This is a genomic window from Streptomyces sp. NPDC005423, assembly GCF_040606415.1.
Lineage (GTDB): Bacteria > Actinomycetota > Actinomycetes > Streptomycetales > Streptomycetaceae > Streptomyces.
In genome coordinates this window covers 56,360-112,834 of the sequence record NZ_JBEXET010000009.1, presented here as the reverse complement: position 1 = coordinate 112,834, position 56,475 = coordinate 56,360, and the positions used below count along the sequence as shown (strand labels likewise).

At 72.6% G+C, this 56,475-nt stretch carries 47 protein-coding genes and 2 pseudogenes (2 of these 49 only partly in view); 27 read left to right on the top strand and 22 right to left on the bottom strand.

Going from position 1 to position 56,475, the window contains the following annotated elements:
* Positions 1 to 33 carry the 3' portion of an acyl-CoA dehydrogenase family protein gene (locus tag ABZT12_RS13460; RefSeq protein WP_356382164.1) on the top strand. 840 nt of this gene lie to the left of the window's left edge, so only the last 33 of its 873 coding nucleotides appear in the window; its start codon lies off the left edge, out of view; the stop codon is at positions 31 to 33.
* 494 nt (positions 34 to 527) lie between these two features.
* Positions 528 to 1,004, top strand: a complete 477-nt coding sequence (locus tag ABZT12_RS13455) for an ATP-binding protein (RefSeq protein ID WP_356382161.1) — start codon at positions 528 to 530, stop codon at positions 1,002 to 1,004.
* Positions 1,005 to 1,395: 391 nt separating this feature from the next.
* Here the strand turns inward: ABZT12_RS13455 and ABZT12_RS13450 are convergent, their stop codons facing one another.
* Positions 1,396 to 2,331: a cyclase family protein gene (locus ABZT12_RS13450; protein WP_356382158.1), complete on the bottom strand. Its 936-nt coding sequence runs from the start codon at positions 2,329 to 2,331 to the stop codon at positions 1,396 to 1,398.
* 95 nt (positions 2,332 to 2,426) lie between these two features.
* On the opposite strand from ABZT12_RS13450, the gene ABZT12_RS13445 reads away from it, so the two are divergent.
* The 3 genes from ABZT12_RS13445 to ABZT12_RS13435 are packed head-to-tail and all read left to right on the top strand — an operon-like array spanning position 2,427 to position 5,630.
* Positions 2,427 to 3,338, top strand: a complete 912-nt coding sequence (locus ABZT12_RS13445) for an SDR family NAD(P)-dependent oxidoreductase (protein WP_356382155.1) — start codon at positions 2,427 to 2,429, stop codon at positions 3,336 to 3,338.
* A 55-nt stretch (positions 3,339 to 3,393) separates the two neighbouring features.
* Positions 3,394 to 4,566, top strand: a complete 1,173-nt coding sequence (locus ABZT12_RS13440) for an acyl-CoA dehydrogenase family protein (RefSeq protein ID WP_356382152.1) — start codon at positions 3,394 to 3,396, stop codon at positions 4,564 to 4,566.
* Between the two features lie 11 nt (positions 4,567 to 4,577).
* Positions 4,578 to 5,630, top strand: a complete 1,053-nt coding sequence (locus ABZT12_RS13435; protein ID WP_356382149.1) for a Zn-dependent alcohol dehydrogenase — start codon at positions 4,578 to 4,580, stop codon at positions 5,628 to 5,630.
* Here ABZT12_RS13435 and ABZT12_RS13430 read toward each other — a convergent pair.
* The gene (locus tag ABZT12_RS13430; RefSeq protein ID WP_356382146.1) at positions 5,552 to 6,670 is read right to left on the bottom strand and encodes a helix-turn-helix domain-containing protein; all 1,119 of its coding nucleotides are present in this window, start codon (positions 6,668 to 6,670) and stop codon (positions 5,552 to 5,554) included. The two genes, ABZT12_RS13435 and ABZT12_RS13430, sit on opposite strands and share 79 nt — an antisense overlap.
* 60 nt (positions 6,671 to 6,730) lie before the next feature.
* On the opposite strand from ABZT12_RS13430, the gene ABZT12_RS13425 reads away from it, so the two are divergent.
* On the top strand, positions 6,731 to 8,092 hold the full coding sequence (locus ABZT12_RS13425) for an MFS transporter (protein WP_356382143.1): 1,362 nt from the start codon (positions 6,731 to 6,733) through the stop codon (positions 8,090 to 8,092).
* Here ABZT12_RS13425 and ABZT12_RS13420 read toward each other — a convergent pair.
* The 5 genes from ABZT12_RS13420 to ABZT12_RS13400 form a co-directional block, all read right to left on the bottom strand.
* A complete protein-coding gene (locus ABZT12_RS13420; protein ID WP_356382366.1) occupies positions 8,089 to 8,679 on the bottom strand; it encodes a flavin reductase family protein in 591 nt (196 codons plus the stop codon). The genes ABZT12_RS13425 and ABZT12_RS13420 overlap by 4 nt on opposite strands.
* A 58-nt stretch (positions 8,680 to 8,737) precedes the next feature.
* Positions 8,738 to 9,532, bottom strand: a complete 795-nt coding sequence (locus ABZT12_RS13415; RefSeq protein ID WP_356382139.1) for an enoyl-CoA hydratase-related protein — start codon at positions 9,530 to 9,532, stop codon at positions 8,738 to 8,740.
* A gap of 1 nt (position 9,533) precedes the next feature.
* Positions 9,534 to 11,759: an acetate--CoA ligase family protein gene (locus ABZT12_RS13410; RefSeq protein ID WP_356382136.1), complete on the bottom strand. Its 2,226-nt coding sequence runs from the start codon at positions 11,757 to 11,759 to the stop codon at positions 9,534 to 9,536.
* Positions 11,760 to 11,901: 142 nt separating this feature from the next.
* Positions 11,902 to 13,104, bottom strand: coding sequence for an NAD(P)/FAD-dependent oxidoreductase (locus ABZT12_RS13405; RefSeq protein WP_356382133.1), 1,203 nt, complete (start codon positions 13,102 to 13,104; stop codon positions 11,902 to 11,904).
* A 110-nt stretch (positions 13,105 to 13,214) separates the two neighbouring features.
* Positions 13,215 to 14,810, bottom strand: a complete 1,596-nt coding sequence (locus tag ABZT12_RS13400) for a subtype B tannase (protein ID WP_356382363.1) — start codon at positions 14,808 to 14,810, stop codon at positions 13,215 to 13,217.
* A 217-nt stretch (positions 14,811 to 15,027) separates the two neighbouring features.
* On the opposite strand from ABZT12_RS13400, the gene ABZT12_RS13395 reads away from it, so the two are divergent.
* From ABZT12_RS13395 to ABZT12_RS13375, 5 genes and pseudogenes are all read left to right on the top strand, one after another.
* Positions 15,028 to 15,477, top strand: a complete 450-nt coding sequence (locus tag ABZT12_RS13395; RefSeq protein ID WP_356382130.1) for a DoxX family membrane protein — start codon at positions 15,028 to 15,030, stop codon at positions 15,475 to 15,477.
* A 13-nt stretch (positions 15,478 to 15,490) separates the two neighbouring features.
* Positions 15,491 to 15,964: an OB-fold domain-containing protein gene (locus ABZT12_RS13390; protein WP_356382127.1), complete on the top strand. Its 474-nt coding sequence runs from the start codon at positions 15,491 to 15,493 to the stop codon at positions 15,962 to 15,964.
* Between the two features lie 94 nt (positions 15,965 to 16,058).
* Complete coding sequence (locus tag ABZT12_RS13385) at positions 16,059 to 16,661, top strand: GNAT family N-acetyltransferase (protein ID WP_356382124.1); 603 nt, start codon at positions 16,059 to 16,061, stop codon at positions 16,659 to 16,661.
* A pseudogene (locus tag ABZT12_RS13380) lies at positions 16,658 to 16,858 on the top strand (GNAT family N-acetyltransferase); the annotation flags it as partial. The gene ABZT12_RS13385 and the pseudogene ABZT12_RS13380, both read left to right, overlap by 4 nt.
* A gap of 62 nt (positions 16,859 to 16,920) precedes the next feature.
* On the top strand, positions 16,921 to 17,586 hold the full coding sequence (locus tag ABZT12_RS13375) for a pyridoxal 5'-phosphate synthase (protein WP_356382121.1): 666 nt from the start codon (positions 16,921 to 16,923) through the stop codon (positions 17,584 to 17,586).
* 1,273 nt (positions 17,587 to 18,859) lie between these two features.
* Here the strand turns inward: ABZT12_RS13375 and argG are convergent.
* A complete protein-coding gene (gene argG / locus ABZT12_RS13370; RefSeq protein WP_356382118.1) occupies positions 18,860 to 20,305 on the bottom strand; it encodes an argininosuccinate synthase in 1,446 nt (481 codons plus the stop codon).
* Between the two features lie 73 nt (positions 20,306 to 20,378).
* The gene (locus ABZT12_RS13365; RefSeq protein ID WP_356382115.1) at positions 20,379 to 21,551 is read right to left on the bottom strand and encodes an acetyl-CoA acetyltransferase; all 1,173 of its coding nucleotides are present in this window, start codon (positions 21,549 to 21,551) and stop codon (positions 20,379 to 20,381) included.
* Between the two features lie 120 nt (positions 21,552 to 21,671).
* On the opposite strand from ABZT12_RS13365, the gene ABZT12_RS13360 reads away from it, so the two are divergent.
* Together ABZT12_RS13360 and ABZT12_RS13355 are read left to right on the top strand one after the other, a co-directional pair.
* Complete coding sequence (locus ABZT12_RS13360) at positions 21,672 to 22,862, top strand: acyl-CoA dehydrogenase family protein (protein WP_356382111.1); 1,191 nt, start codon at positions 21,672 to 21,674, stop codon at positions 22,860 to 22,862.
* A pseudogene (locus tag ABZT12_RS13355) lies at positions 22,862 to 23,335 on the top strand (nitroreductase family deazaflavin-dependent oxidoreductase); the annotation flags it as partial. The gene ABZT12_RS13360 and the pseudogene ABZT12_RS13355, both read left to right, overlap by 1 nt.
* A gap of 256 nt (positions 23,336 to 23,591) precedes the next feature.
* Here the strand turns inward: ABZT12_RS13355 and ABZT12_RS13350 are convergent.
* Positions 23,592 to 24,227, bottom strand: coding sequence for a TetR family transcriptional regulator (locus ABZT12_RS13350; protein ID WP_356382360.1), 636 nt, complete (start codon positions 24,225 to 24,227; stop codon positions 23,592 to 23,594).
* Between the two features lie 134 nt (positions 24,228 to 24,361).
* Between ABZT12_RS13350 and ABZT12_RS13345 the strand changes: the two genes are divergently transcribed.
* The 3 genes from ABZT12_RS13345 (at position 24,362) to ABZT12_RS13335 (ending at position 28,168) form a co-directional block, all read left to right on the top strand.
* The gene (locus ABZT12_RS13345; protein ID WP_356382108.1) at positions 24,362 to 25,093 is read left to right on the top strand and encodes a VOC family protein; all 732 of its coding nucleotides are present in this window, start codon (positions 24,362 to 24,364) and stop codon (positions 25,091 to 25,093) included.
* A gap of 169 nt (positions 25,094 to 25,262) precedes the next feature.
* Complete coding sequence (locus tag ABZT12_RS13340; RefSeq protein ID WP_356382105.1) at positions 25,263 to 27,605, top strand: serine/threonine-protein kinase; 2,343 nt, start codon at positions 25,263 to 25,265, stop codon at positions 27,603 to 27,605.
* A gap of 32 nt (positions 27,606 to 27,637) precedes the next feature.
* Entirely contained in the window at positions 27,638 to 28,168 is a 531-nt protein-coding gene (locus ABZT12_RS13335) for a hypothetical protein (RefSeq protein WP_356382103.1), read from the top strand.
* A 3-nt stretch (positions 28,169 to 28,171) separates the two neighbouring features.
* Here the strand turns inward: ABZT12_RS13335 and ABZT12_RS13330 are convergent, their stop codons facing one another.
* Genes ABZT12_RS13330 through ABZT12_RS13320 form a run of 3 tightly spaced genes read right to left on the bottom strand, consistent with a single transcriptional unit; the run spans position 28,172 to position 30,522 of the window.
* The gene (locus ABZT12_RS13330; protein WP_356382100.1) at positions 28,172 to 28,945 is read right to left on the bottom strand and encodes an enoyl-CoA hydratase/isomerase family protein; all 774 of its coding nucleotides are present in this window, start codon (positions 28,943 to 28,945) and stop codon (positions 28,172 to 28,174) included.
* The gene (locus ABZT12_RS13325; RefSeq protein WP_356382097.1) at positions 28,942 to 29,361 is read right to left on the bottom strand and encodes an OB-fold domain-containing protein; all 420 of its coding nucleotides are present in this window, start codon (positions 29,359 to 29,361) and stop codon (positions 28,942 to 28,944) included. The genes ABZT12_RS13330 and ABZT12_RS13325 overlap by 4 nt, the downstream gene beginning before the upstream one ends.
* A gap of 12 nt (positions 29,362 to 29,373) precedes the next feature.
* Entirely contained in the window at positions 29,374 to 30,522 is a 1,149-nt protein-coding gene (locus tag ABZT12_RS13320; protein WP_356382094.1) for a lipid-transfer protein, read from the bottom strand.
* Positions 30,523 to 30,663: 141 nt separating this feature from the next.
* On the opposite strand from ABZT12_RS13320, the gene ABZT12_RS13315 reads away from it, so the two are divergent.
* Positions 30,664 to 32,250 (top strand): FadD3 family acyl-CoA ligase, encoded by a 1,587-nt coding sequence (locus ABZT12_RS13315; protein ID WP_356382091.1) that lies wholly within the window; start codon positions 30,664 to 30,666, stop codon positions 32,248 to 32,250.
* Between the two features lie 78 nt (positions 32,251 to 32,328).
* Here ABZT12_RS13315 and ABZT12_RS13310 read toward each other — a convergent pair whose 3' ends face one another.
* Both ABZT12_RS13310 and ABZT12_RS13305 read right to left on the bottom strand, forming a co-directional pair.
* Positions 32,329 to 32,508 (bottom strand): hypothetical protein, encoded by a 180-nt coding sequence (locus ABZT12_RS13310; RefSeq protein WP_356382088.1) that lies wholly within the window; start codon positions 32,506 to 32,508, stop codon positions 32,329 to 32,331.
* Between the two features lie 218 nt (positions 32,509 to 32,726).
* Positions 32,727 to 35,675, bottom strand: coding sequence for a BTAD domain-containing putative transcriptional regulator (locus ABZT12_RS13305; RefSeq protein WP_356382085.1), 2,949 nt, complete (start codon positions 35,673 to 35,675; stop codon positions 32,727 to 32,729).
* 210 nt (positions 35,676 to 35,885) lie between these two features.
* Here ABZT12_RS13305 and ABZT12_RS13300 point away from each other — a divergent pair, with 210 nt between their 5' ends.
* From ABZT12_RS13300 to ABZT12_RS13275, 6 genes are all read left to right on the top strand, one after another.
* Positions 35,886 to 37,148, top strand: coding sequence for an amidohydrolase family protein (locus ABZT12_RS13300; protein ID WP_356382082.1), 1,263 nt, complete (start codon positions 35,886 to 35,888; stop codon positions 37,146 to 37,148).
* A complete protein-coding gene (locus ABZT12_RS13295) occupies positions 37,145 to 38,074 on the top strand; it encodes an LLM class F420-dependent oxidoreductase (RefSeq protein WP_356382079.1) in 930 nt (309 codons plus the stop codon). Before ABZT12_RS13300 ends, ABZT12_RS13295 begins: the two co-directional genes overlap by 4 nt.
* Before the next feature lie 9 nt (positions 38,075 to 38,083).
* Positions 38,084 to 38,860, top strand: a complete 777-nt coding sequence (locus tag ABZT12_RS13290) for a glucose 1-dehydrogenase (RefSeq protein ID WP_356382076.1) — start codon at positions 38,084 to 38,086, stop codon at positions 38,858 to 38,860.
* A gap of 125 nt (positions 38,861 to 38,985) precedes the next feature.
* Complete coding sequence (locus ABZT12_RS13285) at positions 38,986 to 40,104, top strand: LLM class flavin-dependent oxidoreductase (RefSeq protein WP_356382073.1); 1,119 nt, start codon at positions 38,986 to 38,988, stop codon at positions 40,102 to 40,104.
* 31 nt (positions 40,105 to 40,135) lie between these two features.
* The gene (locus tag ABZT12_RS13280) at positions 40,136 to 41,866 is read left to right on the top strand and encodes a D-aminoacylase (protein ID WP_356382070.1); all 1,731 of its coding nucleotides are present in this window, start codon (positions 40,136 to 40,138) and stop codon (positions 41,864 to 41,866) included.
* On the top strand, positions 41,863 to 43,314 hold the full coding sequence (locus ABZT12_RS13275) for an aldehyde dehydrogenase family protein (protein ID WP_356382067.1): 1,452 nt from the start codon (positions 41,863 to 41,865) through the stop codon (positions 43,312 to 43,314). Before ABZT12_RS13280 ends, ABZT12_RS13275 begins: the two co-directional genes overlap by 4 nt.
* 18 nt (positions 43,315 to 43,332) lie before the next feature.
* On the opposite strand, the gene ABZT12_RS13270 is transcribed toward ABZT12_RS13275, so the two are convergent.
* Positions 43,333 to 44,874 carry a CehA/McbA family metallohydrolase gene (locus ABZT12_RS13270; RefSeq protein WP_356382064.1) on the bottom strand — a complete coding sequence of 514 codons (1,542 nt, stop codon included), beginning with the start codon at positions 44,872 to 44,874 and terminating at the stop codon, positions 43,333 to 43,335.
* A 206-nt stretch (positions 44,875 to 45,080) separates the two neighbouring features.
* On the opposite strand from ABZT12_RS13270, the gene ABZT12_RS13265 reads away from it, so the two are divergent.
* The 3 genes from ABZT12_RS13265 to ABZT12_RS13255 all read left to right on the top strand — a co-directional run bounded on the left by ABZT12_RS13265 (position 45,081) and on the right by ABZT12_RS13255 (position 49,211).
* Complete coding sequence (locus tag ABZT12_RS13265) at positions 45,081 to 45,947, top strand: LLM class F420-dependent oxidoreductase (RefSeq protein WP_356382061.1); 867 nt, start codon at positions 45,081 to 45,083, stop codon at positions 45,945 to 45,947.
* Positions 45,948 to 46,014: 67 nt separating this feature from the next.
* Positions 46,015 to 48,600 carry a bifunctional FO biosynthesis protein CofGH gene (locus tag ABZT12_RS13260; protein WP_356382058.1) on the top strand — a complete coding sequence of 862 codons (2,586 nt, stop codon included), beginning with the start codon at positions 46,015 to 46,017 and terminating at the stop codon, positions 48,598 to 48,600.
* Positions 48,601 to 48,656: 56 nt separating this feature from the next.
* A complete protein-coding gene (locus ABZT12_RS13255) occupies positions 48,657 to 49,211 on the top strand; it encodes a hypothetical protein (protein WP_356382055.1) in 555 nt (184 codons plus the stop codon).
* Here ABZT12_RS13255 and ABZT12_RS13250 read toward each other — a convergent pair.
* Both ABZT12_RS13250 and ABZT12_RS13245 read right to left on the bottom strand, forming a co-directional pair.
* Positions 49,195 to 49,704, bottom strand: coding sequence for a DUF2165 domain-containing protein (locus tag ABZT12_RS13250; protein ID WP_356382053.1), 510 nt, complete (start codon positions 49,702 to 49,704; stop codon positions 49,195 to 49,197). The two genes, ABZT12_RS13255 and ABZT12_RS13250, sit on opposite strands and share 17 nt — an antisense overlap.
* A gap of 195 nt (positions 49,705 to 49,899) precedes the next feature.
* Positions 49,900 to 51,378, bottom strand: a complete 1,479-nt coding sequence (locus ABZT12_RS13245) for a serine hydrolase domain-containing protein (RefSeq protein ID WP_356382050.1) — start codon at positions 51,376 to 51,378, stop codon at positions 49,900 to 49,902.
* Positions 51,379 to 52,015: 637 nt separating this feature from the next.
* Between ABZT12_RS13245 and ABZT12_RS13240 the strand changes: the two genes are divergently transcribed.
* On the top strand, positions 52,016 to 53,134 hold the full coding sequence (locus ABZT12_RS13240; RefSeq protein WP_356382047.1) for an ADP-ribosylglycohydrolase family protein: 1,119 nt from the start codon (positions 52,016 to 52,018) through the stop codon (positions 53,132 to 53,134).
* A 64-nt stretch (positions 53,135 to 53,198) separates the two neighbouring features.
* On the opposite strand, the gene ABZT12_RS13235 is transcribed toward ABZT12_RS13240, so the two are convergent.
* The 4 genes from ABZT12_RS13235 to ABZT12_RS13220 form a co-directional block, all read right to left on the bottom strand.
* Complete coding sequence (locus ABZT12_RS13235; protein ID WP_356382044.1) at positions 53,199 to 54,773, bottom strand: sodium:solute symporter family protein; 1,575 nt, start codon at positions 54,771 to 54,773, stop codon at positions 53,199 to 53,201.
* A 135-nt stretch (positions 54,774 to 54,908) separates the two neighbouring features.
* Complete coding sequence (locus ABZT12_RS13230) at positions 54,909 to 55,697, bottom strand: SDR family oxidoreductase (protein WP_356382041.1); 789 nt, start codon at positions 55,695 to 55,697, stop codon at positions 54,909 to 54,911.
* Between the two features lie 164 nt (positions 55,698 to 55,861).
* Positions 55,862 to 56,047, bottom strand: coding sequence for a DUF397 domain-containing protein (locus tag ABZT12_RS13225; protein WP_356382038.1), 186 nt, complete (start codon positions 56,045 to 56,047; stop codon positions 55,862 to 55,864).
* Positions 56,044 to 56,475: the final stretch of a helix-turn-helix transcriptional regulator gene (locus ABZT12_RS13220; protein ID WP_356382035.1), read on the bottom strand. 453 nt of this gene lie beyond the right edge of the window; the window shows 432 of its 885 coding nt (coding positions 454-885); its start codon lies off the right edge, out of view; its stop codon occupies positions 56,044 to 56,046. Before ABZT12_RS13220 ends, ABZT12_RS13225 begins: the two co-directional genes overlap by 4 nt.

Here is a 56,475-nt window from a genome sequence, read left to right as displayed (position 1 = left end):
CTCGCGGCGGAGCTGGCGGCTGCCGCGGGGTGAGCCCGGTGCCGGGCCGTGGGGCCGGTGGGACAGCCGGGGCGGATGTCGTTGATCGTGGCGGCACGGCGTCACGGAGCGTGGGTATCGAGTTGTGTCGCAGACGTGACTTGTCACAGCCCGGAGTCGGTGTCGGCTCCGGTACCTTGGGTGCGATGCGAGGGGTTCAGCGTACGAGCCATGCCGGAGCGGCCTCCACAGCGGCTCCGGATCAGGCGGTGCGCTCCGCCGCTCGCCGGGCGGAACGCCTTTGTGGCGCCGCTCGTTCGACTCCCCCCGATGAGCGTCGCACAGTATGCCGCACGCGTACTCCTTCGCGCTGGAATATGCCCGAAGCGCTTGTTGAGGTGACGGTACGTCAACCATGCTGTGGCGTAAGGGAATCACGTTCCGTGACTCTTGCTCTGGCTGTTGTTCTGGCCATGCAGAAAATGGCTACGATCGTGGCCCTCGTGAGGCGCGAGGCTATGTGTCCGCCGGTTCGGATGGTGTGAGCGGTGCAGGTGCTTCAAGTGCAGCTGGAGATCCGACCCGACCCCGCGGAGGCGGGGCGGGCCCGGCGGTGGGCCCGTTCCCGGCTCGCCGGCTTCGGGATAGGGCCCGACGAACCGCTCGCGGAGACGTTGCTCCTCCTCGTCTCCGAACTCGTCACCAACGCCGTGGTGCACACCGGTTGTCCGGCCCTGCTGCGGCTCTCCCTGCCCGGCGCGGCGGACGAGGCGGTGACCGTCCGCCTGGAGGTGACCGACGGCAGCTGCCGCGCTCCGGTGCCCCGTTGGGTCGACGGTGAGCAGACGGGGGGCCGCGGGCTGGCGCTGGTCGACGGCCTCGCCGACCGCTGGGGCTGGACCCGTGAGGGCACCGGGAAGCGCGTCTGGTGCGAGCTGGACCGCTGCTCGGAGCCGCGGGAGGTCCCGGCGCCCTTCGGTGACGGCGTCTCGACGTACGAGGGCTTCGCCTACGAAGTCGTCTGACCCCTCCTGCCTGCCCTGACCGCCCCACCTGCCCTGCCTGTCCTGCCCGTCCGCTCCGTCGGACGACCGGGGCGGTGCGCCGGGGTCTGCTTCCGTGCGCGCCCCCGGGAGAATCAGGACGAACGCGGCAAACCCCCCGTCCGGGCGTTGACGGCAGGTCACCGTCTGGTCACGCTGGTGGTCAGCGATTCGCCGCGAGGGGACGACGCGGGCTCCGGTGACGGGAGCCCTCGGCGAGTGCGGGTCGTGATTCGGCGTCGGTTCCCTCACGGGCGGGGGAAGGCGGGGCGGCTGCGCCGGAGCCGGACGGCGGCGCGCGGTGCCGTGCTCGGGGCGGGCGTCGCGCGCCGCCGTCCGGCCTTTGCCCGGCCCTCGTCAAACCGGACTCGCCCTACAGGACGGCGATCGGGGCCACCGGGGTTCCCGTCCCGCCGGTGAAAGGTTCGGGCATCGCCGAGAGCAGGAACGCGTAGCGGCCTTCTTGTCCACAGGCTGTGGACAACTCTTCGAGATTCCAGTTCTGGCCCTGGAGCATGCCCATCTCGACCAGGTGGAGCGCGTGCACCGGCAGCCACAGGTCGTCGATCTCCGGCGGGAAGATCTCGAAGGTGAGGGTGTCGTTGGCGACCGCCGCCACGTCGCGCGCGTGGAACCACTCCGGTGTGCGCAGGGAGAGCCCCGGCGACGGATAGCCGTAGCCGTGCTTGTCACCGGCGAGGAGAAGCTGGATCTGCCCGGTCCGTACGAGCACGATGTCGCCGGCGCGCACCGTGGTGCCGGCCAGTTCCTCGGCCGCCTCCAGGTCCTCCGGCGTCACCGCGTGCCCGCCCGCCAGCCGGTCCACCCCGCGTGCGCGTGCCACGTCGAGGAGCACCCCGCGCGAGACGACGTGCCGGGCCTTGTCGATGCCGCTGAACTCGGCGCCGCCGTGCGGGGTGACGGAGTCGGCGGGGCGGCCGTTGTAGAGCCTCCCGGAGTGCGAGACGTGGGGCAGCGCGTCCCAGTGGGTCGCGGCCTGGAGTCCCATCGTCACGGCGTCGTCGCTGCACGCCACCGTCCCGGGGCCGAAGATCTCCTGGTTGATCTGGACCATGGTGTGCAGGGGGTTGATCCGCCCCGGGATCAACCCGGTCTGCACGCCGTCCTGCTGGAGGGGGAGGGCGAGCGGCACCCGGCGCCCGCTGCGGACGGTCGCCGCGGCCTGCCGTACCACCTCGTCGGTGATCAGGTTGAGGGTGCCGATCTCGTCGTCCGGCCCCCAACGGCCCCAGTTGTTCACGCGCTTGGCGATGTCGTGGAACTCCGGGCGAAGTGTCGGCTCTGACATCGGTCCTCCGCGGGGCTTGTCTCCGGGCAGCTGACGGGTCGTAGAATCCGAGAAGGAATCTAACGGACCGTCAGATACTGCGGGAGGGGCCGGGCGTGGGGAACTTCTTGGCGGGCAAGGTCGTCGCCGTGACGGGCGCGGGCCGGGGGATAGGCCGGGCGGTCGCCCTGCTGGCGGCGGCCGAGGGCGCCCGGGTCGTCGTCAACGACTACGGGGTCGCGACGGACGGCGCCTCGCCGACGAGCGAGGTCGCCGAGGCCGTCGTCAAGGAGATCGGGGCGGCCGGCGGGGAAGCGGTGGCGGTGGCCGACGACATCTCCACCATGGCGGGCGGGCAGCGCGTCGTCGACGTGGCGCTGGAGTCGTACGGGCGGCTCGACGGTGTGGTCTGCGTGGCCGGCATCCTGCGCGAGCGGATGCTGTTCAACATGGGCGAGGAGGAGTGGGATCCGGTCCTCGCGACGCACCTCAAGGGCACCTTCACGGTGTTCCGGGCGGCCTCGGCGGTGATGCGGAGGCAGCGGACGGGCACGCTGATCGGCTTCACCAGCGGCAACCACCAGGGCTCGGTCTCCCAGGCCAACTACAGCGCGGCCAAGGGCGGCATCATCTCGCTGGTCCGCAGCGCGGCGCTGGGCCTGCACAAGTACGGCGTGACGGCGAACGCGGTGGCGCCCGTCGCCCGGACCCGGATGTCGGCGAACGTCCCGATGGAGCTGACGGAGATCGGCGAACCGGAGGACGTGGCCGCGTTCGTGGTCTACCTGCTCTCCGACCGGGCCCGGGAGCAGGAGGTGACCGGGCAGGTCTACACGGTGGCCGGCCCGAAGATCGCGGTGTGGGCCCAGCCGAGGGAGCTGCGGGCCGGATACGCCGACGGCGGCTGGACGCCGGAACGGATCGCGGAGTTCCTGCCCGCGACGGTCGGCGTGGACCCGATGCCGATGCTGGGGCGGCTGCGCGAGATGGAGCGGGCCGCACGGGACGGCGAACGGCCCAACGCCTGACCGTACGACCGTGGTTGAGGGACCCAGAGGGTGTTCGCGAGGGAAGGGGGAGCCGATGGACTTTGGATTCGGTGCCGAGGACGAAGGCTTTCGGGCCGAGGCCCGGGCGTGGCTCTCCGCACACGCCGAGGCCGGGCTGGAACGGCGCGACTGGGAACGGACGCTCGGCAAGGACGGCTGGATCGGCCTCGGCTGGCCCGCCTCCGGCTACGGCAACCGCAGCGTCACCCTCACCCAGCAGGTCGTCTGGGCCGAGGAGTACGCGCGCTCCCCGGCGCCGGCCCGGTCCGGCCACATCGGGGAGAACCTGCTGGCCCCGACCCTGATCGCACACGGGACGGACGAGCAGAAGACACGCTTCCTGCCGCCGGTCGCGGCCGGGGACGAACTGTGGTGCCAGGGGTACAGCGAGCCGGGCGCGGGCTCCGATCTCGCCGGGGTGCGGACGGCCGCCGTACGGGACACGGACGGCACCTACCGGATCACCGGGCAGAAGATCTGGACGTCGCTCGCCCACGAGGCGGACTGGTGTTTCGTGCTGGCGCGGACCGAGGCGGGGTCGCGGCACCACCACGGGCTGGGCTTCCTGCTGGTGCCGATGGACCAGCCGGGGCGGGTGGAGGTCCGGCCGATCCGGCAGCTGACCGGCACGAGCGAGTTCAACGAGGTGTTCTTCGACGGGGCCCGCGCCCGGGCGGAGCACCTCGTGGGGGGCGAGGGCGGCGGCTGGAAGGTCGCGATGAGCCTGCTCGGCTTCGAACGCGGGGTGTCGACGCTGGCCCAGCAGATCGGTTTCGCGGCGGAGTTGGGGCGTGTGGTGGAGACGGCGGTGGCGACCGGTGCGGTGCGTGATCCGGTGCTGCGCGACCGACTGGTGCGGCAGTGGGCGGAGTTGCGCACCATGCGCTGGAACGCGCTCCGCACGCTGGGGAGTTCGGGGGTGGCCGGGGCGCCGAGCGTGACGAAGCTGCTGTGGGGCGGCTGGCATCAGCGGCTCGGCGAGTTGGCGACGCAGGTGCGCGGCGCGGCGGCGGCGGTCGGTCCGGCCGACTGGACCGCGCGGGCGCCGTACGAACTCGACGTGTCGCAGCACCTGTTCCTGTTCTCCCGGGCCGACACGATCTACGGCGGCTCGGACCAGGTGCAGCGCACGATCATCGCCGAGCGGGTGCTCGGTCTGCCCAGAGAGCCCAGAGAGCCCAGAGAGCCCAGAGAGCCCAAGAGATAAGGGAGTTGGCCGTGGCGCGTGGCGTGGTCTTCGACGGCGGGCGGATCGAGGTCGTGGACGACCTGGAGGTGCGGGAACCGGGGCCCGGCGAGGTGCGGGTCGATATCTCGGCGGCCGGGCTCTGCCACAGCGATCTCTCCGTGGTGGACGGCACCATCCCCTTCCCGGTTCCGGTGGTGCTGGGCCACGAGGGCGCAGGGGTGGTGGAGTCGGTCGGCGCGGGCGTCACCCATGTCGCGCCCGGCGACCCTGTGGCGCTCTCCACCCTCGCCAACTGCGGTACGTGCGCGGAGTGCGACCGGGGCCGGCCCACGATGTGCCGGCAGGCGATCGGGCGGCCGGGGCAGCCCTTCTCGCGCGAGGGCCGGCCGGTGTACCAGTTCGCGTCCAACTCCGCTTTCGCCGAACGGACCGTGGTCAAGGCGGTGCAGGCCGTCCGCATCCCCGACGACATCCCGATGCCGTCGGCCGCGCTGATCGGGTGCGGGGTCCTGACGGGGGTCGGGGCCGTGCTGAACCGGGCGCGGGTGGACCGCGGGGAGAGCGTGGTCGTGATCGGCACCGGCGGGATCGGCCTCAACGTCCTCCAGGGCGCCCGGCTGGCGGGCGCCCTGCGGATCGTGGCCGTCGACTCGAACCCCGAGAAGGAGGCGGTGGCCCGGCAGTTCGGGGCGACGGACTTCCTCACCTCCACGGACGGCGTACGGGACCTGCTGCCGACCGGCGCGGACCACGCCTTCGAGTGCGTCGGCCGCGTCGAGCTGATCCGCCAGGCGATCGACCTCCTCGACCGGCACGGCCAGGCCGTCCTCCTCGGCGTCCCGCCCGCCACGGCCGAGGCGTCCTTCCTCGTCTCCTCGATGTACCTGGACAAGTCCGTCCTCGGCTGCCGCTACGGCTCCTCCCGCCCCCAGCGCGACATCGCGCTCTACGCTCGGCTCTACCGCGAGGGCCGCCTGCTCCTCGACGAACTGGTCACCCGGACCTACCCGGTCGAGGAGTTCGAGAAGGCGGCGGCGGACGCGGCGGCGGGGCGGGTGGCGCGGGGAGTCCTGACGTTCTGACCCGCGGAGCCCCCGAGCGGGTCGGCGGTCGTGCGGAAGGTGCGGCGGTAGGCGGTGGGGGTGACGCCGAGCACCGACTGAAGGTGCTGGCGCATCGACTGGGCGGTGCCGAAACCCGCCTCCGCGGCCACCTGGTCGACGGAGAGGCCGGTGGACTCCAGGAGGTGCCGGGCGCGCTCCACGCGCTGCTGGGTGAGCCACTGGCCGGGGCTGACGCCGACCTCCTCGCGGAAGCGGCGGGTGAAGGTGCGCACGGACATCGCCTCCCGTTCCGCCATGTCCCGCAGCTGGACCGGCTCGTGCAGGCGGCCGAGCGCCCAGGCGCGGGCGGCGGCCGTGGTCGCCTGCCGGGGGTCGGGGACCGGGCGGTGGACGTACTGCGCCTGGCCGCCGTCGCGGTGCGGCGGTACGACGGTGCGGCGGGCCACGTCGTTGGCGACGGCGGTGCCGTGGTCGCGGCGCACCATGTGCAGGCACAGGTCGATGCCGGCCGCGACGCCCGCGGAGGTGAGGATGGAGCCGTCGTCGATGAAGAGCACGTCCGCGTCGACCCGGACGGCGGGGAAGAGCCGCTGGAAACGCTCGGCCTCGGCCCAGTGCGTGGTGGCCGGGCGGCCGTCGAGATGGCCGGCGGCGGCGAGGACGTAGGCACCGGTGCAGATGGAGGCGAGACGGGTGCCGGGGCGGATGTGGGCGAGGGCGGCGGCGAGTTCGTCGGTCAGGACGCCCTTCTCGAAGACCGGGCCCAGCTCGTAGGAGGCCGGCACGATCACCGTGTCGGCGGTGGCCAGCGCCTCCGGGCCGTGCGGCACGTGGACGGCGAAGTCGGCGTCCGTCTCGACCGGGCCGGGCGCCCGGACCGAGCAGGTGACGACCTCGTACAGCGGGCGTCCCCCGGCGTCCTTGGGGCGGCCGAAGATGCGGTGCGGGATGCCCAGTTCGAAGGGGAGGAGACCGTCGAGGGCGAGGACGACGACGCGGTGCGGCCGGGGCTCGGGATCGTCCTGCGGACGCGCGGGGGACAGCGACTCACGGCTCATGGCCCGATCCTAGCGAACACTGTCCTTCGGGCCAGTGGTCGGGCGGGACCGGGAGACCGGATGCTTTATGGCGTGACCCAGACAACCGAAGCCGCCGCGGACGGGGCACCCGCCCCCGGCGCGCGGACATCCGGCGCCGCCCGCACGGACCGCCCGCGGTGGCGCCGGACGACGCCGCACCGCGCCTGGTTCGTCGCCGCCGTCACCTTCGTGACGATCATCGGCGCGGCGGCCTTCCGCTCCCTGCCCGGCCTGCTCATCGATCCGTTGCACCAGGAGTTCGGCTGGTCCCGCGGCACGGTCGGGGCCGCGGTCTCCGTCAACCTCGCCCTCTACGGACTGACGGCGCCCTTCGCGGCGGCGCTGATGGACCGGTTCGGCATCCGCCGGGTGGTCGCGGTCGCGCTGACCGTCATCGCGCTCGGCTCGGGCCTGACCGTGTGGATGACGGCGGCCTGGCAACTGATGCTGTACTGGGGCCTGTTGGTGGGTCTCGGCTCCGGCTCGATGGCCCTCGCGTTCGCCGCGACCGTCACCAACCGCTGGTTCACCGAGCGCAAGGGCCTGGTCACCGGCATCCTCACCGCGGCCTCGGCGTCGGGCCAGCTGATCTTCCTGCCGGCGCTGTCCTGGCTCGTCGAGGGGCACGGCTGGCGTCCGGCGGCGGTCACGGTCTCCCTCGCCGCCCTCGTGGTCGTCCCCTTCGTCTGGCTGCTGCTGCGCGACCATCCGGCCGACGTGGGCGTGAAGCCGTACGGCGCGACCGTGTTCGTACCGAAGCCGGCACCGGTCACGGGCGCGGCCCGGCGCACCGTGGGCGTCCTGGCCAAGGCGGTCCGCACCGGCCCCTTCTGGCTGCTGGCCGGCACCTTCGCGATCTGCGGCGCCTCGACCAACGGCCTGGTCCAGACCCACTTCGTGCCCGCCGCCCACGACCACGGCATGCCCATCACGGCGGCGGCCTCACTGCTCGCGGTGATCGGGGTGTTCGACGTGGTCGGCACGGTGGCCTCCGGCTGGTTCACCGACCGCTTCGAACCGCGCCGCCTGCTCGCCGTCTACTACGCCCTGCGCGGCGTCTCCCTGCTCTTCCTCCCGATGCTCCTCGCCCCCACCGTCCATCCGCCGATGCTCTTCTTCATCGTCTTCTACGGCCTCGACTGGGTCGCCACGGTGCCGCCCACCCTCGCCCTCTGCCGCGAGCAGTACGGCGAGGACAGCGCCATCGTCTTCGGCTGGGTCCTCGCCTCGCACCAGATCGGCGCGGCCCTGGTCGCCTTCCTCGGCGGGGTGGCCCGCGACGCGTTCGGCTCGTACGACATGGTCTGGTACACGTCGGGGGCGCTCTGCGCGGCGGCGGCCCTGATGGCGCTGGTGATACGCCGGCGGCCGGTCGCCGGGGTGCTCGGCGCGCCGGTCTAGAGGAAGCGGCCGTTGTGGAACAACAGGGGCGGGGTGTCCGGGGCGTTGGTGCCCAGGGCGGTCACCCGGCCGACCACGATCAGGTGGTCGCCGCCGGTGTGGACGGCGTGCACGGCGCAGTCGATCCAGGCGAGGGCCTCGGCCAGCCGGGGGGCGCCGGAGACGGGCGCCCGGTCGTACCCGACGCCCGCGAACTTGTCCGTGCCGCTGCGGGCGAAGCCCCGGCACAACTCGCCCTGGTGCGCGCCGAGGACGTTGACGCAGAAGGCGCCCGCGCGAGCGATGCGCGGCCAGGTCGTGGAGGTCCGGCCGACCATGAAGGCGACGAGCGGCGGGTCGAGGGAGAGGGAGGAGAAGGACTGGCAGGCGAAGCCGGCCGGGCCGGTCCCGCCGTCGGCGGCCGGGGCGGTGATCACGGTCACGCCGGTCGCGAAGGACCCCAGCACGCGCCGGAACTCCGCCGGCTCGACCGGCGCCCGCTCGTCGTCCCCGACACACCGCAACTCCGGTCGGGGGAGCGCCTCCACGGGCCGCGCGACCGGTGGTCCCTGCGCCGACCTGAGGTAGCGGACCGCCGCTGCCGCCATTCCCGCGTGTCCCATCACACTCCTCATTGAAGCTGACGGAACGTCAGATAGGAAGGGCTCACCGTCCCCGGTACTCCGCGCTCCGTCGTTCCGTGAAACTCGCCACGCCCTCCTGGGCGTCCCGGGTGGTCATGTTGATCTCCTGGGCCGCCGCCTCCGCCGCGAAGGCGGCGGCGCGGTCGCTCTCCAGGGATGCGTTGAGGAGTTGTTTGGCCAGGGCGAGGGCGCGGGTCGGGCCGGTGGCCAGGCGCTGTGCCCACGCGCGGGCCGTCTTCTCCAACTCCCCGTCCGGAACGGTCCGGTTGACGAGTCCCAGGCGCTCCGCGTCCGCCGCGCCGAGCGTGTCCCCGAAGAACATCAGCTCCTTCGCGCGGTGGGGGCCGACCAGGCGGGGGAGGAGGTACGCGCCGCCGCCGTCCGGTACCAGCCCGCGCCGTACGAAGGCCTCGACGAACGTGGCCGATTCGGCGGCCAGGACCAGGTCGCAGGCGAACGCCAGGTGCGCGCCGATGCCCGCCGCCGTGCCGTTCACGGCGGCGATCACCGGCTTCTCGCAGTCCAGGACGGCGGCGATCAGGCGTTGGGCGCCCTCGCGGATCATCCGGCTGACATCGCCGGGGACCCGCTCGCCCGTGACGGTCGCGCCGCCCCGCAGGTCCGCGCCCGCGCAGAAGCCCCGGCCCGTACCCGTCAGGACGACCGCCCGTACGGCCGGGTCGGCCGACGCCCGGTGCAACAGGCCGATGACGACGTCCCGTTGGGCGGGGGTGATGGCGTTCAGCGCCTCGGGGCGGTTGAGGGTGATGCGCGAGACGTGTGCCTCGGTCGTGTGCAGAACCAGGGTGTCGGCCATGTCAGCGGCACACCGCCAGCGCGTCCAGGGCCACCGCGCCCTGTCCCCGTTCCAGCACCATCAGCGGGTTGATGTCCAGCTCGGAGAGGACGTCGCCCAGCTCCATCGCCATGCGCTGCACCCGCAGGACCACCTCCACCAGCGCGTCCAGGTCGGCCGGCGGGCGTCCCCGTACCCCGTCCAGCAGGGCCCGGCCGCGCAGCTCCGCGAGCATGGAGCGGGCGGCGTCCTCGCCGAAGGGCGGTACCCGTACGGCCGCGTCCCGCAACACCTCCACCAGCACTCCGCCCAGGCCGACGGTCACCGTCGGCCCGAACAGCTCGTCCTGGGTGACGCCGACGACCATCTCGACGCCCCGTTCGACCATCTGGCAGACCAGCACGCCGTCCAGCGCGACCTCCTCGTAGCGGGCGATGTCTGTCAACTCCCGGTAAGCGTCACGGACTTGACTGGCCGAGGTCAGGTTGACCTTGACCAGGCCGAGTTCGGTCTTGTGGGCGATGCGGGCGCCGGACGCCTTCATCACCACGGGGTAGCCCACCAGGCCCGCCGCCCGTACGGCCGCCGCCGCGCTGGTCACCAGCTGCTCGCGCGGCACCCGGATGCCGTAAGCCCGCAGGAGCTGTTTGGCCGCGTGCTCGCTCAGCTGCTGGCCGGGGCGCATCAGGGCCTGGGCCTTGCGGTAGGAGGGGGAGAGGGTGCGCGGGGCCTCGTCGAAGGGGGAGCGGTAGGCGCGGACGAAGCGGTGGTGGTCGAAGTAGGCGCGCAGCGCGGTGATGCAGTTGCCCACCGTGCGGAAGGTGGCGACCCGGGAGGAGCCCAACAGGACGTCGCGGTAGGCCGGTTCGGTGCCCACCGGTGAGCCCCACACCACGCACACCAGCTTGTCCGTGTGCTCGGCCGCGTCCACCAGGTCCTGGACGAGTCTGTCGCTGAGCGGGGGGAACGGGCCGGTGACGGGGCAGACCAGGACGCCGACCTCGGGGTCGTCGAGGATCGCGTCGATGATCTTCCGGCCGCGCCAGTCGCCCACCGGGTGACCGCCGTTGTCCACGGGGTTGGCCACGCTCAGGTACGGGGGGATCCACTCGTGCAGTGCGGCCTGCCGGGCCGGTGAGAGCGAGGGGAGCCGCAGACCGGCCTCGGTGGCGAGGTCGGCGAAGTGGGCGCCGGTGCCGCCGGAGATCGAGTAGACCACCACGCCCTCGGCGCGTGGAGCGCGGGCCCGCGCCAACAGGGCGGCGGCGTCCTGGAGTTCGTCGAGGGCGTCGACGCGGATCACGCCGTACTGGCGCATCGCCGCGTCCACCACCGTGTCCGCGCCGGTGAGTTTGCCGGTGTGGGTGGCGGCGGTGCGGGCGCCGGTCTCGGTGCGGCCCACCTTGACGGCGACGACGGGCACCCCGCGCCGGGCGGCCCGGTCGGCGGCGAGGAGGAAGGCGCGGCCGTCCTTGAGGCCCTCCACGTAGCAGGCGATGGCACCGACCTCGGGGCGCTCGGCGAAGTAGGAGATGAAGTCGGCGGTCTCCAGGTCCGCCTCGTTGCCGGTCGGGGCCCAGTGCGAGAGGCGGATGCCGAGCTGCTGCGCGGCGAAGACCGGCCTGCCCTGGTGCCCGGACTGGGTGATCAGGGCGATCGCCGGGCCGGTGAGGTCCTGCCGGAACTCCTCGAAGGCGTTCAGGTTGGTGTTGGGTCCGAGCAGGCGCAGCCCGGACCGGCCCACGGCCGCCGCGAGCCGTGCCTGCGCGAGGGCGCCCCGCTCGCCCGTCTCGGCGAACCCGGAGGCGAAGGCGACCGCGAACCTCACCTTGGCGTCCGCGAGTTGGCTGATCACCGGCAACGGGTCGGCGATCAGCAGGACGGCGAGGTCGACCTGCTCGGGCAGCTCGGCGACGGACCGGTGGCAGGGGATGCCGAACACCGTCTCGCGGGTGGGATGCACCGGGTGCAGCCGCGCCCCGACCCGCTCGGCCCAGGCGACGATCTGCCGGGTGATGCCGGTGTTGGGGCGGCCCTCGGTGTCCGAGGCGCCGACGACGGCGACGGACTCGGGCCGGAAGAAGCGGTCCAGGTCGGGCACGCCGGCGTAGAGCGGACGGCCGCCGACGTCGAGATCGCCTACGTCGGCCGGCCGGCCGTGGACGGCGGGTCCGGGTTGCTCACCGCAGGCGATGACCCGGGCCCGGCGGGAGTCGGTGGTGAGGGTGCCGTGGGTTGATCCAAGCATCGGTCCGCCCGTTCCCGTGTGACAGCACAACAGTTCCTGACGCCCTGTCAGATTACTGAACTGACGGAGCGTCAGGAACACTTGTGCACGCAAAGAACGGGCGGACCCGTCGCGCGGGACCTGTTCCCGGGACGCGGTCCCCCTACGCCCCGCTCTTCCCGTCCGCCTTCCTGATCACCCTCGCCACGGTCCTCGCGATCCGCTCCGCGTCGATGCGCAGTTCGCGGAACATGCCGCTGATGGGGTTGGTGAAGCCGGTGAAGTAGAGGCCGGGCGCGTCCTTGGGGGCGCGGGCGCCGTGCACGACCGGCCGGCCGCGCGCGTCCAGCACTCCGAGGTGACCGACGAGCCCCTCCAGGGCGCGGACGTATCCGGTGGCCGCGACGACCACGTCCGGGCCGACGCGGGTGCCGTCGGCCAGCACCACCTTGCCGTCCTCGAAACCCTCCACGGCGGCCACCACCTCCACCCGCCCCTTGCGTACGGCGTCGATCAGGCCGACGTCCTGCACGGGGACCGCGCCCTCTCTGACCCTGCTGTAGAGGCCGGTGTCCGGCCGGGGCAGCCCGTGCGCGGAGAGGTCGGGCACGCTCAGCCTGGCCATCGGCCCGGCGAGCCGGTCGACCAGGCCGACCGGCAGCCGTCGTACGAGAATGCCCGTGTACTGGGCCGCCCAGCCCGCCGTGGACCGGCGGACGATGTGCGGGGCGGTGCGGACCGAGAGGCGGACCCGGGAGGCGCCGCCCTCCACGAGGTCCACGGCGATCTCGGCGCCGGTGTTGCCGACGCCGACGACCAGCACGTCCCGGCCCGCGTAGGGGGCCGCGTCGCGGTACTCGCCCGCGTGCAGGAACTCGCCGGTGTAGCCGGTGCGGCCGGGCCAGTCGGGTATCCGGGGGGTGTGGTTGTAGCCGGTGGCGACGACGACCGCGCGCCCGGTCAGCTCACGGCCGCCGGTGGCGTGCAGCAGCCAGCCGGAGCCGTCGGCGGTCCGCTCGATCCGGGAGACCTCGACGCCGGTGACGATCTCCAGTTCGTGCACCTCGGCGTACTTCTCCAGGTAGCGCACCACGTCGTCCCGCTTCACCCACCGCCCGAACCGGCGCGGCATCGACAGCCCGGGCAGCGCCGAGAGCCGCCGGGTGGTGTGCAGGCGCAACCGGTCGTAGTGGCGCCGCCAGGACGCGCCGACCTGGTCGGACTTCTCCAGGACGACGGCCCGGACACCCCGGGCGCGCAGCGCGGACGCGACGGCGAGGCCGCCGGGGCCGCCCCCGATGACGTACACGGGTCGGTCTGCGGGGTTCTGCGCGGCGGTGTCCGCGGACGCTGTGGAGTCGGCCATGAGCGCGAGCGTAATCACGCACCGGGTTGATGGGTCTCAGTCAAGCCCGGAATCGGTTGCGGATTGATCACGGGTGAGGAGAGGCGGCTCGCACCGGTGACGTAGGCGTGCTACTTCCCGGCGCGGTAGCCGGTGACCTCGGCGATCCACGTTATGAAGTCGCCCGGGTCGGTGTTGGAGCCGTGGCCCTCGTCCCAGTAGTAGAGGTGGTTCACGTCGTCGCCCAGCCCGGCAGCGGCGGCGGCGAGGTTCGCGGAGACCGTCAGCGCGGTGTCGGTGTCCTTGGTGCCGAGCCGGATCCACCAGTGCTTGGAGCGGCCCTGGTTCTTCAGCGCGAGGTGGTGCATCGGGTTCATCAGGTCGAGCTTGGCGGGGAGGTCGCCCGCCACCCGCTTGGTGCTCAGCCCGGTGGAGTCGTTCTTCGCGCCGTACGCCGTGAAGTGGCGGGCCAGGGTCGTGCCCGCGCCGAACTCGTTGTTCTCGCCGGCCGACAGGTCGAAGGCGTCGAAGGCCGGGGCGGTCTTCTTCCGGGCGCCGACGTGGGCGAGGTAGTCGGACCAGGTGAAGGTGGCCCGGCCGGCGGACCAGGTGATGAAGGGGTTGGCGGTCAGGTAGGCCGTACGGTCGGCGGCCGAGAGTGCGGCCAGGTACCGGGTGGCCGACGGCCGGATATAGGTCTCCAGCAGGTAGTCGTCCAGGTTGCGGGCGGTGAGCGTGCCGAAGCGGTTCAGGCCGCGCAACTTCAACGACGCCTGGTATTCGGCGAATTGAGCTCGCAGCGCCTTGGAGACCGACTGGTCCACGACCTTGCCGGTGGACTGGGTGACGGTGCCGCCCCAGTTCCACTCGTAGGCGCCGTCGGCGTGCTCCAGGTCGGTGATCGGGCACCAGGCGCCGGTCGCGAAGACCGCGTCGGAGGCGTCGGCGGCGCCCAGTTCCCTGAGGTAGGAGTCGTAGGCCGGGCTGTCGCCGGACGCGCCGAGCAGCGAGGAGAGGGCGCCGCCCGCGCTGGTGCCCGCCGAGACGATCCTGTCGGTGTCACCGGGGATGCGGCCCTTGTTGGCCCGCACGTACCGCACCGCCGCCTTCAGGTCGACGATCGCGGCCGGGGCGGTGCCGTAGTAGTCGCCGGCGGAGTTCTTCAGGGTCCGGCCGCGGGCGCCGGGCTCGACGACGACGTACCCGGCGGCCAGGGCGAGCAGCTGGTTGGTGTCGAGGGCGCCCCCGGTGCCGTTGGTGGCGCCCGTGGCGCCGGAGGCCGAGGCGCTGGGCGCGGGGCTGCCGGACGGGGCGCCGCTGGAGGCCGCGCCGCCGCCCATGGCGCCGCTGCCGCCGCCGATGCCGGTGGCGTCCGCGACGGAGGAGGGCATGTAGCCGCCGACGGAGTTGGCGAAGAGGATCGGCGCGTCCGTGGCGTCCACGGCCCTGCCGTCGATCTCGACCGGCACGCTGACATTGAGCGACTGGTAGGCGGCGTCGACCGGCTTGGCGACGTAGGTGATCGCCTTCCAGAAGTGGTACGTCACGGAGTGGTCGGCGCCGTCCGTGTCCGTGACCGTCGTCGTCAGCTTCGTGTAACTGTCCGGGTCGAAGACCAGGCCGTCCGCGGGGGACGCGGCCTTCGTGGAGGTCCCGTCGCTCGCCGCACGCGCGCTGAGAGCGAGGCCGCCGGCCGCCGCGACCCCGGCACCCGCGCCGATCCCCATGACGACCGTCCTGCGCTTCACTGCCCTGTGCTTCACCGTGCTGCCTCTTCCGCTGTTCCGGCTCCCTGACCTTGCGACGGCGAACGTATTCGGCGGCTGACAAAATCGTCAACAATCTGCCGCGCATTCATGGCGGACCCACAGAGACCCGGGCGGCGCACAGGAAATTCCTGGGCCCCTCTCGGCTTTCCCTCACTTCTGACGTACCGTCAGATTCGTGGACGCGATCTGGCTCAGTGGAGCGGAATGGCTGGCCGTGCTGCGCATAGGGCTCGGTCTGTGGTGGCTGGAGAGCTGGCGCCACAAGGACAAGAAGGCCTGGTTCGAACGCGGTTCGGGCATCAAGTGGGCGGCGGACATCGCCGCCGAGCACCGCTGGAGCGCCGTACGCTCCGGCTTCGACACCGTCGTCGCGCCCCGCCCGCGCACGATGGCGTACGTCGTCGCCTACGCCGAACTCGCCCTGGGACTCGGCCTGATCGCCGGCTTCCTCACCCCGGTCGCCCTGGTCGCCGGAGCGCTCCTCAACCTCGTCTACTTCACGCTCATGATCCACGACTGGGCCGAGCAGGGGCAGAACTCGATGATGGCGCTGATCTCGCTGGTCGCCCTCTTCGCCATGGCCTGGCAGACCTGGTCCCTGGACAGCGCCCTGGGCCTGTTCTGATGGGCGGACGGCGGTGACCGGCGGCGCGCGGTCCGACCTGCCCGAGGCGGACGCCTTCACCCGGACGTACTGGGCGGCGGCGGCCGAGGGCCGGCTGCTGGTGCGGCGGTGCGCGGAGTGCGGGCGCGCCCACCACTACCCCCGCGAGTTCTGCCCGCACTGCTGGAGCACCTCCGTCACCTGGGAGACCGCGAGCGGGCGCGCCACGCTGTACACCTGGTCCGTCGTCCACCGCAACGATCTGCCGCCCTTCGACGAGCGGGTCCCCTACGTCGCAGCCGTCGTCGACCTCGCCGAGGGGCCCCGGATGATGACGGAGGTCGTGGGCGGCGCGCACGCCCTGCGGGCCGGGATGGAGCTGGCGGTGGCGTTCCGGGACGGGGTGCCGGTGTTCCGCGTCCCGTCCGCCCCGGGCGCGGGTGCGGGGGCGGGCGCGAGCGCGAGCGCGAGCGCTGAGAGTCGGCCGGACCCGACCGCGGGACGTTGACCGGAGCCGATCGCGAAGGAGCGGTCCGGCCGGGCCCGGGCGTGGAGTATCGGTCGGCCGGACCCGATCGCGGGCGGCTTGCTTCAATGGAGTGATGGCCCACATACGCGAGCGGTCCCTCACCCACCCCGTCCCGGAGCTCCGCGGTCACGGACTGCTGCTGCGCCCCTGGGACGCCGGCTCCGACGCCGAGGTGGCGGAGTGGCTGCGCGGAGTCTCCGACCCCGGCTTCCAGCAGTGGAACACCCCGCTCAACCCGGTCACCGACCTGGCCGGAGCCCGCGGCTCGCTGCGCGCCCGCGCCGAGAACGCGGCCAACGGCCTCAGCGCCTCGTTCCGGGTCACGGACGCGTCGAGCGGCAGGACCCTCGGCCACATCGGCGTCAACGAGATCGACCGCACCTTCCGCGTCGCCCGCGTCGGCTACTGGACCCTCCCCGAGGCCCGCGGCCGGCGCGTCGCCACCCGCGCCCTCGTCCTCGCCGCCCACTGGGCCCTGACCGGGCTGGGTCTGCACCGCCTCGAACTGGGCCATGCCCTCGGCCACGACGCCTCCTGCCACATCGCCGAACAGTGCGGATTCCGCGCCGAGGGGACCCTGCGGGGCGCGATGTTCGAGGCGGGCCGACTGGACGCGTTCCGCGACGTCCACCTGCACGGCCGGCTGGCGACCGACCCGGCGGTGGACCTCAAGTGACCGCTCCCGTCTGGTACTTCACCGAGGACCTGGACGACTTCCTGCTCCGCGCCGGTGACTTCCTGCGCTCCCGGCCCGCGCTGCACACGGTCCCGCTGACGGTGACCAGGGCGCTGCGGGACCGCGGCACGCGTCTCTACGGGGACGCGGCGCCCGTGTTCGGCGTACTGGAACGGGACGGCGCCGTACGCGCGGCCCGCCACCGCGGCTTCTCCCCGTCGGGGAGGTGACGGCGGTCCCGCGAGGCGATACTCGGGGTATGGGAACGGATCTTCACGAGCTGCTGAAGTCGCTTCGGGTGTGGGACCCGGAGACCACCGAGCTGCCACCGCTCGACCCGGACACCGTGCCGGACGAGCCGCTGGCGCTCTTCACCGCGTGGCTGGCGGAGGCGGTCGCGGCCGGCCAGCCCGAGCCGCACACGATGTCCCTGGCGACGGCGGACGCGGACGGCCGGGCCGACGTACGGATCGTGATGCTGCACGGCGCGGACGAGGACGGCTGGTCCTTCGCCTCCCACTCCACCAGCCGCAAGGGCACCCAGCTGAGCGGGCGCCCGTACGCGGCCCTGGCCTTCTACTGGCCGCGCCTGGGCCGGCAGATCCGGGTCAGGGGACCGGTCACCGAGGCCCCGTCCGTCGAGGCCCGCACCGATCTGCACGTCCGCTCCACCGGCGCCCTCGCCGCCGCCCTGACCGGCCGGCAGAGCCAACCCCTCGCGTCCCTCGCGGAGTTGGCGCGGGCGTCGGAGGCGGCCTGGGAGCGGGCGCGGGCCGAACCGGAGACCCCGGCCCCGACCTGGACGCTGTACCGGCTGCGCCCGGACGAGGTGGAGTTCTTCCAGGGGGACGAGCGGCGGCGGCACGTACGCGTCGACTACCTCCGTGCGGCGGAGGGATGGGACCGGGGACTGCTGTGGCCCTAGGCTTGCGTGCAGGTCGTCCGCGGTGAGCCGCGGGTCCTGCCGTGGCCGTCGGCGGCGGCCCTCGGGCTGAGCCCGCGCGACGCGCTCGGCCCCGGCCTGTACGACGTCGTGCGCGAGCGGTCGCAGGCGGGCGAGCGGCTCCACCCCACGCAGACGTCGGAGCCCCGGCGACTGCACTCCGCAGCCGCCGGGGCTCCTCTTGTACGTCCTCGGCGCCCACGGCCATCGGATTCGACCTTGCCGGGCGAGTAGTACCCGGTCTCGTCGTCTCCTCCCCGGGGCGGTTACATGACCTTGATGAAGGTCACACGCGGAAGGGACAGCCGCAGCGCGGACATGCCTCCGACCAGGTCACTTCTACCTCCCCCTGCCGGCACTGTGCTGATGGCCCTGCGGCTGGTAGGGCTGGTGAGGCTGGGAGGGATTCGCCCTCTCGCCGGAGTGCTGCCCTTGTCCCAGTCTGACCGCCTCGGGCAGCCACGGGAGGTCGCGGGAGTGGGGCACTCCCGGCTGGGCCGGCGCGTTCGCGCCCCTCCCAATCACATCGGGACCGACTCCCTGCTGGAGCATCATTTCGCCTGGGGCGACCCGAACGGCAGGTGTGGGCCGATTCGGCCGTTCGCCTGGGAGGGTCGCATGGGCAGGAAGGGGCGCTCGAGGTGCAGGTGTGTCCCAAGCCGCTGTGGGGTTCATCGGTGCGGCGAACTGGGCGGCGTAACTCGGCTGCGCTGGGCTCGCCGCTGTGGGGTTCATCGGTGCGGCGAACTGGGCGGCGTAACTCGGCTGCTCTCGGCTGGCCGCTGTGGGGTTGGCCGGTGCGGCGTACTGGGCGGCGTAACTCGGTTGCCCTGGGCTCGCCGCTGCGAAGTTCCTCGGCACGGCGTACTGGGCGGCGTAACTCGGCTGCTCTGGGCTCGCCGCTGTGGGGTTGGCCGGTACGGCGTATCTCTGTCCGTCCTGCCCCGGTTGGTTGGAAGGCGGCATTGCGTGATGTCCCATCGACTCGATGCTTGAGCTGGTAATCGCGTCTACGGGATTACAGACGTGATGGTTCACCCCGATCGCGTCCTGATGGGCGGGCGTCATACACCGTGAAGTCGCCCGTATTCGTCTCCGCCTTCGCCTGCATGCACGCCGATTCCGCCTCCCGCGCCTACTGCGGCCTGCGGCGAGCCCGCGGACGTCGAACTCGCCGCGTCACAGCGGCAGTTCCCATCACCCCGAGCCCGACCGGGCCGCCTTGGCGAAAGACAGAAGAGGCCCCCCCGGGGGGTCAGTCCGTGCCGGACTCCATCGCCGCGCGGTCCAGCAGTTCGTCGTCGGCGGAGACCTCGCCGCGCGAGGCGATCGCCTCGGCGCCGCCCTCCGGCATGGAGCCGATCAGGCCGGTCGCGGCGGCCTGCGCGGCGCCGATCGCCGTGTTGCCGCTGCCGATCAGGCCGAGCCCGGCGTACTGCTCCAGCTTGGCGCGGGAGTCGGCGATGTCGAGGTTGCGCATGGTGAGCTGGCCGATCCGGTCCACCGGGCCGAACGCCGAGTCCTCGGTGCGCTCCATCGACAGCTTGTCCGGGTGGTAGCTGAACGCGGGACCCGAGGTGTCCAGAAGCGAGTAGTCCTCGCCGCGCCGCAGCCGCAGGGTGACCTCGCCGGTGACCGCCGAGCCGACCCAGCGCTGCAACGACTCGCGGACCATCAGGGCCTGCGGGTCGAGCCAGCGGCCCTCGTACATCAGGCGGCCCAGCCGCCGGCCCTCGTTGTGGTACTGGGCGAGGGTGTCCTCGTTGTGGATCGCGTTCACGAGCCGCTCGTAGGCCGCGTGCAGCAGGGCCATGCCGGGCGCCTCGTAGATGCCGCGGCTCTTCGCCTCGATGATCCGGTTCTCGATCTGGTCGGACATGCCCAGGCCGTGCCGGCCGCCGATGGCGTTGGCCTCCATCACCAGGTCGACGGGGGAGGAGAACTCCTTGCCGTTGAGCGTCACCGGGCGGCCCTGGTCGAAGCCGACCGTCACGTCCTCGGCGGCGATCTCGACCTCGGGGTCCCAGAAGCGGACGCCCATGATCGGCTGCACGGTCTCCACACCCGTGTCGAGGTGCTCCAGCGTCTTGGCCTCGTGGGTGGCGCCCCAGATGTTGGCGTCGGTGGAGTACGCCTTCTCGGTGCTGTCCCGGTAGGGCAGCCCGTGGGCGAGCAGCCACTCGGACATCTCCTTGCGGCCGCCCAGCTCCGTCACGAAGTCCGCGTCCAGCCACGGCTTGTAGATCCGCAGGTGGGGGTTGGCGAGCAGGCCGTAGCGGTAGAACCGCTCGATGTCGTTGCCCTTGAAGGTCGAGCCGTCGCCCCAGATCTGGACGTCGTCCTCCAGCATCGCCCGGACCAGCAGCGTGCCGGTGACGGCACGGCCGAGCGGGGTGGTGTTGAAGTAGGCGCGCCCGCCCGAGCGGATGTGGAACGCCCCGCAGGTCAGCGCGGCCAGCCCCTCCTCGACCAGCGCCGCCCGGCAGTCGACCAGGCGCGCGATCTCGGCGCCGTAGGCCTGCGCGCGGCCGGGCACGGAGGCGATGTCGGGCTCGTCGTACTGGCCGATGTCGGCGGTGTACGTGCACGGGACGGCGCCCTTGTCGCGCATCCACGCGACCGCGACCGAGGTGTCGAGGCCGCCCGAGAAGGCGATGCCGACGCGCTCGCCGACGGGAAGGGAGGTGAGGACCTTAGACATAGGAAGAGTATGCACCCTCACGCATGATCATGCAAAAGGAGCTCCGGTCACCCTCCGTGTGTGGGCGGGGCGGTCACCGCCCCAGCACCACCGTCCCCGCCGAGCAGAACCACCCACCGGTCCCGGACGCCACCGCCAGCCGGGGCAGGCGCCCTTCCCGGCCCTTGCGCACCTGCCGGGCGCCCGCCTCGCCGCGCAGTTGTCTGACCGCCTCCACGAGCAGGAACAGGCCCCGCATTCCCGGGTGTTGGGCCGACAGTCCGCCGCCGTCGGTGTTCACCGGCAGGTCGCCGCCGGTGACCTCAAGACGGCCCTTCCCGACGAACGCGCCGCCCTCGCCCTTGCCGCAGAAACCGAGGTCCTCCAGTGTGACCAGGGTCATATAGGTGAAGGCGTCGTAGATCTCCGCGAAGTCGATCTCCGCGGGCCGTACCCCGGCCCGCTCGAAGGCCAGCCGTCCGCTCACCGCCGCCGGGGAGACGGTGAAGTCGGGCCACTGCGACATCGCGCCGTGCGAGACGTGCTCCCCGGTGCCGAGTACCCAGACCGGCTCGGTACGGCAGTCGCGTACGTACTCCTCGGCCGCCAGCAGGACCGCCGCCCCGCCGTCCGAGCGCAGACAGCAGTGCAGCTTGGTGAAGGGGTCGGCGATCATCGGGCCGGAGAGCACGTCGTCCACGGTGATCGGGGAGCGGAACATCGCCTCCGGGTTGAGCCCGGCGTTGGCCCGCGCCTGCACCGCCACCTCCGCCAACTGCTCGACGGTCGTGCCGTGTTCGACCATGTGACGGCGGGCCGCCATCGCGTACTTGGCGATCAGTGTGTGGCCGTAGGGGACCTCGAACTGGAGCGGGCCGCCGGCGCCGAAGGAGAGGTTCCCGGTGCGGCGGCCGGCCTTGATGTCGGCGCGGGCCGTCGAGCCGTAGGCGAGGAGCACGGCGTTGGCGTGGCCGGCCGCGATCGCGTCGGCCGCGTGCGCCGCCATGACCTCCCAGGTGGAGCCGCCGACCGAGGTGGAGTCGACCCAGGTCGGACGCAGGCCCAGGTACTCGGCGACCTCGACGGGGGCGAGCGTGCCGAGCCCCGCCGACGCGAAGCCGTCCACCCGGTCCCGGCCGAGCCCCGCGTCCGCCAGCGCCCGGCGGGCCGCCTGGGCGTGCAGGGCGTACGCGGTCAGGTCGTCCACCCGCCCGCAGTCGGAGAGGGCCACACCGACGACGGCGACTTTCCTGGTACCGGAGGCCATAAATCTGACGGTACATCAGATACGGGGTCCGGGGCAGCCGTCCTACCCCTGGGCATCCGTCGGCCGCCCACCTACCATGACGGACCGTCAGATCCGGAACGGCACTCCCGGAGGGTCGTCATGGACGCCAGCCTCACCGCCGAGCAGGACGAGATCCGCCGCACCCTCCGCGAGTTGCTCGCCGAACGCTGCGGCCCGGCGCAGTCGCGCGCCGCCCTAGCCACTCCCACGGGCCACGATCCGGCCCTGTGGACCGCCCTCTCCGGCCAACTGGGCCTGCCCGGACTCGCGTTCCCCGAGGCCTACGGCGGGGCCGGCTGCACCACGACCGAACTCGCCCTGGCCTGCGAGGAGACGGGCCGCGTCCTGGCCCCCACCCCGCTGCTGGCCACCGCCGTCCTCGCCGCGCCGCTGCTGCTCGCCCTCGGCACCGACGCCCAGCGCGCCGAGCTGCTGCCCCGCCTCGCCGCGGGCACCCTGACCGCCGCCCTCGCAGTGCCCGGCACCGCCCTCACCACCGCCCTCGCCCTCACCGGGGCCAACGACGGCGACTGGGCGGGCGGCGGACGCGCGGGCGGGGTCCAGGCGCGGGCCGCGGCGGACGGCGGCTGGCGGCTGTACGGACAGGCCGGGCAGGTCCTCGACGGGCACAGCGCCGGACTGCTGCTGGTCGCCGCCCACACCGGCGGGTTCGCGCGCTCGCGCACCCTGCTCTTCCTCGTCCCCGGGGACGCGCGCGGCCTGGTCCGCGTACGGCAGACCGCGCTCGACGCGACCCGGTCCCAGGCGCGCCTCGAACTACGGGACGTACCCGGGGAGTTGCTCGGCGCGGACGACGGCCGGGCGGTGCTCGACGCCCTCGCCGCGACCGGTGACACCGTCGCTGCCGTCCTCGCCTGCGAAGCCGTCGGGGCCGCCGACCGCGCCCTGGAGCGGACGGTCCGCCACGTCACCGCGCGCGAGCAGTTCGGGCGGCCCGTCGGCTCGTTCCAGGCGGTCAAACACCGGCTGGCCGACGTCTACGTACAGGTGCAGGCGGCGCGTTCGGCCGCCTACTACGCGGCCTGGGCGACCGGACACGGGGAGCGGGCCGGCGGACTCGCGCTCGCGCAGGGCCTCGACGCGCTGCGGGGCGCCGCCGCCGAGGCGATCCAGCTGCACGGCGGGATCGGTTTCACCTGGGAGCACGAGGCCCACCTCTACTTCAAGCGGGCCTCCGGCGACGAACTCCTCTTCGGCCCGGTGCACCGGCTGCGCGCCCACGCGGCCGGGGCGGCACGGCTCTTCGACTCCCGGGAGGTGACGGTCTGATGGCGGCCGTCGGAGTGCGGGTGATGGGGAAGATCTCCTCGACCCGGGCGTTCGCGCGGATCGCGCCGCACGTCGTCCCGGCGCTGGACCGGGCCGTGCACCGGATCACCCGGGGGAAGGTGCTGCTCAGCGCGCGCCTGCTGCCGGGGGCGATCCTCACCGCCACCGGGGCGCGGAGCGGGGCGCCGCGGCGTACGCCGCTGGCCTGCCTGCCCGAGCGGGACGGGCCCGGCTGGCTGCTCGTCGGCTCCAACTTCGGCCGCACCGGCCATCCCGCCTGGACCCACAACCTCCTCGTCCACCCGGACGCCGACATCAACTGGCGGGGCGAGGACATCCCGGTCACGGCCCGGCTGCTGGAGGGCGGGGAACGGGCGGCGGCCTGGCGGACGGCGCTGGCCTACTGGCCGCCGTACGCCACGTACCAGGCGCGGGTGGAGCGGGAGATCCGGCTCTTCCGGATCGTCCGGCGCCGGACCCGGCCGGAGGGGGACGGGCCGGAAGGGGAGGACGGGCCGGAGGAGAACGGGCCGGAGGGGGACGGGCCGGAGGGGGACGGGCCGGAGGGGGACGGGCCGGAGGGGAAGAAGGTGCAGGAAGGGGAGGGGCCGGCGTACCGGCGGGACGGAGGCTGACGCGGGCGGCCACGGACGGGCCGTCGTCCGCACAGCGCGGCAGGCGGCAGCCCACACCGGTGGACTGCCGCCTGCGTGACAGGAGGTGCCGTCGCTATTTCGTCGGCTTCTTGCCGGTCACGCCCAGGTGGACCAAGAGCGCCAGATTCGGCTTGAGTTCAGCCTGTTTGACCCCCCACGACTGGAAGCCCCGCTGGTGCGAGGCGACGGCCGCGAGCATCGCGACCAGGGCGCCGGCGACCGCGGCCGGGTTCACGTCCTTGTCGACCCTGCCCTTCTCCTGGAGTTCGGCGACCGCGTCCGCGAGGGAGTTGTTCACCGAGTTCAGGATCTTCATCCGGATCTTGTAGAACCGCTTGTCCCCCTCGGCGGCCCCGAGGTCGACGACCCGGAGGATCGCGTCGTTCTGCCGCCAGAACTCCAGGAACCCGTCCACGAGTTCCTGTGCGGTCTGCCAGCCGGCCTTGCCGACCCAGGTCCGCCCTTCGAGCAGCTCGGTCAACCCGGCGCCCGCGGCGGCCATTTGCTCGGCGATCTCCAGGACGGCGCCTTCGACGTCCGGGAAGTACTGGTAGAAGGTCGCGGGTGAAGTCCCCGCCTTCCGGGCGACATCGATGACCTTGACGTCCCGATAAGGAGAGGAGCTGAGCATCTCGCTGAGGCAGTCGAGCAGCTTCTGCCGGGTCGCCTGCCCACGCCGGCCGGCCACGCGGCCGTCGACGGTACGCACTTGTCCTGTCATGCCGTCAGCTTACCGAGGGGTGATGGGAGCGCGATTCGGCCGACTGCAAATGGGGTGCGAGGGGGTCGGGAGGGTGGTGTGCCTGGTCTGCGGGGTGCGCGAGACGCCGTTACGTTGTCGGCATGGCCGAAAACAGGGCATCCGTGTACGGAGAGGGCGTCCCCTGCTGGGTGGACGCGCAACTCCCCGACGTCGAGGCGGGCGGGCGGTTCTACGGCGCGCTCTTCGGGTGGACCTTCGAGGAGTCGTACGACGGCTCCCTGTGGGCGCATCTGGACGGTGAGCCGGTCGCGGCGCTCGCCTGGAAGACCGACGGGCGGATGCCGACCGTGTGGACCGTGTACTTCGCCACCCCGGACGTGCGGCGGCTGACGAGGCGGATCGAGGAGGCCGGCGGACAGGTGGTCATGGCGCCGGTACCGGTGGGCGAGCTGGGCACCGCCGCCCTCGCGGCCGACCCCGAGGACGCCGTCTTCGGGCTCTGGCAGCCGTCCCGGCACCCCGGTTTCGGCCGCCGGCACGCACCCGGCACCTTCGTCTGGGCCGAGTTGTACGCCCGTGACACCGAGGCCGCCAACGTCTTCTACGGCGATCTGTTCACCGACGCCCTCTTCGGGCCCGGCGCCGCCCCGGACTTCGGCCGAGCGCCCGTCTCGGGCGTCTTCCCGGCGCAGATGCCGCCGCACTTCCTGGTCCACTTCCGGGTCGAGGAGCTGGCGGCGGCGCTGCGGACGGTGAGCCGGCTCGGCGGCCGGGTGCAGGTACCGCCCTTCGACACGTCGTACGGAAAAGTGGCCGTCGTCACGGACAATCAAGGCGCGTCGTTCGCCGTGCTGGAGCGGCCGGACCGGTGAAAGGGGCCGGTTTGGCAGGAGACACCCCGATTCGGGCCCTGGTTCGCAACCTGCGCCCGGGCGGGGAAGAATCGGGGTGCGTGCCGCCAGGGCGGTGCGGTGGTGAGACGCTGCACGGGGTCGCGTCCACACGTGGGTGACGTGGCCCGTACGGGGAGGTGGCAGGCAAGTGGTGGATCAGCTGACGCAGCACGATCCGCGGCGCATCGGGCCGTTCGAGGTGCTGGGACGGCTGGGGGCCGGCGGCATGGGGCTGGTCTATCTCGCGCGCTCGGCGTCCGGCCGGCGCGTGGCGATCAAGACGGTCCGGACGGAGCTCGCCGAGGACCAGCTCTTCCGCGTCCGCTTCACCCGCGAGGTCGAGGCGGCCCGGGCGGTCTCCGGCTTCTACACGGCCGCCGTGGTCGACGCCGACCCTCGGGCCGCCGTGCCGTGGCTGGCCACCGCCTACGTGCCCGCGCCCTCCCTCGAAGAGATAGTGAACGAGTGCGGGCCGATGCCGGCCCAGGCGGTGCGCTGGCTCGCCGCGGGCGTCGCCGAGGCGCTTCAGTCCATCCACGGGGCGGGCCTGGTCCACCGCGATCTCAAACCGTCCAACGTGCTCGTCGTGGAGGACGGCCCCCGGGTCATCGACTTCGGTATCGCCTCCGGCGTCTCGAACACCCGTCTGACGATGACGAACGTGGCGGTGGGCACGCCCGCCTACATGTCACCCGAGCAGGCCAAGGACTCCCGCAGCGTCACCGGCGCGAGCGACGTCTTCTCGCTCGGCTCGATGCTGGTCTTCGCCGCCACCGGGCATCCGCCCTTCCACGGCGCCAACCCCGTCGAGACGGTCTTCATGCTGCTGCGCGAGGGCCCCGACCTCGAAGGGCTGCCCGAGGAGCTGCGCCCGCTCATCGAGTCCTGCATGCAGATGGAGGCCACCGCCCGCCCCAACCCGGCCGACCTCCAGGCCCAGCTCGCCCCCCACCTCTTCGGCTCCGGCTCCGACGACAGCGGTACGGCGTCGGCGTGGCTGCCCGAGCGCGCGGTGGGCCTCATAGAGACCCGCCGCGGCGGACGCCCGCCGGCCAAACCCGCGCCCACGAGCGGCCGCAGTGGCGCCGGCCGGGCCGCGGTACCGCCCCCGCCGTCCTACGACCCGCTGCCCGTCCCGGTCGGCGCCCCCGACACCGGTCCCGTACGGCTGGCCGGCGCCCAGGTGCCCATCGGGCCGGGGCCGCGCGTCGCCGACGCCCGCGCCGCCGCCGTGAAGGCGCCCCCTCCCGAGGCCGGCCTGGTCGCCTCCTGGTCCCGGCCGCGCCCCGGCGTCAACGGCGCCGGCCCCGCCGTGGGCCCCGCCGTGCCCGTGCCCCCACCGCAGCCGCCGGAGAACGCGGCCGGCTGGCGCCCCTGGCGGTTCCGGATGTCGAACGACGTGTGGGGCACCCCGACCGTGGGCGGCGACCTCGTCTACGTCACCTCCTTCGAGGTGCACGCCCTGGACGTGGCGACCGGCCGGCGCAGCTTCAAGACGCGGGACGTCGCCTGGTCGATGGCGGTCTCGGACGGCCGTATCCACGCCTCCGACGGCCCGACCCTCTTCGCCCTGGGCGCCCGCGACGGCGCCGACCTGTGGCGGCTCTCCACCGACGCCTGGGTGTACTCCCTCAAGGCCGAGCGCGGCACCGTCCTCACCGGCACGCGCGGCGGCGGCGTCCAGGTGTGGGAGGCGTCCAACGGGCAGAAACTCTGGGAACTCAGCGGCGCTCAGACCGACTTCGAGTCCCCGGAGGCCGGCCCCGCACTGCACGACGGCACGGTCTACGTCTGGCAGGACGCCCGGCTGCGCGCCCTGGAGGCCCGGACGGGAGAGGAGCGCTGGTCCTACCCGATCGGCGACGCGGCCTCCTGCGGCGGAGTGCCGGTGCGGCTCGCCCACGCGCCCGACGGCCAGGTCTACGTCGCCGCCGGCACCCGGGTCCTCTCCGTCGACGTGGCGACCGGCCACGTCCGCTGGCACTTCGAGGCGCCCGCGGTCTTCCTCTCTCCGCCCGCCTTCGCACCCGGTCCGGCGGTCACCGGGGGCGGCGTCTACCTCGCCGACTACCTCGGCACGGTCTACGCCCTCGACGCCGCCGACGGCCGCGACCGCTGGCGCATCGCCACCGAGTCGCGGGCGTCGATCGACCCGGTGCTGGTGGCGGCCGGCCATGTCCACGTGGGCAGCGGCAAGGGGCTGTACACGCTGGACGCGGTCACCGGCACACCCAAGTGGCGGTTCCAGGCGGGCGGGGACATCGTGGGGGCGCCGGCGGTCGCGGAGGGCCGTATCCACTTCGGCTCCACCGACCACCTCCTCTACACCCTGAAGGCCGACGACGGCCGGCTGCGCTGGAAGCTGGCCACCGGCGGCGAGATCACCGGGGCGCCGGTGGTCAAGGAGGGTGTCGTGTACGCGTGCAGCAAGGACCGCTGTGTGTACGCGCTCGACGCGGAGAAGGGCACGGGGACGGCGAGAACGGCGTGAGCGGCGCCGATCGGGGTCGGTAACATCATCCTATGCAGGCACGGGGGCGCAGACTCAGGTTCACGGCGGTACTGGCACTGGTGGTGCTCACCCTCACCGGCTTCTCCACGGGACGGCACCGCGGCACGAGCCGGCACAGCGGGGGCGGCGGTGGCGGGTGCAGCAGCTCCGGCCAGGACCACGACACGTCGACGTCGTCGGGCGGCACGTCCGGCGGCGGCTCGTCCACCCGGCGGCCCAACTACCGCTCCACGCCCACCTCCACGCCCACCTCCGCGACCTCCTCCGGCAGCGGCCTGCTGGACGGTACGGCGAGGCTGGTGAGCTGTGCGACCGCGACGAAACGGTACGCGACGGTCGAGGTGAGCAACCCGAACAGCCGCAGGGCGGCCTTCTCCGTCGACGTCACGTTCCTGGACGCCCAGGACAACGAGGTCGACTTCAACTACGAGACCGTCAAGGTCCCGGCCAAGGGCAGGGCGACGGTCCGCGTGCCCGTGCTCGGCACCTCCACCCCGGTGGACCACTGTCAGGCCGACTCCCGGGCGACCGCCGGCGGCTGACGCTCACCGCGTCCGGAACGCACCGCTCCGGCGGGCGGCGAACAGCTCCGCCTGCCGTCCGGCCGGCAGGTTCCCGAGCGCGATGAGCGGCGGAGCCAGCGCGTAGGCCTGCGCCCGCGCCGCCTCCCGCACCGCCCACAACGCCCGCACGGTGCCCTGGACACCCTCCGTCGGATGTCCGGCGATGACGGTCGCGCACCGCACCGCCGCCGCCAACGCCTCGCCGGGCGGGGCGAGTTCGGAGACCAGCCCGATCTCGTGGGCCCGCCGCGCGCCGACCCGTTCCGCGCTCCCCATGAGCATCATCCGCGCCACCTCGCCGTACGGCATCCGGTGCGCCATGAGCACCGACTCGTAGGCGCTGACCATGCCGTAGGAGGTGTGCGGATCGAAGAACACGGCCGTGGGGTCGGCGACGACGAACTCGCTCTCGCCCAGCAGGTAGAAGGCCCCGCCGCAGGCCATCCCGCGCACGGCGGAGACGACCGGCTTCCACAGGTCGTTGGCCTTCGGGCCGACGGTCAGCAGCGGATCGTCCTGCATGTACGGGGAGCCGGGCTGCGGCACGACCGCGTCCCGGTCGAGCCCGGTGCAGAAGGCCCGCTCCCCGGCCCCGGTGAGGACGACCGCCCGTACGGTGTCGTCGAACCGCAACCGCCGCCATATGGCGGCGAGTTCGGCGGCCGTGGCGAGGTCGATGGCGTTGAGCTTCTCCGGCCGGTCGAGGGTGACGACGGCGACACCGGTGTCCTGGTCGGTGCTGACGCGGAGGGTCACGGCCGCTCCAGTACCCACTGCGGGAGTCCCCTGGCCGCGTCGAAGACGAACTGCACCCGGGCGCCGATCCGCAGCCGGTCCCGGGAGACGGAGTCGATGGCGGCGCCCGCCTCGCTGACGAGGTTGCCGACCAGCCGGATCCGCGGGGCGTCGGCCAGCTCCACCACGATCACGTTGTACGGGGCGACGGCCGCGTACTCGGGCAGCAGCGGCGGATGGGGGAAGACGTAGGACCAGACCCGGCCGCGCCCGCTCATCGGCCGCCACTCGCTCGCGAAGGACCGGCAGTGGGGGCAGCAGGGGCGGGGCGGGAAGCGGAGTTCACCGCAGTCGGCGCAGGACTGGACGCGGAGTTCGCCCCGGGCGGCGTACCGCCAGAAGGGGGCGCCGTCGTCGTCGACGAGCGGGGTCAGCATGGCATCGGCTCCTCAACTCCTCAGCAGCAGCGCGGATGTGGGGACTCCCTCACCCGCCGTGACCAGACAGGTGGTGGCGCCGGGGACCTGCGCGGTGCTGGTGCCGCGCAGCTGGCGTACGCCCTCGTTGATGAGGTTGAAGCCGTGCACGTACGCCTCCGAGAGGCCACCGCCGGCGGTGTTGAGCGGCAGGGGGCCGCCGATCTCCAGCGCGCCGCCCTCGGTGAACGCCCCGCCCTCGCCGCGCCCGCAGAAGCCGTAACCCTCCAGGGAGAGCGGCACCAGCGCGGTGAACGCGTCGTAGATCTGGGCGACGGAGACGTCCTGCGGGGTGAAGTCGGCGTGTTTCCACAGGTGCCGGGCGGCGGTCCAGGCGGGGCCGGTGAGCGGGTCGTCGTTCCAGTAGTTGACCATGCCGTGGTGCTGGGTGGGGAGGCCCTGGGCGGCGGAGTGGACGTAGACCGGGGTGTGCCGGCAGTCCCGCGCGCGTTCGCGGGAGACGACCACGCAGGCCAGCGCCCCGTCCGTCTCCAGGCAGTTGTCGAAGAGGCAGAGGGGTTCGCTGATCCAGCGCGAGGTCATGTACATCTCGCGGGTCAGGGGCCGCTCGTACATGATCGCGGCCGGGTTCTGGTTGGCGCGGTTGCGGCAGGCGAGGGCGACGTTGAAGAGGTGGTCGCGGGTGGCGCCGTACTCGTGCAGGTAGCGGCGGGTGAGCATGGCTATCTCGTCGGCCGGCCTGAGCAGTCCGAAGGGTCGCGTCCACTGGCCGGGCGTGCGGAGCTGGTGGGTGGTGTCGGTCCACGGGCGGGGGCCGCTGCCGCGTTTGCGGGAACGCCAGGCGACGCCGACGGTGGCCTGTCCGGCGGTGATCGCGGCGGCGAGCTGGGCGACGGTGGCGCAGGAGCCGCCCCCGCCGTAGCCGGTCCTGCTGAAGAAGGTGAGGTCGCCGAGGCCCACCGCCTTGGCCAGCTCGACCTCGTCGGTCTCCTCCATGGTGTAGGAGGCGAGGGCGTCGACCTCGCCGGGGTCTATCCCCGCGTCGTCGAGGGCGGCGAGCACGGCCCGGCAGGCCAGGGTCCGTTCGTCCTCGGGAAGGTGCTTGGCGAAGGGGGTCTGTCCGATACCGACGATCGCGGTGGCGTCCTTGAGTCCGGCCATGGGTGTACCTCCGCACGGTGACCACGGTGACCACGGTGACCACCACGGGGAACGGCTGGGCGGGAGCCCAGGGCGGCTGACAGTGCGTCAGGTTACAGCTAATCTGACGGGTAGTCAGCTAGTGCGCAGGGGAGGCCTGTTGTGCGCGGAGACGTGGAGTGGGGCAGCATCCCGGAGCTGGTCCGGTCGGCGGCCGAGCGGTACGCGGACGCCGAGGCCGTGGTCGAGGGCCGCACCCGGATCTCGTACGCCGGCCTGGGCGCCCGGGTCGAACGGGCGGCGGCGGCCTGCGTCGCGCACGGTATCCGGGTCGGCGACCGGGTGGGCATCTGGGCACCGAACACCCTGGACTGGATCGTCTCGGCGCTGGGCGCGGTGTCGGCCGGCGCGGTCCTGGTCCCGCTCAACACCCGCTTCAAGGGCGGCGAGGCGGCCTACGTGCTGCGCCGCAGCGGGGCGCGGCTGCTCTTCGTCACGGGCACGTTCCTCGGCACCTCGTACGTGGCGTCGCTGCGGCGGGCGGCGGGCGAGGGGCCGGGAGACGGGCCGCTGCCCGGACTCCCGGCGCTGGAACAGGTGGTGGTGCTGGCGGACGACGCACCGGCCGACTTCCGCACCTGGAAGGAGTTCCTCGCCGGCGGGGAGGGCGTGGGGCGGCCCGAGGTGCTGGCCCGGTCGGCGCTGCTGGACGGCTCGTCGACCTCGGACATCATCTTCACCTCGGGCACCACCGGCCGTCCCAAGGGAGCGGTGATCACCCATGCGCAGACGCTGCGGGCGTACGAGGAGTGGAGCGAGCTGGCGGGCCTGCGCCGAGGCGACCGCTACCTGATCGTCAACCCCTTCTTCCACACCTTCGGCTACAAGGCGGGCGTCATCGCCTCCCTGACCCGGGGCGCGACGATGATCCCGCAGCCGGTGTTCGACGTGGACACGGTGCTCGCGAACATCGCGGCGGAGCGGGTCTCGGTGCTGCCCGGACCGCCGACCCTGCACCAGTCGCTCCTGGACCATCCGGCGCGCGGCGCCCACGACCTGTCGGCGCTGCGGCTGGTGGTGACGGGCGCGGCGGTGGTGCCGCTGCGGCTGGTGGAGCGGCTGCGCGGCGAGCTCGGCGTCGGCACGGTCCTCACCGCCTACGGTCTCTCCGAGGCGTCCGGCATCGTCACCATGTGCCGCCGGGGCGACGACCCCGCCGTCATCGCCGCCACCTCGGGCCGCGCGATCCCCGGCACGGAGGTCCGCGTCGACGCCCCCCTCGGCTCACCGGGCGAGGTGCTGGTGCGGGGCTTCAACGTCATGCGCGGCTACTACGAGGACCCGGCGGCCACGGCCGAGGTGCTGGCGGAGTCCGGCTGGCTGCGCACGGGAGACGTGGGCGTGCTGGACGGCGAGGGCAATCTGCGCATCACCGACCGGATCAAGGACATGTTCATCGTCGGCGGCTTCAACGCCTATCCGGCGGAGATAGAGCAACTCCTCGGCCTGCACCCGGAGGTGGCCGACGTCGCCGTCGTCGGCGTACCGGATGCCCGGCTCGGCGAGGTCGGCCGGGCCTACGTCGTGCGCCGCCCGGACGCGACGCTGACCGGGGACGGACTGATCGCCTGGGCGCGCCGTGAGATGGCCAACTACAAGGTGCCCAGGGCGGTCGAGTTCGTGGCGGAGCTGCCGCGGAACGCGAGCGGGAAGGTGCTCAAACGCCAACTACGCTCAGAAACACGGTAGTTGTTGGCGGACATGCCACGGCCGCGACGGCATCCCCTCCGCGCCGCCGCGGCCGTTCCCCCGTGCGTGTGGGCCAGTTCAGGCCTTCGTGTCCGTGGCGTGGTTGTCGAGCGGGGACACCGTGCCGCCCGTCGCGTGGTTGTCGAGGACCGTGATCTCCTCGTCCGTCGCGTGGTTGTCGAGCGTGGTGACGTTCTCGACGTCCGTGGCGTGGTTGTCGAGCGGCTTCACCACGGAGCTCTTCTTGGCATCGCTCATGGACTTGCAACTCCCGTTAAGTGATGGGCGACACCCGCCCAGCGGCTCCCCCGAGGGCCGCCGGGCGGGCATATCAGGGTCGTTCACCCTAGCGGTGTCGATCACCGCTGACCCGCCTGCCCCCCGACGCGACGGATCGATGAGCCAAGAGTGCACCGGCACGATAAACGAACGATGAACGTCCCCCCGGACCCGCCCCGCACCGCTGCCACCAGGCCCTACGCCGCCGCCGTCGGCCTGAGCAGCGAACGCACCTCGGCCGCCTCGGGGGAGCCCAGCTGCTCGAAGGCGGCGAGCGCCTCCTGCCAGCAGGCGTGCGCCCGGCCGTCCTGGGCCAGGCCGCTCAGCGCGCGGCCCAGCACGGTCAGGACGTTGGCGCGCCGCCACTCGCCGCCGATGCCCCGCAGGACGGCGAGGGCCTGCTCGGCGAGGGCCGCCGCGTCCGCCGGGCGGTGCCCCGCGAGCCGGGCCTCGGAGAGCCGGAAGAGGGTCATCCCCTCCCACAGCCGCTGCCTGCTGTCCCGGAAGACCTCCAGCGCCTCGGTGAGCCGGTCCACGGCGGCGTCGAGCTGGTGCTGCCCGGTGAGCGCGAGCCCCAGCGCGTACCGCCCGTTGGCGCCGCGCAGGGTGTGGCCGAGCCGGTCGTAGATGACGATGCCCTGCTGGGCGAGTTCCACCGCGCTGGTCACCTGGCCCAGGGCCAGGTGGATGCGGGAGAGGTTGCACAGGGCGCTGGCCTCGCCGGCGAGGTTGCGGTCCCGCCGGAAGCTGTCGATGGCCCGGCGCAGATAGGCCTCGCCGTCGGCGTTGCGGCCCTGGTAGAGGGCGATGATGCCGCGGTCGTTCGCGGCCCAGCAGCCGGGCGCCAGGTCGTCGGCGCGGTGGGCCAGCTCCATGGCCCGGCGGGCCTGCTCGTCCGCCTGGTCGAAGCGGCCCGCCACGAGGTGCACGGTGGTGAGGGTGGTCAGCGCCCGGCCCCAGGCCCGCGGGTCGTCGGTCCGCTCCGCCGCGTCCCGCAGCACGATCGCCGCGTCCTCGTACTGTCGGGAGTTGGCCCCCGACTCGGCCAGATCCTTCGCCGCCCACAGCAGGTCCACCGCCCGGCGCAGGGTGGCGCCCCCGGCGCACTGCCGGACGAACGCGAGCAGGGAGTGGGCCTCGGCGAACAGCCAGTCCTGGGCCCGGTGCCGGTCGTCGAAGGCCAGGCCCGGATGGCGGGTGGTCTCCAGGTGGTCGACGAGCCGGTCGCCGGGCCGCTCGACGGCGTAGACGCCGGCCGCCGTCGCCAGATAGAAGTCCAGCAGCCGGGACATCGCCGCGTCCCGCTCGCTGGGCGGTCTCTCGTCCCGCTCCGCGCAGGACCGCGCGTAGAGACGCACCAGGTCGTGATAGCGGTACCGGCCGGGCGCCGCCGACTCCAGCAGCGAGGTGTCGACCAGCGACTCCAGCAGGTCCTCGGTCGCCTCGGCCGGAAGGTCCAGTACGGCGGCGGCGGCGGCCAGCGAGATGTCCGGGCCGTCCGCGAGGCCCAGCAGCCGGAACGCGCGGGCCTGCGCGGGCTCCAACTGGCCGTACCCCAGCTCGAAGGTGGCCTTCACCGCGAGGTCGCCGGCCTGGAGCTCGTCGAGCCGGCGCCGCTCGTCGGCGAGCTTCGCCGCCAGCACCGACACCGTCCAGGTGCGTCGGGCGGCCAGCCGCGAGGCCGCGATACGGATCGCCAGCGGCAGGAAACCGCAGGCCGCCACCACGTCGAGCGCGGCCTCCCGTTCGGCCGCCACCCGCTCCGCGCCCACGATCCTGGTGAAGAGCTGCAACGCCTCCTCGGGGGACATCACGTCCAGGTCGACGAGGTGCGCCCCAGCGAGGTCCACCATCCGCACCCGCGAGGTGACCAGCGCCGCGCAGCCCTCGGTGCCGGGCAGCAGCGGGCGCACCTGGGCCGCGTCCCGGGCGTTGTCCAGCAGCACCAGGACGCGGCGGCCGTCCAGCACCGACCGGTACAGCGCCGCGCGCTCCTCCAGTGAGTCGGGGATCGCCGAGTCGGCGGTGCCCAGGGCCCGCAGGAACGAGCCGAGGACCGTCTCCGGTTCCGCGGAGCGGGCGCCGGTGCCCTGGAGGTCCACGTAGAGCTGGCCGTCCGGGAACGTGGTCCGCGCCCGGTGCGCGACGTGGACGGCGAGCGTCGTCTTGCCGACACCGCCGATCCCGGCCAGCGCGGAGACTGCCATCACCCCGCCCTCGGCCGACGCCAGCACCTCGCTCAGCTCGGCGACGAACGCCGAACGGCCGGTGAAGTCCGGCACCGAGGCCGGGAGTTGGGCCGGCCGCACCGGGGCGGGCAGGGTTCCGACGGCGGGCGCGGGCGGTTCGGCGAGCCCCGGGTCGGCGCGCAGGATGCGCTGCTGCAACTCCCGCAGCCCCGGGCGCGGATCGACGCCCAGCTCGTCCGCGAGCAGCCGCCGGGTGTCGGTGTAGACGGCGAGCGCCTCCGCCTGCCGGCCGGAACGGTACAGCGCCAGCATCAGCAGCTCGCGCAGCCGCTCCCGCAGCGGATGCGCGGCCGTCAGCGCGGTCAGCTCCGACACCGCCTCCGCGTGGCAGCCCTGCTCCAGGTCCATGTCGAGCCGGGACTCCAGGAGTTGCAGCCGCCACTCCTCCAGCCGGACCCGCTGCGCCTCCGCGTACGGCCCCGGCACCCCGGCCAGCGGCTCCCCGTCCCAGCGGTCCAGCGCGCGGTCCAGCAGCTCGCGGGCGTGCGGCAGGTCACCGGCCGACCTGGCCTTCTCGGCCTCGGTCGCCAGGTCCTGCGCCACCGAGACGTCCAGCGCGCCCTCGGGCAGCGCGCGGACCGCGTACCCGCCCGACTCGCTGACCAGGACGCCGGCGCCCAGCACCTTGCGCAGCCGGGAGGCGTAGGTGCGGACCGCGGCCAGCGCCTGCGACGGCGGCTCCTCGCCCCACAGGGCGCCGATCAGCTCGGCGGCGGTCGCCGTCCGGCCCTCGCGCAGCAACAGCGCGGCCAGCAGAGCGCGTTGCTGGGGCGAACCGGTGCTGAGCGCGGTCCCGCCCTGCCAGGCGCGCACCGGACCGAGCACGCTGAAGCGCAGCGCCGCCGACTCGGCCGAGCCGGGGTGCCGCTGCTCCGGTACTCGCGGTCCACCGTCCATCGCCGTTCCCCCCAGACAAGCCTGATCCCTACGTCAGTCTGCCTTGTGCGCGGCGGATGCGTCAGCTCTCCGAGACAGCGCTCACAGGTGGGCGCGCGGGATGGCACAAAGCCCTCACATGCCGTCCGCACAGTTACGCACGGATCCGAGCGGACCCAACCCGGATCCGGACAGCTGACGGACCGTCAGATCGGCGCTACGGTGAGCGCCATGGACACCCAGACGACCCCCGGCCCGGCCGGCGCAGCGCTCTCGACCTTCCCCCGGATCATCTCCGTCGACGACCACACCGTGGAGCCCGCCGACGTCTGGCAGGACCGGCTGCCCAAGAGGTACCTGGACACGGGCCCGCGCGTGGTGCGCGCGCCCCTGAAGGAGATGACCTTCCTGGGCGGCCGGTTCAAACCCGTGATGGGCGAGCCCGGCGACGACGGACCGATCGGCGACTGGTGGATCTACGAGGATCTGCACCGCCCGCTCACCCGCCTCGACACCGCCGTCGGGTACGACCGGGACGAGATCAAGCTCGAAGTCATCACCTACGAGCAGATGCGCCCTGGCTCCTACGACGTGGCGCGCCGTCTCGCCGACATGGACGTCAACCACGTGCAGAGCGCGCTCTGTTTCCCCACCTTCCCGCGCTTCTGCGGCCAGACGTTCACCGAGGCCACCGACCGCGACCTCGCCCTGCTCTGCGTGCGCGCCTACAACGACTGGATGGTGGAGGAGTGGTGCGGCCCCGCCGCCCGGGGCCGCCTCATCCCTCTCACCCTGATCCCGCTCTGGGACGCGGAGCTGGCGGCGGCCGAGGTGCGCCGCAACGCGGCCCGGGGCGTGCGCGCCGTCGCCTTCTCCGAGATACCCCCGCACCTGGGCCTGCCCTCCGTGCACACCGACGACTGGGACCCCTTCCTCGCCGCCTGCGCCGAGACCGGCACGGTCGTCGCGATGCACATCGGCTCCAGCAGCCGGATGCCGTCCACCTCCGCCGACGCCCCGCCCGCCGTCGGCTCCACGATCACCTTCGCCAACTGCTGCTTCTCGATGGTGGACTGGCTGATGAGCGGCAAGTTCGAACGCTTCCCGGGCCTGCGGGTGATGTACGCCGAGGGCCAGATCGGCTGGATCCCGTACATCCTGGAGCGCGCGGACGTCGTCTGGGAGGAGAACCGGGCCTGGGGCGGGGTCGCCGACAAGGTCACCCGCCCGCCCTCCGAACTCTTCGCCGAGCACGTCTACGGCTGCTTCTTCGACGACGCCTTCGGCCTGCGCAACCTCGACTCCATCGGCGTCGGGAACGTGCTCTACGAGACCGACTACCCCCACTCCGACTCGACCTGGCCCCGCTCGCGCGAGGTCGGCGAGGACCAGATGGGCCACCTGGCGCCGGACGTCGTCGAGCGGATCGTCCGCGGCAACGCCATCGACCTGCTCGGCCTGACCCCCGACGGCCTCTGGACCGGCGCCAGTTGACCGCGCCGCTCGGCTACGGCATCCAGCTGCCCGTCCAGTCCCAGAGCACCCTCTACGCCGAGCCCTGGGAGGCGGGCGCCGGACCGGAGGACCTCGTCGAGATCGCCCGCGCCGCCGAACGGGCCGGCTTCGCCTACGTGGCGGGCTGCGACCACGTGGCGATCCCGCGCCGGCTCGCGTCCGCGATGAGCACGGTCTGGTACGACCCCGTCGCCACCCTCGCCTTCCTCGCGGGCGTCACCGGGCGGATACGCCTGCTGAGCCATGTCGCGGTCGTCGGCCTGCGCCATCCGCTCCTCACCGCCAAGCAGTACGCCACCCTCGACCACCTGAGCGGCGGACGGCTGACCCTCGGGGTCGGTGCCGGGCACGTACCGGAGGAGTTCGAGGTGCTGGGCGCCGACTTCGGCCGGCGCGGACCGGTCCTCGACGAGTCGATCGACGCCCTGCGCGCCGCGCTCGGCCCGGAGGAGTTCCCCGAGCACCACGGCAAGCTGTACGACTTCGCGGACCTCGGCCAGCGTCCCCGCCCGGCGCAGGAGCACATCCCCCTCTGGGTCGGCGGGTCCTCCCCGGCCGCCGTGCGCCGGGCCGCGCTCAAGGGCGACGGCTGGCTGCCCCAGGGCGACCCGCGTGAACGGCTGCCCGCGCAGCTCGCCCGCATCCGGGAACTGCGTGAACGGGCGGGCGTGGAGCGGCCGTTCACCGCCGGCGCGATCACCGAGCCGCTGTACGTGGGCGAGCCCGCCTGGGACGTCGGCCGGCGCACCCTCACCGGCCCGCCCGAAGCCCTCGCGGAGTCGCTGAGCGCCTACCGCGCGATGGGCGTGCACCAGATCCAGGTCCGCTTCCGCTGTCGCAGCCGGGCCGAACTCACCGACCAGATCGCCGCGTTCGGGGCCGAGGTCGCGCCCCGCCTTCACTAGGGAGACCCCATGGGCAAGCTGGACGGACGTGTCGTGATCATCACCGGGGCGGCGCGCGGACAGGGCGAGCAGGAGGCGCGGCTGTTCACCGCCGAGGGCGCGAAGGTCGTCGTCGCCGACGTGCTGGACGACCAGGGGGAGAAGCTGGCGAGTGAGCTGGGCGCCCGCTACGTCCATCTCGACGTCGCCCGGGAGGACGACTGGACGGCCGCCGTGGATGCGGCGAAGGAGGCGTACGGCCGGATCGACGGGCTGGTCAACAACGCAGGCATTCTGCGCTTCAACTCCCTGCTCGACACCCCTCTCGACGAGTTCATGCAGGTCGTGGCGGTCAACCAGGTCGGCTGCTTCCTGGGGATCAGGACGGTCGGGCCGCACCTCGCCGAGGCGGGCGGCGGCACCATCGTGAACACCGCGTCGTACACCGCGATGACCGGGATGGCGGCCGTGGGCACCTACGCGGCGACCAAGCACGCCGTCCTCGGGCTCACCCGGGTCGCCGCGCTGGAGCTCGCCGCGCAGCACATCCGGGTCAACGCGGTGTGCCCCGGCGCGATCGACACCCCAATGTCCAACCCGGCCCGGCTGGACCCGGAGGCGGACGCGGGGGAGATGTCCCGGGCCCTGGACGAGCTGTACCGCAAGCTCGTGCCGCTGGGGCGGGTCGGCAGGCCCGAGGAGGTGGCGCGGCTCGCCCTCTTCCTTACGTCGGACGACTCCTCGTACATCACCGGCCAGCCCTTCGTGATCGACGGTGGCTGGCTGGCCGGGGTCAGCGTCATCTGAGGCGCGCGCCCCACCTCGTATCTGACTGACCGTCAGCTATTGACGGTCCATGCGGCCGGTGCCACAGTCGGCGGCAAGCACATCTGACGGTACGTCAGAAAACAGACTGGGGACGGTGAACCTCCGTGGAATTCGGGCTCTTTGTACAGGGGTACGTGGGCAAGCGCGCCGAGACCGACCCGCTGGCCGAGCACAAGGCGCTGATGGAGGAGACCGAGTACGTCATCCAGGCCGACAAGTCCGGCTTCAAGTACGCCTGGGCCTCCGAACACCACTTCCTGGAGGAGTACTCGCACCTCTCCGCCAACGACGTCTACCTCGGCTATCTGGCGCACGCCACCGACCGCATCCACCTCGGCTCCGGCATCTTCAACCCGCTGGCCCCGGTCAACCACCCGGTGAAGGTCGCCGAGAAGGTCGCCATGCTCGACCATCTCACCGGCAACCGCTTCGAGTTCGGCAGCGGACGCGGCGCCGGCTCGCACGAGATCCTCGGCTTCCTCCCCGGCATCACCGACATGAACCACACCAAGGAGCTCTGGGAGGAGACCATCGCCGAGTTCCCCAAGATGTGGCTCCAGGACGAGTACGTCGGCTTCCAGGGCAAGCACTGGCAGCTGCCGCCGCGCAAGATCCTGCCCAAGCCGTACGGCAAGGCGCACCCGGCGATGTGGTACGCCGCCGGGTCGCCCCCCTCGTACGCCATGGCGGCGCGCAAGGGGCTCGGGGTGCTGGGCTTCAGCATCCAGAAGGTGTCCGACATGGAGTGGGTGCTGGAGCAGTACAAGACGGCGATCGTGGACGCCGAGCCGGTGGGCGCGTTCGTCAACGACAACGTGATGGTGACCACGACGGCGATCTGCGCGCCGACGCACGACGAGGCGATCCGCATCGCCACCCACGGCGGCCTGCACTACCTGCCCTCGCTGGTCTTCCGCTACCACGACACCTTCCCGCGGCCCGAGGGGTTCCCGGTGTGGCCGGAGACGCTTCCCGAGTACACGCCGGAGTTCGTCGAACTCCTCGTGGAGGAGGAGCTGTTGATCTGCGGCGACCCCGACGAGGTGCTCACCCAGTGCAAGCGGTGGGAGCAGGCGGGCGCCGACCAGCTGAGCTTCGGGCTGCCGGTCGGGATCCCCAAGGAGGAGACGCTCCAGTCGATCCGGCTGATCGGCGAGCACGTCATTCCCAAGATCGACACCGACCCGGTGCACCGGACGACCCGGTTCCGCCAGGCCGTCTGAGCGCCGTCACGAGTGGAGGAGGCGGGCCCCCGTGCTCGATCACGTCATCAGAGGTGCCACCGTCGTCGACGGGACGGGGGCGCCCGGGTTCGTCGCCGACGTCGGCCTCCGGGACGGGCGGATCGCCGCCGTCGGCACGGTCCGGGAGGAGGCCCGCACGTCGGAGGAGGCGGCCGGGCTCGTGCTCGCCCCCGGCTTCGTCGACCCCCACACCCACTACGACGCCCAGCTGTTCTGGGACCCGTACGCCACGCCCTCCCTCAACCACGGCGTGACGACGGTCGCCGCCGGCAACTGCGGGTTCACCCTCGCCCCCCTGAACCCGGACCGCCCCGAGGACGCCGACTACACGCGGCGGATGATGTCCAAGGTCGAGGGCATGTCGCTGGTCGCGCTGGAGGAGGGGGCGCCCTGGAGCTGGCGGTCGTTCGGGGAGTACCTGGACGCGCTGGAGGGGCGGATCGCGGTCAACGCCGGTTTCATGGTGGGACATTGCGCGCTGCGGCGGTACGTGATGGGCCCCGACGCGGTGGGCGGCACCCCGACCGAGGAGCAACTGGACGCGATGCTGCGGCTGTTCCACGAGGCGATGGCGGCGGGCGCCTGGGGACTCTCCACCACGCAGTCCACCACCCACTCCGACGGGGACGGCCGGCCGGTCGCCTCACGCCATGCCCGCCCCGCCGAACTGCTCGCCCTGGCACGGGCGGTGGGGGAGCACGAGGGCACGCAGATCGAGGCGATCGTCGCCGGCTGCCTGGACCAGTTCAGCGACGCCGAGATCGACCTGCTCGTCGAGATGAGCGCGGCGGCCGGACGGCCGCTGAACTGGAACGTGCTGACGATCGACGCGGCCGTCCCCGAACGCGTGCCCCGCCAGCTCCTCGCGAGCGAGCGGGCGAGGAAGGCGGGCGGCCGGGTCGTCGCCCTCACCATGCCGATCCTCACCCCCATGAACATGTCCCTGGGCACCTTCTGCGCACTCAACCTGATCCCCGGCTGGGGCCCGGTCCTCGCCCTGCCCGTGCCCGAGCGGATCGCCCGCCTGCGGGACCCGGAGACACGCGCCGGGATGCTGCGGAACGCCAACAGCAAGGAGGCGGGCGTCTTCCGGCGGCTGGCGAACTTCGGCCGGTACGTCATCGGCGACACCTACAGCCCGCCCAACGAGGGCCTCACCGGACGGGTCGTCGGGGAGATCGCCGCCGAACGCGGCCAGGAACCCTTCGAGTGCCTGGTGGAGATCTGCGCGGCCGACGGCCTCCGTACCGTCCTGTGGCCCATGCCGTCCGACAACGACCCCGCGTCCTGGGCGCTGCGCGCCGACACCTGGCTCCACGAGGACGTGCTGCTCGGCGGGTCCGACGCCGGGGCGCACCTGGACCGGATGTGCGGGGCGCCGTACACCACCCGGTTCCTCGGGGACTGTCTGCGCGGCCGGAAACTGGTGCGGCTCGAACAGGCGGTGAAGATGCTGACCGACGATCCGGCGCGGCTCTTCGGACTGCGCGAGCGCGGCCAGGTACGGAAGGGCTGGCACGCGGACCTCGTCCTCTTCGACCCGGAACGCATCGACGCGGGCAAGGCCACCCTGGTGCACGACCTGCCGGGCGACAGCCCGCGACTGGACTCCAGGGCGATCGGCGTCCGGGCCGTGTGGGTCAACGGCGTCGAGGCGATCCGCGACGACACGGTGAGCGGCGCCGTACCGGGGCGGGTGCTGCGCTCGGGCCGGGACACCCGCACGGTGAGCACCGCATGACCGACGGGCAGCGGCTCTTCGTCGGCGGCGAGTGGGTCGAGCCGGACGGCGGCCACTACGCCGTGACCGACCCGGCGACCGAGGAGACCGTGGGGTGGGCCCCGGAGGCCTCCCCCGAGCAGGTGCGCGCGGCGGCCGGGGCGGCGCGGGAGGCGTTCGGCCCCTGGTCGCGCACGGCGCCGCCGGAGCGGGCCGCGGTGCTCGCTCGGGCGGCGGAGATCATCCGCGACCGGACGGTGCCCTACGCCGAGCTGGCCCGGGCCGAGTCCGGCGCGACGACCGGGACGGCCCGCGCGATGCAGGTCGGGGTCGCCGCGGCCCGCTTCCGGCGGTACGCCACCGTCGAGCCGGCCGAGTGGGCGATCGCGCCGCAGATCAACGAGGCGGGGCCGTTCGGCGCGGCGGCCGTCATGGGCGCACTGGCCGTACGGCAGCCTGTCGGCGTCGTCACCTGCGTCACCTCCTACAACAACCCGTGGGCCAACCCCGCCGGCAAGATCGCCCCCGCCCTGGCCATGGGCAACACGGTGCTGGTCAAGCCCGCCCCGCAGGACCCGCTGTCGGTGTACCGGATGGCGGAGGCGCTGGCGGAGGCCGGCGTACCGCCCGGGGTGGTGAACGTCGTCTCCGGGCAGTCGGTGGAGGTCGGCGAGACGGCGGTCGGCTGCGCCGACGTCGACATGGTCAGCTTCACCGGTTCCACGGCCGTGGGACAGCGCATCGCCGAGGTGTGCGGGCGCGGGATGAAACGGCAGTTGATGGAGCTGGGCGGCAAGGGCGCGGCGGTCGTCTTCGACGACGCCGACCTCGGGGCCGCGGTGGCCGGGATCGGCACGACGTTCTCCTTCTACAGCGGACAGATCTGCACCGCGCCGACCCGGGTACTGGCACAGCGCGGGGTCTACGACCACATCGTCGACCAACTGGGCGCCTACGCGGGCCGGTTGGGAATCGGGGACCCCCGAGACCGGTCCACGGTCGTCGGCCCCGTCATCTCGGCGGCCCACCGGGACCGCGTCGAGTCCTACGTCGAACTCGGCCGCAAGGAAGGCGCGGTGGTCACAGCGGGCGGCGAACGGCCCTCGCGGGGGCCCGGGTTCTACGTCGCGCCCACCGTGCTGGCCGACTGCACCGCCGGGATGCGGGTCGTCCGCGAGGAGATCTTCGGCCCGGTCGTCGTGGTCGTCCCCTTCGACGACGAGGAGGAGGGGATCACCCTCGCCAACGACAGCGACTACGGCCTCGTCGACTACGTCTGGTCGGGCGACGTGGCCCGCGCCTTCCGGGTGGCCCGGAGGCTGCGGGCCGGCGGCGTCGGCGTCAACACCGTCGGCCGCAACATGGAGGCCCCCTTCGGCGGCTTCAAGCGGAGCGGGGTCGGCCGGGACGTCGGCTCGTACGCGCTGCACGCCTACAGCGAGGTGCAGTCGATCGTCTGGCCGGGGTAGCCGCGGCCCCGCATGCCGTCACCCCTCCCGTACGCCCAGGAAGACCGGGTTGGTGAACGCGGCCAGCGCGCCGGGCACCGGTCCGGCCGCCGTCTCGTGCCGCAACTCCGCCCGCACGTACGCCGCGTAGGCCGCCGTCGTACGCCACTCCACGGTGCCCGCGCCGGTCACCGGCAGCGGATCGCCGGTGAACAGCACCCCCTGGTCGGTCACGAGGCGGACCACGCAGCGCGGGGCGCCCGTGACGTCCAGGCGGAGCGTGACCGGGGTGTCGGGGGCCGCTCCCAGCCGCTCGCCGATGCCCGCCCGCCGCCCCCGGCCGTCGGTGGCGGTGAAGGCGAGGGAGAGGCTCCGCGACTCGGCGACGTAGGAGCGGCCGGCGCGCAGGCCCGCCTGGATCGCGGCGCGGGTCAGGTCGTCGGCGAGGACGACGGTCTGGGGCAGGCCCACCGAGTCCGGGGCGCGGTGGGCGTCGCTGCTGCCCATCGCCGGCAGCCACGCCCGGTCCTCGCGCACCGACGCCACCAGCGTCGCGTCCCAGGAGGCCAGCGCCACCTCGTCGTCGGGCGTGTAGGGCCCGTTCCAGACCTCGACCACGTCCGCCTCGCCGAGACCGAACTTCCAGGCGCAGCCGATGCAGGTGGCGTGCGGATGGGCCGGGACGACCAGGCCCCCGGCCCGCCGGATCCGCCGCGCGTACCTGCCGAAGCGGTTGTCGCGCGCCCGGTAGCGCCAGTCGACGAAGGTGCCGGGGTCGGTGCCGAGCGCCACGACATGGCCGTTGCGGGTGGTCACCTCCTCACCCAGCATGATCAGCAGGTCCTCGCCCGCCTCCGGGGCCCAATGGGCGTGCGAGGACGTGGTGTTGTGGTCGGAGGTGTTGATGAAGTCCAGCCCCGCCGCCCGCGCCAGGGCGGCGATCTCGGCCGGGGTGCGGCGCCCGTCGGAGTACCAGGAGTGCAGATGGCAGTCGCCCCGGTACCAGGCCCGGCCCCGCCCCCGGGCGCGCTCCGGCGGGTAGACCGGCGGCGGGGTGGTGTCCGGCTCGCCGTACGTCAGCGTGACGGTGAGTTCGTACGTCAGGCCCTGCGGGGCGACCGTGTACGGGCCGAGCGCGACCGACCAGGTGCCCGCCCGCACCGGGCCCGGGAGGTAGCCGGGCGTCGCGTCGTCCGCACGGACGAAGAACTCCGCGCGGGCCCCGCCCGACCACCCCCGGAAACCCTCGCCTCCGAGGTCCGTGCCGCGCTCGTCGAAGAGACCGATGTCGAGCGCGTTGCCCTGGGTGCCGACCGGGACGGACGGCCGGTCGTAGGTGTACGCGACCCGCAGCTCGCGCACCCCCGGGGGGACCTCGACCGGCACGTACACGTAGTCCGGGGAGCCGGGCGGCAGCGTGCCCCGGACCGTCCGGGTCGACGCGCCGCCGGGGGAGGCGGCCTCGGCGCCGCTGGCGAAGGTCACGCCTCCCAACGTAAGCGCGGCGGCGCCGCCCGTCACGAGGAGCGCGCGTCTGGTCGTCCCGTCGCCGCTGCCGTTGCCTTGGTCGTCGTCGCACATGCTGCTGCTCCCGGGGTGTCGTGGGGGACGGGGACGGGTGCGGGTCCGGCTCACCCGACTCTGCCGGTCGGCCGTGAACTCCCGTGCAAGAGAAGGGAGTCGGCATCTTTCGGGTGAGCGGCGCCGGGTGTGGCGAGCGTCACGAAAAGGGCTCGTGCCGACCAGTCGGTATGGACAGGTGATGCGGGGGCCGGTACATCTGGACCATGCGTATCGCCGTCACGATCTTCCTCACCGACGAGACCGTCACCCCCGTCCGGCTCGCCCGTGAACTGGAGGAGCGGGGCTTCGCCGGCCTCTACCTGCCCGAACACACCCACATCCCGGCCGAGCGGACCACCCCCTACCCGGCCGGCGGCGACCTGCCGCGCGAGTACGGCCGCACCCTCGACCCCTTCGTCGCGCTCGGCCAGGCCGCCGCCGTCACCGAGCGGCTGGAGCTCGGCACCGGCATCACGCTGGTGGCCCAGCACGACCCGATCGACCTGGCCAAACAGGCCGCCACCGTCGACCACCTCTCCGGCGGCCGGCTCACGCTCGGCGTCGGCTTCGGCTGGAACGTCGAGGAGGCCGCCGACCACGGCGTCGAATGGCGGACCCGGCGCGAGCTGACCCGCGACCGGATGGCCCTCATGCGCGCCCTGTGGGCGGAGCAACCGACCGCCTACGAGGGCGAGTTCGCGAGCGTGCGGGCCAGCTTCGCCCACCCCAAGCCGGTGCGGAAGCCGCGCGGCCCGGTCCTCGGCCCGCGCACCCTGGTCGGTGGCGGCGCCGGCCCCAAGCTCTTCGCCCACATCGCCGAGTACGCCGACGGCTGGCTGCCCATCGGCGGCCGCGGCCTCGCCCAGTCGATCCCCGTACTGCGCCAGGTCTGGGCGGACGCCGGCCGCGACCCGGACACACTCCAGGTCGTGCCCTACGCCGTCGTGCCCACCCCCGGCAAGCTCTCCCACTACGCCGAGCTGGGCATCGAGGAGGTCGTCCTCCAACTCCCGTCCGCCGGCGAGCCGGAGGTGCTGCGGGTCCTCGACGCCTACGCGGCCCACCTGACCCCGGCCAGTGACACCGTGTGACGCGCTGGGCCGCCGAACGAACGGGGCGCCCTCTTTGCCCTGTTCAGGCCGATCGTATGCTCGAAGAATGACGACTTCCGCGACCTCCGGAACCGGCCCCACCGAGAACTCCATGCGTCGCGCCCTCAAACGCGCCCGTGACGGCGTCGCCCTCGACACCGCGGAGGCGGCGGTCCTCCTCCAGGCCCGCGGCGATGCCCTCGACGACCTCGCCGCGTCCGCCGCCCGGGTACGCGACGCGGGCCTCGCGGCGGCCGGCCGCCCCGGCGTGATCACGTACTCGAAGAGCGTCTTCATCCCCCTCACCCGCCTGTGCCGGGACAAGTGCCACTACTGCACCTTCGTCACCGTCCCCGGCAAGCTGCGCCGGGCCGGCCACGGGATGTTCATGTCCCCCGACGAGGTCCTCGACATCGCGCGCCGGGGCGCCGAACTCGGCTGCAAGGAAGCCCTGATCACCCTCGGCGACAAGCCCGAGGAGCGCTGGCCCGAGGCCCGCGAATGGCTCGACGCGCACGGCTACGACGACACGATCGCCTACGTCCGCGCCATCTCGATCCGCATCCTGGAGGAGACCGGACTCCTCCCGCACCTCAACCCGGGCGTGCTCGCCTGGACGGACTTCCAGCGGCTGAAGCCGGTCGCGCCCAGCATGGGCATGATGCTGGAGACCACGGCGACCCGGCTCTGGTCCGAGCCCGGCGGCCCGCACCACGGCTCCCCGGACAAGGAACCCGCCGTACGCCTGCGCGTCCTGGAGGACGCCGGCCGCTCCTCGGTGCCCTTCACCTCCGGCATCCTCGTCGGCATCGGCGAGACGTACGAGGAGCGCGCCGACTCCCTCTTCGCGCTGCGCAAGGTCTCCCGCGCCTACCACGGCGTCCAGGAGCTGATCATCCAGAACTTCCGCGCCAAGCCGGACACCGCGATGCGCGGGATGCCGGACACGGAACTGGACGAACTGGTGGCGACGGTGGCGGTGGCCCGGCACCTCATGGGCCCCTCCGCCTGCATCCAGGCGCCGCCCAACCTGGTCGACTCCGAGTACCGGCGCCTGATCGGCGCGGGCATCGACGACTGGGGCGGCGTCTCCCCGCTCACCATCGACCACGTGAACCCCGAACGCCCCTGGCCGCAGATCGAGTTGCTGCGCGAACAGTCGGCCCTGGCCGGCTTCGAACTACGCGAACGCCTCTGCGTCTACCCGGAGTTCGTGGGCCGGGGCGAACCCTGGCTGGACCCACGGCTGTTGCCGCACGTACGGGCGCTCGCCGACCCCGCGACGGGCCTCGCCCGCGAGGACGCGACCGTCGAGGGCCACCCCTGGCAGGAGCCGGAGGAGGCCTTCGTCGCCACCGGCCGCACCGACCTGCACACCACGATCGACACCGAGGGCCGTACCTCCGACCGGCGCGACGACTTCGACGAGGTCTACGGCGACTGGGGCGCCCTGCGCGAGGCGGCGGCCCCCGGCATGGTGCCCGAACGCATCGACACCGACGTACGGCAGGCACTGGCGACCGCGGCCGACGACCCGACGAGACTGACCGACGGCGAGGCGCTGGCCCTGCTGCACGCCGACGGACCCGCACTCGACGCGCTGACCCGCATCGCGGACGACGTGCGCAGGGCGGCGGTGGGCGACGACGTCACCTACATCGTCACCCGCAACATCAACTTCACCAACGTCTGCTACACCGGCTGCCGCTTCTGCGCCTTCGCCCAGCGCCGTACGGACGCGGACGCCTACACCCTCTCCCTCGACCAGGTCGCCGACCGGGCCCAACAGGCGTGGGAGGTGGGCGCGGTCGAGGTCTGCATGCAGGGCGGCATCCACCCCGACCTGCCCGGCACGGCCTACTTCGACATCGCGCGCGCCGTGAAGGAACGCGTCCCCGGCATGCACGTCCACGCCTTCTCCCCGATGGAGGTCGTGAACGGCGCCACTCGCACCGGACTCTCCGTCCGCGAGTGGCTCACGGCCGCCAAGGAGGCCGGCCTCGACTCGATTCCCGGCACGGCGGCGGAGATCCTCGACGACGAGGTCCGCTGGATCCTCACCAAGGGCAAACTGCCCACCGCCACCTGGATCGACGTCATCACCACCGCGCACGAACTCGGCATCCGCTCCTCGTCGACGATGATGTACGGCCACGTCGACCAGCCCAGGCACTGGCTCGGCCACTTCCGCACCCTGGCCCGCATCCAGCAACGCACCGGCGGATTCACGGAGTTCGTGACCCTGCCGTTCATCCACACCAACGCGCCGGTCTACCTGGCCGGCATCTCGCGGCCGGGCCCCACCCTGCGGGACAACCGGGCGGTGACCGCGATGGCACGGCTGCTCCTGCACCCCTGGATCCCCAACATCCAGACCAGCTGGGTGAAGCTCGGCAGCGAGGGCGCGGCGGAGATGCTCCGCTCCGGGGCGAACGACCTCGGCGGCACCCTGATGGAGGAGACGATCTCGCGCATGGCGGGCTCGTCGTACGGCTCGTACAAGTCGGTGAAGGACCTGGTCGCGGTGGCGGAGGCGGCGGGCCGGCCCGCGAAGCCGCGCACCACCCTCTACGGCGAGGTCCCGGAGGAGCGCCGGAGGGCCGCGGCGGTCTCGGACGGGCATCTGCCGGAACTGCTTCCCGTCCTGGACTGAGTACGATGATCCGACCCCTGTCCGATGGGGATGTGTAGCTGAGGAGTTGCGTGCCCGTGCCTGCCTCGAAGGTCTGGGTGACCGGTCTGACGGTGGGAGCGATCGCCGCGGTCGCGGTGCTGGCGGTCCAGGCCGACAAGGGCCCGCACCCGACGGCGACCGCCGCCGCCCGGCCGAGCGCTTCGGCGTCCCAGGGGGCGCACCCCGAGCCGACGAAGACCGCCGCACCGGCGGCGGTCCCGTCGGCCTCCGGCACCGGGCGGCGCATCGTCTACTCGGTCGGACAGAAACGGGTCTGGCTGGTCGACGCGGGCGACAAGGCCGACCGCACGTTCACGGTGTGGCCGGGGACGGTGAACCCCGACCCCGGCACCTACTCGGTGTCCGTCCGTACCGAGGCCACGCAGGGCTCGGACGGCGTCCAGATCGAGCACGTCATCTACTTCGGCGTGAAGTCCGGCCTCAACATCGCCTTCTCCAACGCGGTCGACGGCTCCTCGCCGCCGCCCGCGGCCGGAAAGCAGACGAGCGGTATCCGCATGTCCAAGGCGGACGGCACGGCCCTGTGGACGTTCGGAACGACGGCGACCAAGGTCAGGGTCGTGAGCTAGCGGACCGCCCCTCGGTGAGCTGGACGACGACCAGCACGACCCCGCTCAGCAGGAAGACCCGGGTCGCCGCGTCGAGCCCGTTCCAGCTCTTCGACTGCCACATCGAGAACCACTCCCCGCCGACCGCGATGAACCCGGCCCCGAAGAGCACCATCAGGGCCAGCAGCCCGTACGTCGACAACCGCCGCGCCCGCGCGTCGTCGCGCCGCACCCACAGCGCGGTCGCGGCGATCAGCATCAGTGCGGCGACGGTCTCCCAGACGATGATCACGACGTACGCCGTGTCCTGGAGCCCCTTGCTGGTGATCGCCCGCCACATCAGGTCGTCGTCCTTGAACGTGGTGTCCATGGCCAGCACATGCTGGACGAACTGCTGATTGGTCCCGAAGTCGGTGATGTTCCCGAAGGCGACGAGCGCTATGTAGAGCGCGACGGTGCCGGTGAGGAGGGTGGCGGCGAGGGAGAGGGGCCGTCGTGCGGTGGGGGTGGTCATGCGGGGATCTTTCCCTGCCGTACCCCGGTACGGACCCACCACATTCAGCCAGAATGAAGAAGCGGGCACGGTCACGGGCGGACGGCGGCGACAGATCCTGGCAGCCGTCGACCCGAACCTCGCCGCAACCACCTCGCCGCCGCACGCAAGGCCCTCGTCATCCTCGACGGCACCCCGCTCCCACGGAACGCCGGGTCAGTCGAACAGGGCGCAGTTGACCGCGTCCATCAGGGCGGCTCCGGTCTGGTGGGCCGGCTTGGTGAGAGTGGACGTGGCGAAGAAGAAGGCGGCCGTGCGATGGCCGGTGGAGTCGGTGACGTTGTAGGTCGCATAGCCCGGGACGATGCCGACGTGGTCCCAGACCGTGCCACAGGAGGTCTTCGCCGTTTCGATGCCCAACCCGTAGCCGAGCTCGTCAGGGTCCCCCGGCCCGTCCTCCGGCACGGTGGTGCGCATCTGGGCCAGTTGGGCGGCGGGCAGCAGGCGGCCCGACATCAGCGCGCCGTAGAAACGGGACCAGTCACCCGCGGTGGACACGATCGCGGCATCCGCTCCGTCGGCCGTGACGTAGTCGCCGGTGACGTCCACGTGGTCGTCGTGCTGCGGTCCGGCGTAGTTCCTGAACTCGTCGGGGACGTCCGGCGGCATGTGGGCGGCGTCAGGTTCGTAGCCGTGCGCGTGCCGGTCGTGCCAGGCGGAGCCGGTGGCGTAGAAGGTGTGCCGGAGCCCCAGGGGTCCGGCGATCCGGTCCCGCACCAGCGCCGCGAGGCTCTTACCGGTGGCCTTCTCCAGGACGGCGCCGATCGCGATGTAGTTGGTGTTGCTGTACGACCACTCGGTGCCGGGCTCGAACAGTGCCGGGTGTCCGCTCACCAGGCTCAGGATTTCCGTCGATGTCCATACGTGGGGGTCCCGGCCCGTCAGGGCTGGTGCGAGGGCTGGGTCGTCGGTGTAGTCGAACAGCCCACTGGTGTGGTTGAGCAGCACGCGCAGGGTGATCGCTCCGCCGTCGCGCACCTGGCCGGGCAGCCACTTGTCGACCGGGTCGGTGAGGGCGAGTCTGTGCTCGGCGACCAGTTGCAGGACGAGGGTGGCCATCACCGTCTTGGTGTTGGACGCTTCTCGCACCTCGTCGTCCGCCCTGAGCCGATGGTCCTTCTCCGTCCAGGCGGCCTGCTCGGAGATCTCGACGGGCCTGCCGTGACCGTCGTCCACCCGGACGACCACCCCTGGCACTCCTTCCTTCACCAACGTCCGTGCCAACTCCCGCAGGCGAGCGCGGGTCTCCGCAGCGCTGTCCTGTCGGACCGCCGAAAGCGTCCGAGGGCCGACGGCCGCGCTCTCGCGGACCGGCGCCCTCTCCTGGACCGTGTTCGCAGTTGAAGGGGTCGCAGCGAGGGGCACGACGAGGGCCGCGGTCACCGCGACTGTTGCTACCGCGCGAAACCCCGTCAGTCGCGGGCGCCGTCCGACACGCACATTCACACGCAATGCATGCTCCTTCGGGAATCCGGGAAGGCCGTCGGGCACGATCGGGGGACCGGGAGGAGAACGCGGGACTCCGCCCGGCGAGTTGTCGCCCGGCCCGGGGCGAAGCCGGATCCGACGGGCCCTGCACAGCCCTGGGGAATCCTTCGGAGGATAACCGAAGGAGGGGTGAAAGAATATGAACATCGGTTACTGAGCGTCCATAGCGGTGCCGCTCCAGGGCGATGACGGCTGTCGTGCCGGAATGGGCGGTGCCGACGAACATGCCGAAGCCGGCCGCGAGTTGGGCGAGGGTCTGGTGCGCGTCGAGGTGACCGACGCGCGGGGCGACCGGGTCCCGCGTGCCCCGGATCCGGTCGACGGGGTGCGCGGAATCGGGACGCGGGCTGCTGCTGATCGCGGCGTACGCGGACCGTCGGGGCGTCGACGAGGCACCGGCCCACGGCAAGACCGTATGGGCCGAGTCGGTACCGGATCGTGCGCGGCCATGACCCGGTCGAGCGCGACGCCGCCGGTGCTTCCCGTGCCGGAGGTGCCCACGGGGCCGCCCGGGGCCCCGGAACCGAAACCGGGACCGGAACCGGCAGCCGCGAGTCGCCGCCCGGCGGTCGACCTCCTTTCCGGCCTCCGCGCCCACGACCCGCGCCTGCTCCTCACCGAACGGGACGTACACCGCCTGGTACCCGGCGTCGATCCACAGGTGGTGGACTGACACCCGGCCCACCCAGGACATCCCGCTCGTCCCCTCAACCCACCGTCCCCGTTCGATTACAGTGCTGAGCTGTCGTACGTACGGACGGACGGTGCCGTGGGAGGGGTCTTGGTGACGGTGGCAGCCGGGGCCGTCTGGGGGCGGGTGGAGCAGCAGGACTTCCGGAGCCGGGTGCGGGGGACGCTGCTGGGGGCCGCCGTGGGGGACGCGCTGGGGGCGCCGGTCGACGGGCTGGCGGTGGACGGGATACGGGAGGCGTACGGCGTCGAGGGGCTCGTCGATCTCGCCCCGGGGTACGGGCGGCGGGGGGCGGTCACGCATCTCACGCAGCTCACCCTCTTCAGCGTGGACGGGCTGATCCGGGCGCAGGTGCGGCGGGACACCGGGGCCTGGCATCCGCCGACGGATCTGCACCGGGCGTACCGGCGCTGGGCGGCCACCCAGTCCGACTGGGGGCCCGACGAGCGCCGCAAGGACGACGGCTGGCTGGCCCGCGAGGAGTGGCTGTACGCGCGCCGGGGGCCGTCCCGGGCCTGTCTGCTGGGGTTCGGGGACGACACGATGGGCACGCTCGACTCGCCCAAGAACCCCGGCGCGACCGGCGCCGAGGCCGCGGCCCGCTCCGCACCGTTCGGGCTGCTCGTCGGCTGGGAGCCGCAGTTGGTGATGCAGCTCGCCGTGGAGTGCGCCGCGCAGACCCACGGGCACCCGGTCGCCTATCTGTCGGCGGGCGCGTACGCCGTCGTCGTGCACGGGCTGGCGCGGGGCGAGAGTCTGGACGGCGCCGTGCAGCGGGCGCTCGGGATGCTCGCCGCCCGGCCCGGACACCAGCCCGTCTCGGAGGCTCTGCAACGTGCGCTGGGCGCCGTACGGCAGGGGCTGCCCAGCCCCGCGCGGGTGGAGGAACTCGCCGGTGCGGGCACGGCCGAGGGGCTGCTCGCCGTCGCCGTGTACTGCGCGCTCGTCGGCGAGGACGTACGGCACGGGTTGTGTCTCGCGGTCAACCAGGGCGGGCCGTCCGGGCCGGCGGGCGCGCTGACCGGCGGTCTGCTCGGTGCCCTGCACGGCGAGACGGCCCTCCCGCCGGCCTGGCTGGCCGAGCTGGAGGGCCGTCCCACGTTGCTGGTCCTCGCCGACGACTTCGCGATGGAGATGACCCAGGGGCCCGCGCTGCACGGACCCGCCGGGGCGTCACCGGGCTGGATATCCCGTTATCCCAGGGGAAGTTGAGGAAGACAGTTGAGGAAGGCGGTTGGGCGGTTCAGTTGAGCGGTGAGTTGGGCGCGGTGGACGGTCACGGCTGGGTGCCGGTCACGTCTTCGACCGCCCCCGCCTGCGCGGGCACCGGTACCGCCGCCGAGCCGCTGTCGTCGCCGTCCGTGTTGATCCGCTCGATCAGCGCGTCCCGCTCCGGGGTGTCCTCGGGCTTCACGTAGCCGATGAGGATGTAGAGGACGAGGGAGACGGCGAGCGGGATGGAGACCTGGTACTGGAGCGGGACCCCGCCGTCCACGTGCCAGTTGATCGGGTAGTTGACCAGCCAGAAGGCGAGCAGGCCCGCCGCCCAGCTGGTGAGCGCCGCGGTGGGGCCGGAGGTGCGGAACCGCCGCAGCAGACCCAGCATCATCGGGATCGCGATCGGGCCCATGAGCCCCGCGACCCACTTGATCACGACGGTGATGATGTCCTTGAACGTCGGCGAGTTGATCTGGGTCGCCACGGTCATCGACAGGCCGAGGAAGACGACCGTCGTCACCCGCGCCGCGACGAGCCCGGACCGTTCGCCCCAGGCGCGGGCCCTGGAGGAGACCACCGGTGCCACGTCCCGGGTGAAGACGGCCGAGATCGCGTTCGCGTCGGAGGAGCACATGGCCATCGTGTGGGAGAAGAAGCCGACCACGACGAGCCCCAACAGGCCGTGCGGGAGCAGCTGTTCGGTCATCAGGCCGTAGGAGTCGGAGCCGTCCGGCTTCTGCGCGTGGACCAGCAGCGGTGACATCCACATCGGGAAGAAGAGGACGACCGGCCAGACCAGCCACAGGGCCGCCGACAGCCGGGCCGAGCGCTCGGCGGCCTTGGGACCGGTGGTCGCCATGTACCGCTGGGCCTGGTTGAGCATGCCGCCGTTGTACTCGAAGAGCTTGATGAAGAGGAACGCGAGCAGGAACACGGTGCCGTAGGGGCCGACGAGCGGCTTGCCGTGGCCGTGCAGGGCCGGCTGGTTCCAGGCGTCGAAGAAGCCGATGTTCTTGTCGTTCAGCTTCAGTACGACCGCCACGAACATGGAGACGCCGGCCAGCAACTGGATGACGAACTGGCCGAGTTCGGTCAGCGCGTCCGCCCACAGGCCGCCGATCGTGCAGTAGACGGCGGTGATCGCGCCGGTGATGAAGATGCCCTGGTTCAGCGAGACCCCGGTGAACACCGACAGCAGCGTGGCGATCGCGGCCCACTTCGCGGCGACGTCCACGATCTTGAGCAGCATGCCGGACCAGGCGAGCGCCTGCTGGGTCTTCAGGTCGTAGCGGTTCTTCAGGTACTCCAGCGGGGACGCCACATGGAGCCGGGAGCGCAGCCGGTTGATGCGCGGGGCGAACAGCTTCGACCCGATGGCGATGCCGAGCGCGATCGGGAACGACCAGGTGATGAACGACGTGACGCCGTACGTGTAGGCGATGCCGGCGTAGCCGGTGAACATCACCGCGCTGTAGCCCGACATGTGGTGCGAGATGCCGGACAGCCACCACGGCATCCGGCCGCCGGCCGTGAAGAAGTCGCTGACGTTGTCGACCCGCTTGTGTGACCAGATACCGATCGCGACCATCACGCCGAAGTAGCCGATGAGCACGGCCCAGTCGAGACTGTTCATGTGCGCCCTCCCAGGGTTGAGCCCGTTCAGCCCGGGGCTCATCGTGGGTGGTCGCGCGTGGACACGACAAGTAAGCGTGAGGTCAAGGCGAAGTAAAAAGGTTCGGCCGGGTGGCCTCTGTTCACTTACATGAACTCACCGCATTAGCTCCCCCGCGTTCACCAGCAACGATTGCCCGGTGATCGCCCGCGCCCTGTCCGACGCCAGGAACACCGCCGCGTCCGCCACGTCCCCGTCCGTCGCCAGCTCGGGCAGCGCCATCCGCTCCGTGAGCCGCTTCAGCACCTCCGCCTCCGGGACACCCTCCGTGTACGCGGTGAACTGCACGTACGCCTCCACCGGCGGCCCCCACATCCACCCCGGCAACACCGTGTTGACCCGGATCCGGCGCGGCCCCACCTCCCTTGCCAGCGAGTACATCGCACTGGTCAGCGCGCCCTTCGACGCCGCGTACGCCGCCTGCCGCACCTGGGAGGGCGCGGCGACGGCCGACTGCGTGCCGATGAACACCACCGAACCCCCGCCCGCCTCCGTCAGCGCCGGCAGACAGGCCCGGGTCATCCGCAGCGAACCGAGCAGGTTCACGTCGATGACCGACTGCCAGGTCGTGAAGTCGGCGTCCTCGACACCGCCGAAGTAGCTGTCCCACGCGGCCACTTGGACCACCGCGTCGATCCGCCCGAACCGCTCAAGAGCGAACGCCGCCAGCGCCTCGCACTGCCCCTCGTCGGTGATGTCGGTGGCCCGGTACGCCGTGCGCGCCCCGCCCGGATCGACCTCGGCGGCACTCTTGGCGAGGTTCGCCTCGGTCCGCGCCCCCAGCACGGCGTTTCCGCCCTCCCGTACGACGGCCGCGGCGACCTGATGGCCGAGCCCCGCCCCGACCCCCGAGACGACGACGGTCCTGCCCGCGAGCAGCGACATCCGATCCCTCCCTGCGTCTGGCGGTCCACCTGACGGAGCGTCAGAGTATGGGTGACCGCCGGAGGACGGAAGGGGAACGACGTGAGCGGGCTTCCCCCTCCCACCGCACGCGTCAGGTCGGGGTGTTGAGCAGGCGGGGACCGGCTTCCCGGTCTCCGTCTTGATCAGGCCCCGGTCACGAACCCCACGAACTCCGTCCAGTGGTCTCGCCCCACGGCGAAGTGCGGGCGAGTCACGTCCTTGGAGTCCCGGACCTGTATGGCCTGTTCGGTGACGGCGACTTCGATGCAGTCGTCACCCTGACTGCCGCTGTAGCTGGACTTGAACCAAACCAGTTCCGTCGCGCTCATAGCTCTCCTCGAAGTCGCTCCAACAGGCCCCAGGAATCCTGGGAGTTGAGGGCCTGCGAGCGCAGTGTGTCATAGCGCTGGTAGAGGAGGCTCACCTCTTTCGGGTCGGAGATCAGACGGCCGTTCTGCTGCCCTTCCGAGTACGCGAACCGCTGCCCCTTCGGGGTCTCCAAAAGCCGCACAGGGCCGTCCAGGCAAGCATGCAACCCCGCCTCAAGCGGCACGATCTGAAGCGTCACGTTGCGCGGCGCGCTCAGATGCAACACTCGATCGAACATCTCCCGCATCTGGTCGGTGTCCCCGAACCGGCGCCGGAAGACGTGCTCCTCGACGATGAAGCTGAACGGGATGGTCGGCCGCTCGAACAGCATCCGCTGCCGTTCCATGCGCCTGGCCATGAACTCGTCCAGCTGGTCGTCCGGTGCCAC

Excerpts from the sequence above, each read along its gene's own strand:
- ABZT12_RS13345 (WP_356382108.1), top strand. The coding sequence starts at position 24,362 with ATGGCCGAAAACAGGGCATCCGTGTACGGAGAGGGCGTCCCCTGCTGG.
- ABZT12_RS13400 (WP_356382363.1), bottom strand. The coding sequence starts at position 14,810 with ATGGGGATCGGCGCGGGTGCCGGGGTCGCGGCGGCCGGCGGCCTCGCT.
- ABZT12_RS13275 (WP_356382067.1), top strand. The coding sequence starts at position 41,863 with ATGACCGACGGGCAGCGGCTCTTCGTCGGCGGCGAGTGGGTCGAGCCG.
- ABZT12_RS13225 (WP_356382038.1), bottom strand. The coding sequence starts at position 56,047 with ATGAGCGCGACGGAACTGGTTTGGTTCAAGTCCAGCTACAGCGGCAGT.
- ABZT12_RS13270 (WP_356382064.1), bottom strand. The coding sequence starts at position 44,874 with ATGTGCGACGACGACCAAGGCAACGGCAGCGGCGACGGGACGACCAGA.
- ABZT12_RS13305 (WP_356382085.1), bottom strand. The coding sequence starts at position 35,675 with ATGGACGGTGGACCGCGAGTACCGGAGCAGCGGCACCCCGGCTCGGCC.
- ABZT12_RS13420 (WP_356382366.1), bottom strand. The coding sequence starts at position 8,679 with ATGGCGGCAGCGGCGGTCCGCTACCTCAGGTCGGCGCAGGGACCACCG.
- ABZT12_RS13405 (WP_356382133.1), bottom strand. The coding sequence starts at position 13,104 with ATGGCCGACTCCACAGCGTCCGCGGACACCGCCGCGCAGAACCCCGCA.
- argG (WP_356382118.1), bottom strand. The coding sequence starts at position 20,305 with ATGTCTAAGGTCCTCACCTCCCTTCCCGTCGGCGAGCGCGTCGGCATC.
- ABZT12_RS13230 (WP_356382041.1), bottom strand. The coding sequence starts at position 55,697 with ATGTCGCTGCTCGCGGGCAGGACCGTCGTCGTCTCGGGGGTCGGGGCG.
- ABZT12_RS13235 (WP_356382044.1), bottom strand. The coding sequence starts at position 54,773 with ATGAACAGTCTCGACTGGGCCGTGCTCATCGGCTACTTCGGCGTGATG.
- ABZT12_RS13335 (WP_356382103.1), top strand. The coding sequence starts at position 27,638 with ATGCAGGCACGGGGGCGCAGACTCAGGTTCACGGCGGTACTGGCACTG.
- ABZT12_RS13440 (WP_356382152.1), top strand. The coding sequence starts at position 3,394 with ATGGACTTTGGATTCGGTGCCGAGGACGAAGGCTTTCGGGCCGAGGCC.
- ABZT12_RS13360 (WP_356382111.1), top strand. The coding sequence starts at position 21,672 with ATGGACGCCAGCCTCACCGCCGAGCAGGACGAGATCCGCCGCACCCTC.
- ABZT12_RS13325 (WP_356382097.1), bottom strand. The coding sequence starts at position 29,361 with ATGCTGACCCCGCTCGTCGACGACGACGGCGCCCCCTTCTGGCGGTAC.
- ABZT12_RS13385 (WP_356382124.1), top strand. The coding sequence starts at position 16,059 with ATGGCCCACATACGCGAGCGGTCCCTCACCCACCCCGTCCCGGAGCTC.
- ABZT12_RS13450 (WP_356382158.1), bottom strand. The coding sequence starts at position 2,331 with ATGTCAGAGCCGACACTTCGCCCGGAGTTCCACGACATCGCCAAGCGC.
- ABZT12_RS13320 (WP_356382094.1), bottom strand. The coding sequence starts at position 30,522 with ATGGCCGGACTCAAGGACGCCACCGCGATCGTCGGTATCGGACAGACC.
- ABZT12_RS13415 (WP_356382139.1), bottom strand. The coding sequence starts at position 9,532 with ATGGCCGACACCCTGGTTCTGCACACGACCGAGGCACACGTCTCGCGC.
- ABZT12_RS13250 (WP_356382053.1), bottom strand. The coding sequence starts at position 49,704 with ATGACCACCCCCACCGCACGACGGCCCCTCTCCCTCGCCGCCACCCTC.
- ABZT12_RS13260 (WP_356382058.1), top strand. The coding sequence starts at position 46,015 with ATGACGACTTCCGCGACCTCCGGAACCGGCCCCACCGAGAACTCCATG.
- ABZT12_RS13410 (WP_356382136.1), bottom strand. The coding sequence starts at position 11,759 with ATGCTTGGATCAACCCACGGCACCCTCACCACCGACTCCCGCCGGGCC.
- ABZT12_RS13365 (WP_356382115.1), bottom strand. The coding sequence starts at position 21,551 with ATGGCCTCCGGTACCAGGAAAGTCGCCGTCGTCGGTGTGGCCCTCTCC.
- ABZT12_RS13265 (WP_356382061.1), top strand. The coding sequence starts at position 45,081 with ATGCGTATCGCCGTCACGATCTTCCTCACCGACGAGACCGTCACCCCC.
- ABZT12_RS13430 (WP_356382146.1), bottom strand. The coding sequence starts at position 6,670 with ATGAGCCGTGAGTCGCTGTCCCCCGCGCGTCCGCAGGACGATCCCGAG.
- ABZT12_RS13245 (WP_356382050.1), bottom strand. The coding sequence starts at position 51,378 with ATGTTCATATTCTTTCACCCCTCCTTCGGTTATCCTCCGAAGGATTCC.
- ABZT12_RS13310 (WP_356382088.1), bottom strand. The coding sequence starts at position 32,508 with ATGAGCGATGCCAAGAAGAGCTCCGTGGTGAAGCCGCTCGACAACCAC.
- ABZT12_RS13290 (WP_356382076.1), top strand. The coding sequence starts at position 38,084 with ATGGGCAAGCTGGACGGACGTGTCGTGATCATCACCGGGGCGGCGCGC.
- ABZT12_RS13425 (WP_356382143.1), top strand. The coding sequence starts at position 6,731 with ATGCTTTATGGCGTGACCCAGACAACCGAAGCCGCCGCGGACGGGGCA.
- ABZT12_RS13375 (WP_356382121.1), top strand. The coding sequence starts at position 16,921 with ATGGGAACGGATCTTCACGAGCTGCTGAAGTCGCTTCGGGTGTGGGAC.
- ABZT12_RS13300 (WP_356382082.1), top strand. The coding sequence starts at position 35,886 with ATGGACACCCAGACGACCCCCGGCCCGGCCGGCGCAGCGCTCTCGACC.